The following is a 57,671-nucleotide window of genomic DNA, read 5'->3' on the forward strand; positions in this document are numbered from 1 at the left end:
AGCTGGGTATCTACGCTCATTTTATCCATTATCAGAACACCTCAGATTGTGTTCCAACTTTTGGGGTACACCTCAGCCTTGGCTTCAAAATGGCCCATGGCGTTCCAGCGTTTTAGAAACCAACCGGCAGGCGGCAATTTCAACTAGCACCAAGCGTATTTTGGTGATAAAAATAGTGGTTCAGAAATTTCAAACTCATTTCTGAACCACTATTTTCATTAAATTCCAGACTCTTCGAAACCATTTAGCCATAATAGACTAAGGTTGTGGCAATAACAGTAACCGCTGACCAGCCAATGCTGAGGCTTCAAATGCAGCGGTCGTCTTAACTTGCTTGCCATAGTCCACAATTAACGCGTGCAATTCCCGAGCATGGGCAAAATCATACGTCCAGGCGTGCTCAATTAAAGCTTGTGCCTTCAGATAACCGCTGGGCAAGTCTTGACCTAACCAAGCGAATAACCGGCGTAAGTATGTATCAACAATGATCGTCGGGTTATTAAACACATACATCGAGAAATAATCCGCTGTTTCATCCCCAATACCCTTCAGCGCCTTTAACTCCCGTCGCAGTTGAACAGCCGGTAATTGACGCATGGTCGTTAAGTTAAAGTCATACTGCTTAGCCCAAGTAGCCAAGCCCTGTAAAGTCGGTACCTTCCGCGTATAGAAGCCCGCGGGTTTGACTAGCGCGGTTAGCTCCGTCGTTGATAACGCCAAGAGTTGCTGTGGGTCAAACTGTGTGGCCGCTTTCAAGTTCGCTAATGCATAGTCGACATTGCGCCAGTTCGTATTTTGAACCAGTACGCCGCCCCATAAGATTTCCCACGGCGTCTCTGCCGGCGCAACACCGGGTTCCAGCCAGTGTCTTGGACCTAAGTCAGTTAGTAAAGCCTGATATAAATCATCGATTGTCATTTTTTCCCTCCTGTACAAAAAAAGAGCCAAGACACACATCGTATGTCTGACTCTTTAGTTTTTCAACTAATTTAATTGACATGGGTTCGGTAAGTCCAGCTTACCGAGCCAGATTAGCTGCGTTGAACCGTTAACACGATATCCGCTTTTTTGTCATCGGACTTAACGCTTTCGTCGTAATTCAAGTCAGCGTCATCGAATAATTGCTTAATTTCTTTGCTGACAACCTTTAATTCCCGTGAATCACCTTTTTGACGGCGAATATAAACCACGTATTGGGTATCTTGTTCTTCAAGTTCATAATCGACATCTTCATCGTTCAAAATCACATAAATCAACTTACGTTCTCTATTCATCAGTTTCCGCTCCTCAAATTAATTAAGATTAATCGTCGTCATTAGCGGCGAGTTGGCTTACTTTTCAGTAGCCAACGCTTGAGCAAAGCTCAGATAATTCTTCATGCAGTGATCCAACCAATCAATCGATGCTTGATCTGTTAACTGGCCCGCATTATTAAATTTATTCTGGACTAAACCCATTAAATATTCGTTTCCTGGCAAAACTCGGGCAGCCACACCGGGCGAGTCTAAGATTTGCCGCAAAGTCCCCTGTGCGCGCACTGTCCCCAGCGGACCCATTGTCGCACCTAAAATCATCACTGGTTTACCTTTTAAGGGATGCTCAACCCGTGACAACCAATCAATCGCATTTTCTAGCACGCCAGGAATACTATGGTTATATTCGGGTGTCACAAAAATGACCCCATCTGCTTGCATAACAGCTTTTTTGAGCGCCGTTACCGTTTGGGGTGCTTCAAGTTCAATATCTTGGTCATAAAAGGGCAACTCTCGTAAAGCTGGGATCGTCATATCAAACTGGTCACTATACCGCTTTTGAACAAATTCCGCTAATTTTTGATTATAGGATGCATGTCGGATACTACCGACGAGGGCCACAATTTTCATGTTAATTAAAGCTCCTTTAAATGTATTTACTTTTAGTATACGCCTTTTTTTACTCTCGGGCGGAACCGGTTACAAGTTTGAGTTAATTTTTTCATGCCTTAACCCCTTTTTTTACCGCTTTTCTTACCTCAATACTGCAAACCACCACATATCAAAATTAACCACTTAACCACCACCAAAAATCTGCTTGTTTCTTAACTTTTTTCAAAGCTAAGTATCCCACCCAGCCCCCACATAATCAGTCTGTTATACTAGCTGATAGAGAATTTGATCGGGGGTTTTAACGTGTATTATCGTGGTGAAGTACTAGACTTTGTGAATATGCTCATGACAGATACCACCGTGCCTTTAATGCGGTCGCGAATCGTCTTTTCTAGTAAAATCGATGTCGAACGACTTAAAGCGGCAGTCCTAGCTTCGGCGCAAATCGTCCCCGAAATTTTTGCGCAATATCAAGCTGACCACAACCGCTTTGAAGTCACCTCGCAACAAGTTGATGACCTCGTTGTCGAAGCCCAAAGTCCTTATAGTCCAGAAAATTTTGCTTTTAATTTAACTACCGGACCACAACTCCAACTATTCGTTATCCATCACGATCAATATGATGTTTTACAAGCATATATGAGCCATCTTCTAACCGATGGCGTTGGGTTCAAAGAATACCTATACTTACTTGCTCAGGCGTACAATCATGACGATCTAGCGGCCATCAGCAATGAACGCCGGTTACGACCCGTGATTACCAAGTTGCAACGGCAATTTCACCGGCCACGGGCGCATGCGGATTTACCGTTGAACACGGTGCAATTACCACATTATCAAGGTATCAACCTCCGCCACATTGGTCATATCATGTTGACGAGCAAGCAATTTATGCGCGTGCGCCAAGTTGCCAAAGCCCAAGATGTCGGCATTAGTGAAGCCATCTTAGCAGCCTATGCCAAAGCATTACAGGTCTTAACCGGACATACCACAATCACCTTACCTTGTCCGATTAACTTCCGCCACTTCACAACGGCCGAAGCCAATGTCACGCGCATCGCGAACTTGACTGGCACCGTTTATTTGAATATCAAAGTCGATGTTGATGCCCCATTCACAGCACTAGTTCAACATGTTCATGACTTGCTAGCAACTGAACGTGCCCATGCGGCTTTCTTATATCGGCTGACTAACTTGCAAAAGATGAATCATGCGATGCCAGTCGGCGTGATGCGTAAGATGGCCAATCGTTGGCTGGCGCATCAGCCACTAACGTATACGAATTTTGGTGTCGTTGACCAAGAAAAGTTACAGTTCCACGGGCTCAACGTGGTCAATTGTGTCTTCTCAGGGGCCTTTCGACCAACCCCCGCTATGGAGATTGCCGCTAGCACCTTTGCCGGAACTTGTACGTTGAGTTTTAACAGCATTGGTTCCGAACGTGATTATCAGCTCGGCATGAAGATTCTAGAAAACATTCAAGCCCAACTCTTAGTTTGGTCACAAACGGCCATCGTCGCTAACAAACTCAGTGCGACAACTGAAGAAAAATAAGATCATTAAAAGCAGCTTACCTGATTATGACATCAAGTGAGCTGCTTTAATTATCTCGATAGCCTAAAGTGATTCTATAATGGTGTCCACTAATAATCCTGTCTTAGCTTATAGTTTTTTAATATGAGATTCTAATTTTTTATAGATATCATCGTATTTCAAGTCACTATCAGCAGTTTTAGCGATTTCGATAGTCCAGGCAGCCAATTCTTCATCACTGAAAGTAATCTGATAATCGTTAGCGTTGCAAAGAATTTGCAGGGTCAACACAGCAGTCCGTTTATTACCATCTTCAAAGCAATGTAGCTTAATCAGTTTAATAAAGATAATACCAACTTTGGATTCAAAAGACGGATACGGACTCATGCCGAAAAAGTCCTGCTGTGGCAGACTAACTAATGATGATAGTCCTTCAGGGTTGCGGACAAACGGTGTTTCATTATTTTGTGTAACGATACGAGCGTTAATATAGGTTAAATCGCGTTCGTTTAAATATTTCATATTACTTATCGCTCTCCGCTAATATATCAAGTGCCCCTTGGTATTGCGCCATCGCTTGATCAACCAGGCCAGCAAGTTTCTGCTGTGAAATCACAGCATTTGCATCAAGTTTCAAAGTTTTGTCTGAATTCATTGAGACGGTCACGGTATCACCCTTTTTCAACTGTAACGCCGCCGCAAAGTCCGCTGGGATAGTAACCGCTAGTGAATTACCAAATTTTGCTACTTGTCGTTGGGTACTTTTCTCAAAAGCCTTCTCACTCATGAATACCACCTCCGTCATATTTACAGCCATTATACAATCTATACATATATACGTCTATATTTTCACTCGAACTATTTCTAAATTAGTCAAATCGACTTCACTGAAGCTAACTTCGCTATTCACCAACAGCACACCTAAAAAGCCACCACGGCTAGCGGGCATTCTGAACGTTTTACCAATGGTGCTATAAAACCACTACGCTTGGTGCTAGTTAAAATTGCCGCCTGCCGGTTGGTTCCTAAAACGCTGGAACGCCAACGACACGGCTGAGCATTTTAGGAACCAACCTCTCGGCTAAATAATCGAACTGAAGATAATCAATCGTTAATTTGTCAATCCCCGTTAGTTAACGCCGGGCGGGTCAGAATTGGCTCAGTGGTGTCGTTTATCTTGGTCGGTGATTTTCCGGCCTTAGATAAAACCCGGCTTTTGAGACCGCTCTGTGGCTCAAAAACGTGGCCACCACGTTCCAGCCGATTCTGGCCCAACCAGAGTGGCAATTTAAGCCAACTAGCACCAAGCGTAATCACTGACTATCCGGATGGTACTTTTTCTAAGTGCACTACCAACGTTATTGCCAAGCATAATCTTATTTTCTAGGAACATGCACGCGATCCTTTTGGAAACGGAATAATCTTATGATCGGTAGCCCGGCTACATAATTCTTCAGCCTCGTCACCGGCATACCCTCGTGCTTGCAGCAAGCCATTGGGTCTAGATTGCCACTGCAAGGCTGGTGCAACGACAACACTTAACAAGCCACCAGCAGCTAAGTCAACACCGTAATTATGAAAACTTGGTTGAACGGCAATCCGAGCTGGCGCTTGCGTGCTAGGCTGCAATCGCGCCGTAGCTAAGTCACTGACTGTCACTTGCATGGCAGTGATTGGTTGAAATGGGGTTTCTAGTAAGTTCGTCAATAAGCCATCATACAAATGCAACACGCGCGCATCAGTCGGCTGCCAGACCGGCAAACCAGCTTGTAACCAGTTCAGGCCAAAAGTTAAAGCAACTTGGTCATGACTAATATCAACTTCAATTGGCACGACTTTTAAAGCCAATGCCGCTTGCTTAATCGCCGCGACTTGGTCATCGCCATGATGAACGACACAAAGAATTGTAAACCGTGGAAAGGCACTAATCTGACCCGTTGCACTGTCAGCTTGAAGTTGTTTTAAGCTAGTCGTTGCGTTCAAAACTGCCTGTAAGCCCAACTGATACCATCGTTCATATTGAATCCGTGCTGCTGGTAATGCCGGTACAATTGATTGTGTCATTTTAATCCCCTCCCAATCACCGTTATGATGACGCTAGTTTACCGACTTTCAACGGCACATCGCAACCCCAAATGCCGAAGTCGTTATTTAATTTTGTCAAAAGTTTAATTTGGTAACGTTTCTAAATTGGAATCCTTCTAAAAAGTGTGGTTTAATAAGGGTGAATAAATCGGTAAAGGAGGAACCGCATCGTGGCAGCAGATATGTTAACCCAAGCAATTCAAGAACTCAAAGACCATAAGATTCGGGTCACCCCACAACGTCAGATCATCTTGACGTATCTGGTCACCCATCACAATCACCCGTCCGTTGAAACGATCTACCAAGCGCTCGATACGCAATTACCTAATCTAAGCCTGGCAACCGTTTATAATACGTTAAAATTATTTGTTGATTTAGGGATCGTCATCGAACTGCAGAATGGTGACGCTGGGACTCATTACGACTTCTTCGGTCGCCCACATTATCACGTTGTCTGTGAAAACTGCGGTAAGATTACTGATGTCTTTGAACCAGATCTCTCCGGGGTTGAAGCTAAGGCCGCCGAACTTTCTGGCTATTTAGTCACAAGTCATAATATGGAAGTCTACGGTCTATGCCCTGATTGTCAAAAGAAACTCGGCGTCACGCGCACGGCAGAGCTCCGGCGCTTAAACTTATCACATGTCGACTAGTCCAAATTACATGCTAAAAAGCCATCCAGTCACAACTGCTGGATGGCTTTTCTGTTGGTCACAAATCGTTTAATGGACCCAGGATAAGCTGTTAGCAAAGTTGCCAAACTAATCTAAGCTGATAACGCTTTTAAAACCATCTCAATCATTTGTGAATACGCAATCGGCCTGGAATACTGCCAACTGCTGACATCGCCATATTGATACAAATGATGCTGTTTAACGGCTTTAATGTTCTGCCATAATGGATCCTTAAATAAAGATGCACTATGTTCGTTCGCACTAAAAAAACGATTTTGGCTAAACTTAACCAAAATCGTTTTTTGATATGGGACTAGTCGTGGGCTTGACCAAAGGCAAAATAAAGCCACGGGCCAATCGGTTGCACAAATGTTAATAACAACCAGCCAAGCTTATGGCCGCGCCGGACTGACTTAGCCCGCAGAATATCGGCAATCGCAATACTAGTCGCTGTAAATTCAAACGCCGCAAACGGGGCAATCCGTTGTCGAACGCGCCGTGACAACTGGGCATGATGCTGAAAACGACAATGTGGTGACATGTTATCAACCCCCTCATCTAATTGCTATCATTATACGCTGTTTGAATTGTAAACGCTATCAAGCAAAGATTTCCGGTGGTCGTTTCGTCAAAAACTTCGTGGAAGGGACTTGAATCGTATCAATGACGGTAGGTAACTGCAATAATTGCCGCACCGTGACCCCGACCTGGCCGCGATCAACCGTAATAATCTGATAACTACTGCTTTCGCGCACCTCATGTAACTGCGGATCAGTACAATCAATATCATACGCTGCCGAACCGGCGACCACATTAAGCACGTGGTCGCCAATCAGATATTCAGTCGGAAAATGGACATGGCCTGAAAAGACCCCACCAATATTATGACCGCGCAAAACTGATAATAATTCGGAGGTGTTCTGTAAAATCGCGTAATGCATATTACTCATCGTCGGTCCATCGAGCGGATGATGTAGGAAGATAAAGGCGCGTTTTGTCGGCGCCTGGCGTAAATGTTTACCCAGCCATTGTAGTTGTGACGCGGACACCCAACCAGCTTCATAGCCACTAATTTTGGAGTCTAAAAAGTAAAAATCATTGTTACCAATCCGCATCCGATTAGCATAGTATGGCCCCGGATCTGCTGGTAGATATCCCTCATAAAAGGCTTGGCGGTTATCATGATTGCCAAGCAAGACCCGGACATGGCAGTTAAACTCAGCCTTCATCATATGCACGACACCATGCAGCCGCTGATAGTCATCCGCAGAACCACCATGCATCAAGTCACCCGTAAATACGATCAGATCCGGCTCATACGGCAACGTTCGAATATCTTGGATAATTGCCGTTAGTTTGGACCACGGATCAGTCTGCTGCTGATGCGCTGGCACGTCGCCATGCGGGGTCAAGTGGGTATCTGAAATCTGAACAATATGCAAACGTTGCACCATAATCACTTCTCTACTCTAGGATTCACCAAATGGTTAACTTCAGCATACTAATCAGACGTAAATTTTTAACAAGCTATCCTGTAAAATAATTGTAAATTTTATGTTTTGCTAATCTAAAGATAACCGAGATTAGTTAAACTTGCCGCCTACCGGTTGGTTCCTAAAATGCTGGAACGCCATGGGCCATTTTGAAGCCAAAGTACGGTCTTCAAAACTGGCCTTGGCCTAAGTCCGAGCAGACCACTCGCACTAAGGCCAACGACACGGCTGAGCATTTTAGGAACCAACCTCTCGGCTAAGTGACTGACCTTCAAATAATCAATCATTAATTTTTTTATTCTCGTTAGTTAACGCTGGGCAGGCCAAAATTGGCTCAGTGGTGGTGTTTATCTTAGTCGGTGGTTTCCCAACTTAAATAAAGTCTGGCTTGGAAGACTGAATCTTGGCTTCCAACCAGCGTGGCAATCATTACCAGTAGCGATTTAAAACGGAGTGGGCTATGATAGGTCTAATTAGTAAAACAAGTGAGGGATTATTTTGAAAAATATTTTTGTCGGCCCACGTGTGGCTTTGGCTGTGCCACAGCCAGAAGATTTCGATGAGATTAGTGATTGGTATACTGATGGTACGTTTGTCCGTAATCTGGACACCATGCCAGCACGGCCATTGTCCGGGGAAGACTTAGAACAAACTTACCGCAACCTTAACCGTGATACTGAATTTTACTTCCATATTCGCGCTTTGGATGACGACCGTCTGTTGGGATTTGTGACGTTGTTCAACATCGACTGGCATAACCAGATTTGCCAGTTGGGATTGGCAATTGGGGATGCCGATGATCGGGGTCACGGCTATGGCACGGAAGCTCTAAATTTGATGCTTAATTATGGTTTCAATGAGTTAAATCTATATAAGGTTTGTTTGGACGTCATTTCAACTAACCAAGCTGCCATTTCTGTTTATCAGAATAGCGGCTTCGAATTTGAAGGCACGAATCAGCGTGCTATCAAGCGTGACGGCCAACGTCTAGACCTATATAGCATGGGGTTATTTGCCGAAGATTTCCAGCCACGCATAAAATTTAACTAATCAATCAGCGCAATTAGTTGCAGCCGGTAGCGTTTGCAATTATAATAGTCGCAGATTGATAGAAAGTGTCGAACTGACTATCAATCCTTAATATTCTTTAGTTTTTAGATCACAGCCGGTGTTGCTGCCATAATGCCGGTGCGATCACTTTCATTCATAGACTCCCCCAAGCCTTATGAATGGGGTTCATCAAAGCCCCCACTTTGATGTTTCCTACTCCTTGACCACTGCATCCCCTGATGTGGTGGCTTTTTTTGTAGAGTGGTCACTCAGACGGGTTGACAGTGAGCATTGCCTAGTTAAGACAAGTACTCGGTGAACTTTCCGAGTGATTGGCTTAGCGTAGCAAGCGGAACTGGCAGTCTGAGTGAGCACGTTTCAGCAAATTTGTAGCCTGTGAGGTTTGACGGGTTGGGGATGAGCATTGCCTAGCCAAGACAAGTACTCGGTGCTTTTTCCGAGTGGTTGGCTTGGCTTAGCGTAGCAAGCGGAACTGGCAGTCTGAGTGAGCACGTTTCAGCCAGATTTATAAAATCCACAAAAAAAGGCCGCCCCAGCCCCAAACGGAGCCAAGTCGACCACCAACCTTAAATCCGACTGGTGCGCCATCTACTCACAATCTCAGTAAATCGTTCACCACCCAAATCTAACGTCCCTATTCTTCTTCCATCTCAACCACGTCACCACGTTTCGACCAGCGTTCCTTAAGCTGTACCAAACCCCACGCAATCCCCGCGGTAAATAGCAACAACATCAACGTCGACATCACAATCACAATGATAATCTGAACCCCTTCTGCTTTTAACACATCCAGCTTCGTCACTAATGCAATCCCGGACGGAATAAAAACCAAACTAATGATTTGTACGAAGAAATTACTAACGCCTTCCACTTGTTCGAGCTTGACGATTTTCAATGTTAACAATAGGTATAACATGATCATTCCAATTAAGGCGGGCGGCATCGGAAATCCTGGCCAGATTTGATTAACCAATTCCGAAATCAAACTACTAGCTAATAGAATCAAACCGTAAATCATGATTTGCTTAATAAATTTGCCTTTATTTTTCATAAGTCCTCCTAACCTAACCCGATTAACTGTGCGAACCCCGGCACCATAAAGTTCACTAAGATACCGGCCACGACGAACGCAATCGCGCCAGTCGCCCCAGCCGCTTCACTCACTTCAATCGCCTTTGTCGCGCCAACCGCATTACCCGCAATGCCAAAACCTAAGCCCGCGCCTAACGGATTCTTGTGCAGTTTGAACCACCGAATAAAATGATCACCCAACGCATAAATCAAGACGGAGTTCAAAATGACTGCAAACGCCGCAATTGCTTGATCGCCACCAACCGATGCGGCGACTGGTAACGCAATCGCCGTGGTCGCCGCTTGAACCAACATCGCACCAAGTGCCGCATCGGTCAAACCAAGTAACATCGATACGGCATAAATCCCAAAGAGTGATAATAATAGGCCTAAAAATAAGGCAATCAAAATCACATCCCAATACTTCTTAAAAATATCATTTCGCTTATACAACGGCACCGCAAAGGAAACGGTAGCCGGTGCCACAAACCAAAATAACCAATCGCCACCAACTTGATACGCTTGATAAACTTTGTGCAACGGTGCTTGCAGGGCCGACGCAATCAATACCAGCAAACCAATCCCGAGCAGCATTCCAAAAAATAAGGGTTGGAATAATACAAACCGATTCGTTTTATGATAGAAATACTCGCCAATCCCATAGACTAGCACGGATAGCCCGATGCCAAAGAATGGATTATTGAGAAGATAAGTCACATAATTTCCTACTTTCTTTTGTGAAATCAAAGTTACAAAAAAGGCGCCCCACATCGGGTCTAGTCATCATTTACCATGGTGGTTAGGCTCGAGCAGTGCGCCAACACGACTCTAAATATTATGTTTTAATTATAGCAAACAAAAGTAAATAATGATAGGAAGAATTTAATCAACTACATAAAACATCAAAGCATACGCCCCAAGTCCCGTATGAGTCGCAATAATTGGACTCGTCCGCTCAACTAATAAATCCGCTTGCGGCGCGACTTCTTCAACTAACGCTTGGGGGGCTTTAGCCACCTCATCGTCACCGACATACGAAATTCCCGCCGCTTCAACCCGGGTCACATCAGCTAGGTCATTTAAGATTTGGGCTTGGGCTTTAATCAAGGCTTTCTTCCCGCGACCACGGGTGTAAAGCTTCAACTTACCATCGACGATTTCAAAGACAAACTTCAACTTAATTAAGTTAGTCACCATGCCGGCGATTTTCGGTACCCGGCCACCTTTAACCAAATTATCCAGCGTATCCACGAACAAATACACGTGGGTCTGCGCACGAATCACGTCAATCTTAGCGATAATGGCCTCCAAGTCTGCTCCAGCATGCGCCATGCGGGCAGCTGTCAAGACTTGAAAGGCCATGCCACGATCGGCCGACTTAGTATCAATCACAATCACGTGGCCTTTAGCCAGTTGGGCCGCTTGCCGCGCCGCATTGACCGTGCCACTCAGGGTTTCGGTTAAATGCAGCGACAAGACGGTACTGCCATCCGCGGTCAAATGGTCGTACAAATCCACAAATGACCCAATCGCCGGCTGACTAGTGGTTGGCAACAAATCGCTAGCGGCCATCTTGCGGTCAAAATCAGCCCGTGAAATGGTATCATCGGCAACCAAATTTCCATCAAATCCCACCATTAACGACACAATGTGAATCTCATACTGTTTGATCTCGGCCGGGGTAAGTTGGACCGATGAATCCGTCACGATTTTAATTGTCATAATTGACGCCACGCTTTCAAGTTGTTTTGCTGGCTATTATAGCATTCACAGTTTCATCAACCGTTTTAAAGCCCGTGATAACAACGTTTAGCAAGTATCAAAACGAAGCGACGATCACAATTTAGTTATAAACTTTGTAAAACACAACTTTTAACCCACACCCAGCACTGCTTTTTCAAGAACACATCACTGTTTTGGCTGCATGATGTCACAGTTTCTTCAAAAACCGCCGTTATACTATGTCCATAGTCAATTAGGAAATCCCCGTTTCCGAACGACGCCCTAACTTTTGAATTCATTTACTTCTCCCAAAAGTAATGAATCATGTGTGTGCACAACCTAATTTAAGTCCCACTTCCCTTTTCCACCATCTTCCCCGGATGGTGGTTTTTTTAGAGTGTGAACGAAGACGGGGTGCTGGTGAGCATTGCCTAGCTATGTCACTGACTCGGCGGGCTTTCCGAGTGAGTGACATAGCGTAGCAAGCGGAACCAGCAGTCTTCGTGAACACGTTTCAGAAAAAACAACAACTCACCGAAACAACCCCACCCAAACATTTCACTTTAATTGACGCTAGCCCACTAACCGGTTACGCTGAACTCAACTACAAGTGTTGGAGGGATAATTATGCCAATTGCACCAAGTCACGCCCAAGATGTCTGGAAAGATGTCGGCGAACATGTTCAATTCACCGTTTTAAGCTTAACGCGTCAAGATCAAGCCCAAGCACAAGCTGTATTTCAAGAATTTGCAGATCGGTCGCAAGCGATTATTCGCTCATTGCGGATTCGCGATGCTAAGCCCGAATCGGGGTCGCAGCTCAAAGTCAGTATCGGTCTGAGTAACGCTGCATGGGATTATTTATTCCCCAATGCGCCGAAACCCCAAGAATTAGAAACTTACACGACCTTAACTGGACCTAACTATCAGATGCCGGCCTCAGCTGGTGACCTCTTCTTCCATATTCGCGCTAGCAATGAAGCGATTGTCTACGAATGCCAGACACAATTCCGGCGGGTTCTAGACGACATTACAACCGTTGTCGATGAGACTAAGGGGTTCCGTTATTTCGAAGGCCGGGCCATTATTGGGTTTATTGACGGCACGGAAGCGCCAGCGGTGGAAGACGCCGCTGATTACGCTTTGATTGGCGATGAAGACGCCACCTTTGAAAATGGTTCATATGCCTTTGCGCAAAAATGGCAGCATGATATGCCCGTATGGGAACACATGTCGACTGAAGATCAGGAAAAAGCCGTGGGGCGTGAAAAGTTCAGCGACTTTGAATTAGCTGACAAAGATAAATTCAAGAATGCGCATAACGTCGCTTCCAAATTCGAAGTAGACGGTGTGGAACAAAAAATCGTACGGATGAATGTGCCATTCTCCAACCCCGCCGCTGGTAATACCGGCACCTACTTTATTGGCTATGCGCGGCACTGGACCGTTACTAAAGGGATGTTACAAAACATGCTGGATCAAGGTGACTTTTTATTGACCTTCTCTAAATTGCTGTCTGGTCAATTATTCTTCATTCCGTCCCGTGATCTACTCGCGCAAATCGCTGACGACGACTTCCACTAAACCTTATTTCCTTCAGAGAACAAAAATAGCCTTGCAGAAATTTCGGTAATTTCTGCAAGACTATTTTTTTTTAACCCATCAGTTTACTAAACCCTTATTTGACTTGTTTCAACGCATCCTGAACGGCTTCTTTAATCGCTCGACTAGAAGCCGATGCACCAGAAATCGCATCAACATCGGTCGAATTAGCGGCCACGATTTCTTTTGGCAACTGGTCAACTGCGACTAAGCCAACGTCTTCACTTTCATGATGTTGAACAACTTCAACATTTTCAATCTGCTTAGCGCGATACGTGACCCGCACGGTGATCTTACCACCTAAGCCACTGTTGGAACTGCCTAAATACTGATCAGCGCCAAGATCGACTTTGGCTGCATTTTCGGTATCTACAATATCATTGACCCCGTTGACGTCATCGGCATCGACATCATCGGCATCGGCCTTTGCAGTTGCCGCTTGTTCGCCGGCTAGCTTACCGAAAATTAAACATTCCGCTAAGTTACCGCCACCTTGGTAACAGTTTGAGACAATTCCACCGAGTTCACCGGCACCATAAAGATGTGGAATCGGTTGATCATTGACACCTAAGATTTGCGCCTTTTCGTTGCGTTCAGGCCCACCTTGGGTATTCAAGACATCGTTAGCGACCGCAATCGCATAGTAAGGCCCATCGTCAAAGGCCCGCATACTCTCAACGTGCCGGCCAAATTCATAATCTTCACCGGCTGCTTTAAATTGATTAAAGCGAGCGACAGTCTTTGCTAGATTATCAGCTGGTACGTCCATTTGGGTGGCTAATTTAGCTAAAGAATCCGCGGAGATCAATTTATCCATAAATTCGGGGTAAGGTAACCGACCGTTAGCGGCTAATTCTTGCTTGAAGTCATTGTATTGAGCTTGATCAAAGACCAAGTATGGATGCAAATTCTTCATCGGAATCAACCATGAGCCATGGGTCTTAATATGACCATGCCGATGTGGTGAGTCTTCTGGGAAGTAACGGGTCCCGTCATCAGCGGTCACTAAGATACTTCCTTGCTTCAATAATGGCCAGTTCAATTGCCGACCACGTTCATTATCAGCTTCTTTAAAGGTCAAACCTGGCAAAACACCGTGTGATTCATAGTTGGCCATATGCCACATCTTGGCCCCTACCGTTTGGGCCATCTTAACCCCATCACCACGGTTATAGAGCGTACCTAATGGCGTTAAGCGCTTGCTATGCAAGTAAGTCTGGACGAGTTCAGGGTTATTTTCAAAGCCGCCCATCGCTAAGACGACCCCATTCTTCGCATGCACATTGATCACTTGATCGTGACGTTTGATTTGCACGCCACGAATAATGCCAGTACCAGGTTCTTGAATCAACTTTTGAGCCCGGGAATCCAACCAAATATCAATCTTGTCGGTCCGATCCATGACTTGTTGCCGTAAGACTTTCCACAAGCCAGCGTCTTTGTCACGTTTGTGGACCAGCGCAAAGTCAACGGTCTCGCTACCCTTTAGTTCTGGGTATTCCGCCATCGTCTTCTTCATATCAACCGCATCGCCAGGCTTAACATCATGCTTCCAGCTAACAGCTTTAATGCCTAAGTAATTTTCAAAGTAAGCGGGAATCTGGCTCATCCCACGTAGATAAGCCTGCAAAGTCTTTTCTGGGGTGACGAACGACCCATTCAAGCCGTGATAGTAATCGGTCAAGTCTTTTAAGCTTTCACCCATGACCACGTGTTGGGCAGAATAACGGGTATTCCCACCTTCACGACCATAAGGTGCCGTTTCAACAACTAAGACCCGCGCGCCATTGTCAGCGGCAAACCGGGCAGCCGAGGCTCCGGCACCCCCAAAGCCTAACACGATCACATCATAATTGCCTTGCCATTTAACGGCCAACGCGGGCGTACCGTTTTGCATTTTAACTAATTGCGTGAAATGCGCAAAACAACTTTCCAAGAAACTAATCGTCTTTTGGTCAACTAAGCACCCTTGGTCATCAAAGGCTTTCGGTGCAAAGCTCAACATAAATTCATTGCCAGGTAAGACGGTCGCCCCAACGCCAGGTGAGTTCAAGATTAACCGTAATTCATCTTGGGCGCGCGACGTGCCTTGGATGCCTAAGGACGTGCCGACAATCATTAGCGGTTTGCCATTTAACGGATGCACACTATAGGAGAGCCATTCGATGACACTCTTCAAAGCAGCTGGCACAGCGTGATCATATTCAGGTACCCCAATAATGACCCCATCGGCAGCGTCAATTTGATCGGCTAAGGTCTGAACAGCGGCTGGTAATTCAGCGTCTTTACTAGGTTCTTTAAATAATGGGACTTGATCAATTTCAGCCACGGTCATGCTGACTTGGGTACTGAAATGATGTTGCATGTAATGTAGTAATTCACGATTATATGATTTTTCGGCATTCGTACCGACAATAGCGACTAATTTCATAGTTAACAGTCCTTTTCAGTTTTATGTCTGATTTCATTTAACAGCGTGTGGTTGTTCACGAGGTCAATATAACGACTTTTGACGAAAAGGCAATGTGAAATTTTGATTAAGTCGATTAAAGGCTGGTATATCAGGTTAAATTAGCCTGATATTTTTTTGAACAGGCTGATTATCATTGTGTAAAGCGCTTACTTTAGCTAAATAATTGTTTGATATTCATAAATATTATTAATGAATATTACTAGATTAAAACCGACACTTAACGTTTAAAACCATGTCGTAATAATTAATTCCGTGGGGTTTCTCTTCTATTATTCCTATTAAATCAACATTTAAATGATTATTCAATCTCATCTATTAGTCTTACCCCCTATCCAAGGATTGACAATTACAAAATAAAAGTTATGATATCTCATGAATCTTAAGCAAACGCATTCAATCTCCATATTCATGTGAATCTTTTATCAATTGATCACTGACGACGGTTGCGTCAATGATCGTGATTGCCATTATTCATGGTTCAAACCATCAGCATAAAGGGGCTCAAAATTATGATTAGTAAAATCAATTGGAAAGCATTTCTCTTACCTTTAATTCTCGGCATTGCTATCTGGCTGCTGACACCATTTAAGCCAACCGATATTAATACCGCCGCTTGGCATTTATTTGCCATCTTCGTCGCTACCATCGTGGCCTGCATTACCAAGCCACTGCCAATGATGGCAACGACCTTAATTGGGATCACCATTGCGACTTTATCAGGGATCTTTACGATGGATGAAGTCACGGCGGGCTTTGGGAATTCGACCGCTTGGATGGTCGCGATGTGTATGTTCATGGCCGCTGGCTTCATCAAGTCCGGTTTAGGCAAACGGATTGCTTACCTCTTCGTTAAATTATTTGGTAAGCACACGTTGGGCTTAGCTTATGCATTATCAGCCGTCGATACCGTTTTAGCCATTGGCATTCCAAGTAACAACGCCCGGGTCAACGGGATTATGTATCCAATCATCGATAACCTCTCACACGAGATGGGTTCCGATCCGAAAAAAGGCACCCAGCGTAAATTAGGCTCATTTTTAATCTTTAACGAATACGAAATCAATAACGTTACTTCTGGCTTATTCCTAACTGGACTGGCTGGGAACATGGTCGCGTTAGGTCTAGCTAAGACGCAAGGGATCACCGTTTCTTGGTTACAATGGTTTGCGGCCGCGAGTGTTCCGGGGATTCTCTCGCTATTAGTCATCCCGTTCGTCCTTTATAAAGTCTATCCACCCGAAGTCAAAGAAACGCCCAATGCCCATGCGTGGGCCGATGCCCGCTTAAAAGAAATCGGTAAAATGACCTTGAGTGAAAAGATCATGTTAACGACCTTCGTCTTGGCGATTGGGCTCTGGCTCGTGGGAACCAAGATTGGTATCGACGCCACTGAAGTCAGCTTTATTGCGGTTGTCATCCTCTTAATCACGGGGGTCTTAACGACCAAGGATATGTTAAAAGAAAGCTTTGCGTGGAATATCTTAGTGTGGTTATCAGTCATTATGTTAATGTCTCAAAAGCTCATGACATTAGGCTTCTTCCCATGGTTCTCAAAGACGTTGGGTAACGCCTTGCACGGGATGAGCTGGCTGTTTGTCTTAATCATCTTATTCTTAGCTTACTTCTACTTACATTACATGTTCCCAAGTGTCTCAACACAAATCTCCGCCCTGTATGCCGGCTTCCTCTCCGTAGCGATTGGGGCAGGGGTGCCCCATACATTAGCGGCCTTAATGTTGGCCTTTTGCGGGTCAATCTATTTATCTACGACCCCTTATTCAGCCGGCCCAGCCGCGTTGCTTTCCGGTACTGGTTACGTTTCTAATAAAGAATGGTGGCAGCTAAGTGCCCTGATTGGGGTTATCTTCAACGTCATCTGGCTCGGTGGCGGTCTCTTATGGACCAAGGTCATCGGCCTCTGGTAATCAAAAATTAAAAACCGCTCCTAAACTAATTTACGCTATACTTAACTTAGTTTAGGGGAGGTTTTTTTGATGAATGAGCGCGATTTAAAATACTATTGTCACTTAGTCGAGAGTGGCAACTACACAGCAACGGCCAAACACTTTCAAGTGACCCAGCCCGCCATTTCGGCTGCTTTGAAACGGTTAGAAACCCAATACGGGACGCAGCTCTTAAGCCAGCCCAATCATCGCGCCCGCTTAGTCACGACCGCTGCCGGTCAAGTCCTATATATTCGCGCGCGCAAGCTCATTCAAGAATTCGCTCAAGTTACTTTGGATGTCCGGCACGCCGATGATCAAAAGGTTCGACTAGGCTTTTCACATAACGCCGCTAGTATTTGGTTGCCTAAAGTGATTGAAACCTTTGCGCATCACCAGTTACTGCCAGCCATTACCACGACCGTCGCGATGTCGGAGCCTTTGTTCGACCAGCTTCATCGCCATAAGTTAGACGCTGCCATCTTGTCGACTTTACAGCCGATGCAATCAGCGGACTTGCAGGTCTTTCAGTTAACGACCCACCCACTTTGCGTGTTGGTTAATCGACATCACCCGCTCAGCCAGCAATCGATGATCCAAGCAACCGATTTACAGCAAGTCCCAATCATCGCGCGCTTACCGCACTCGTTGCCGCGCACTGCGCTGGAACAGTACTGCCAACAGCGACAACTGCAGCCAAATATTATCTACGAGGCTCATTCGAATCAATTAGTTGAAAAATTAGTCGCCCGTAATCTCGGCATCGGCTTTGTGATCGCCGGCTCGGTTTCGCTGAGCCAAGACGTTGTGGCCGTGCCATTAAAGTCCAGTGAAGCAATTAACTGCTACATGCAACTCGTCGTCCGCAAGTCCTTCTTACCAACGGCTCGGCAAGTCCATTGCATTAGTCTGCTCAAAAAAATTCCAACCCAAGGATAATTCGTCGATTCAAAATCATAGCTTTAGCCGAAAGCCGTCACAGTTTGTTCACAGGCCACGGCTATACTTTAGGCATAGTCAATTAAGGAATTCCCCGTTCCCGAACGACACCCTAACTTTTAAATTCATTTACACCCCCAAGTAATGAATTGTGTGTGATATACCCTAACTTTAAAGTTTTACCCCTTTTTCCACCATTCTTCCCCGGATGGTGGTTTTTTATAGAGTGTGAGGTAAAGCGGGGTGACGATGAGCATTGCCTAGCTATGGCAATTATCCGGTGACTTTCCGGATGGTTGGCATGGCGTAGCAAGCGCAGTCGCTAGCTTTGCCGAACACGTTTCGACAAATTCACAGAAAAAGTCGCTGTCACTAGCACTACTAAGGCCTTAACAGCCTTAAATTTTCCCATTCACCAAAAAGATTCCACCCGTTTAGTAAGTCCGCACCCCAATCCAACCCATTAGCTCACCTAACAAAGTCCCCATCACACCGGCATTTCGTTGACCAAGCTAAGCAACCTATCGTAAGCTGGCACTACTTTAAAGATGGGGGAAAATCATATGTCTAAAACTACATTCAAGAATTGCCAGTTATTCGACGGCGCCCATGACGCCATTCAAGCTAATAGTTGGTTCACGGTTAATGATGCTGGTCGGATTACCGCGATGGGGACCGGGACTGCGCCAAGTAGTGACCACGTTGTTGATCTCAATGGCAAATACGTCATGCCCGGGTTGATCAATGCTCACACGCATATCACGATGGACCCCAAAGTCGGCAGTGGCGACACTGGCGTCGATGAAGTCACCGCGACCGTCCGCGCCGTTCAAAACTTGCATGAGCTCTTAAAATCCGGTGTCACTTATATTCGCGAATGCGGCTGTACATTTAACATCGACGTCACACTTGAGAAACTACGCGCAACTGGTAAATTAACCAAGATTCCCAACATTTTACCGTCTGGCCAACCATTTTCAATGACGGGTGGGCATGGCGACTTGCCAAACTTCGGCAAACTAGTCGATTCACCCGACGAAATGCGTAAAGCCGTGCGAACAGCCTTACGTGATGGCGTCAAAGCCGTCAAACTCATGGCAACCGGTGGCGTCATGACCCCCGGTGACTTTATGGATGATCCGCAATTGACCATTGAAGAAATGTCAGTCGCGGTCGCCGAAGCCCATCACAAGGGTAATATTGTCGCCGCCCATGCGGAAGGCAACCCCGGCATCTATAACGCCATCAAAGCCGGCGTTGATTCGATCGAACACGGCTGTTACGTCACCGATGACGAGATCGACATGATGCTCGATCAAGGCACTTACTTGACACCCACCCTAGTCGCCGCTTGGACGATTCCTGAATTTGGCCCGGGTAAGTTACCTGACTGGGAAGTCAAAAAATCCGCCGATGCCTGGGGCGATATTTGCGTCAACATCGAACATGCCCGTCAACGCGGCGTAAAAATCACGTTGGGGACCGATGCCGGTACGCCCTACAATGACTTCTCAATGACGCCAGTTGAATTCGAATTAATGGTCCGGAATGGTGCGCCGAACTTTGCCGCCTTACAGACCAATCAAAATTCGGCGGCATTATTAAACATCGCCGATGATTATGGAACGTTGGTTGAAAATAAAATTGCGGACTTCTTAGTGTTAGACCGCGATCCGTTAGCGGACGTCAAGGCTGTCCAACAATTAGACAAGGCCGTCTATAAATCAGGCGTCCAAGTGTATTAAACTAAGGCATCAAAAAAGGTTGGGCTAGCGTCCAATCTTTTTTAATAGCCACTATTCAGTAGGCAAACGCAGCAAAATTTGCTAGAATACCCCTTAATAATTAAAACTTGAAGGGGGAACCCACTTTGTTCTTTTTTGACCCAACTTACTTTCTCGTTATTATCGGCTTAATCATCTCGATGGCCGCTTCCAGCTACGTTAACCGCACGTTCCATCATTATGATAGTTACCGTAGCCAAAGCAACCAGACCGGGAGCGATGCGGCCCGCTTTATCTTATCGCAATCTGGTATTCAAGATGTCGGCGTCCAAGCCATCAGTGGCGACTTAACTGATAATTATAATGGCCAGACTAAGGTACTCAGCTTGTCTGAATCTACCGCCAACTCAACCTCAGTTGCCGCAATTGGTGTCGCGGCGCACGAATGTGGACACGCGGTTCAAGATCACGTCAATTACTGGCCGATGCGCTTACGAACGGCCTTAGTTCCCGCCGCCAATCTCGGGTCAACATTATCATTACCAATAATCATCGTCGGGGTCTTGTTGAGTTACAACACAACGTTAATCCATATCGGGATCTTCTTATTCTCATTAGCATTACTTTTTCAATTAGTCACCTTACCCGTAGAATTCAATGCGTCCCGGCGTGCTTTAAAAATCTTGTCAAACGGCCAAGTCCTAACGCCAACCGAAGTCCCGATGGTTCGCAAAGTTTTAGTCGCAGCGGCGCTAACTTATGTTGCCGCGGCGCTATCGACTTTCCTACAACTCTTGCGGCTGGTGCTCTTATTCGGCGGCAACCGCGACACCGATTAAAAGTTAGCTTAACAAATGCTTAGGGATTTTTTCACGACATTGCACCAGTTCGTTCACATATTCTTCACAGGCACTCGGTATGATAGCATCATAGCAATTGAGGTAAAGCTCATTGTTACTATCTACAACCTAAAATTTTTCATTTACTCCTCCAAAGTAATGAAATTAATAACGTCAGGTGACTCCCCATCACCTGACTACCCTACTCCTTTTTCCACCGTATCCCCGTACGGTGGTTTTTTTGTAGAGTGTGAACGAAGACGGGTTGCTAGCGAGCATTGCTTAGTCATGCCAATTACTCGGTGGGTTTCCGAGTAGTTGGCGTGGCGTAGCAAGCGGAACTAGCAGTCTGAGTGAACACGTTTCAGCAAGTTTGAAGAAAACGCAAAGTAGGTCGGTGACGAGCATTGCAAGCGGAACTAGCAGTCTGAGTGATCATATTTCAGCCAATCCCCTCAAAAGCCACCCACAGTTTAAACGAAAACTTTACAATTTCCATAACTTAGCACATATCCCTTTAACTTTTACCCCCCAAGTCGTTATACTAGGAACATGGCAGTTGAACTTGTCACTCAACTACCATAATCTTTTTCATTTACTCCTCCAAAGTTAATGAAAAATTAGTTTCGTTGGGCACTCCAACCTGACGAAAAGAACTACTCCTTTTGCCGTCGCTTAACAGCGATGGTTTTTATTTTTACTTTCAGAAAACTTGCAATTCTAAAACCGGCAAGCGTATGATAATCGAGGAAGCTTAATAAGGAGTGATTATATGAAGAAGCGTAGTTGGGTCGCGGCGTTAGCGACGCCCCTAACGTTATTTACCGCCACATTGTTAGCTAGTGAAAAGTTATATAACTTTGCTTTCAAACGGGTCGATTATGTCCCCGAAACCTCAGCCGACAAGCAAAAGTACGCGGATGCTTATTGGGCTTACGTCAACTGGTTGTATCGCCAACCAATTCAAAAGTGGCAATTGAATCTTGACGATGCTGAAAACCGTCTTGTTGCGCAATACGTCCCGGCTAAGGCCAATAGTCGCAAAACAGTTATTATTTCGCACGGCTATAAAGGCGACGGCGAAACGATGGCGAATTATGCCTATATGTTCCATAACATGGGCTATAACGTCTTGTTGCCAGATGATCGTGGTCATGGTAAAAGTGCCGGCAAATATATCAGTTTTGGCTGGCAAGACCGGCGCGATTACCTCGGTTGGGTCGATCAAGTCATTAAGACGGTCGGCAAGTCAGCCGAAATCGTGCTCTTCGGTGTCAGCATGGGTGGGGCTACTGTTGAGATGATGAGTGGCGAAGAATTGCCATCCCAAGTGAAAGCCATCATCGCTGACTGTGGCTACACCAGTATTGAAGAAGAACTAGCCTACTTGTTAAAACGGCAATTTCATTTACCAAAATACCCATTTGTGCCAATTGTTAGCTTTATCAACCGCCACCGCATGGGCTATTTCTTAAGCGATGTCAGTTCAGTCGAACAGTTACGCCATAATAAGTTACCAATCTTCTTCATTCATGGTGAAAAAGATGTCTACGTCCCAAGTTGGATGTTGAAGAAAAACTACCGTGCAACGACCGCGCCTAAGATGATGTGGCAAGTACCGAATGCCACGCACGCGGAAAGCTTTTGGATTGGCCCCGCGGCTTATGAAAAGCATGTGAGTGCCTTTTTGAATCGTTATCTAGATGACTAAACCTAAATAGGTGGTGAAAACTGTAAAAGTTTTCACCACCTATTTATTTTGAATTCAGTTTAGTGACGGCTGGCCGCAGTCACAATGCGCGCCAATCGATCCGCCATCTTCGCCAAGTTAGCCGGTCCTTGGGTCATCGCTTCATCCAAAGTCGACACATGGTCCACAATCGGCAAGACCGCCGTGACGCCATGCTCCGCAAAGGCTTGATTCGCCCCTTGTTGATTACCGACTAATAAGTAACATGGCTTATCGGCAGCTTGAGCCAATTCACTGATTTGAATCGGCACCTTGCCCATAAAGCTCTGATCATCAACTTGCCCTTCACCAGAAATCACCCAGTCAACGGCTTGAATTCGTTCAGCTAACCCACTGAGCTTAGCCACCAGTTTAAATCCAGATTGAACTTGTGCACCTAGAAACTGCCGCAATGCAAACCCAATTCCACCAGCCGCACCATCGCCAAGGTGATCACTGACTTGGCCGGTCGACACTTGCATGAAGTGTTGCATCGCCACATCGTAAGCTTCAATATCGGCCTTGGGTAACCCTTTTTGCGGACCAAAAATCGCCGCCGCCCCCTGTTCACCCGTTAATGGATTGGTTACATCTGAGGCATTGACGAACTGAACCGCTGTCAACGCCGGTAAGACTTGAGCGGTCTCAACACGAGCTACGTTTCCTAAGTCAGCGCCAACCATCATCAATTCGTGGTCATCAGCATCAAAGAATCGATAGCCTAGTGCTCGTAAAATTCCCGCACCGCCATCGACCGTCCCACTGCCACCTAAACCAATCACAATCTGCTTGGCCCCGCGTTGTATGGCATCTTTAATCAACAGACCGGTGCCGTATGTATTGGTCTGACTAGGCGTCAGTTGATCGGTAACGAACTGAATGCCGGAAGCCGCTGCCACTTCAATCACGGCCAATCGTTGTTCAGCAAAGTACCCGTAACTAGCCGTAATCGGGCGCTGGGCAATATCAACCGTTGCAACCGAAACTAACTCGCCACCTGCTTGGTTCGCTAAAAAAGCAGCGACCGTCCCTTCACCGCCATCCGCAATCGCGATTTGATCGGCACTAATTCCTTGCGCTTTTAGTTGATCCGCCACGATTTGATTAGCTTGAATACTCGTCATTGAGTTTTTAAATGAATCAATTGCTATTAAGGCTCGCACTGAACTCACCATTCCCTTTTCCTATTCACTATCATTACTACCAGCGTTCCATTATCAATCATACGCCGAAATGCTCATTGCTGCCGAAAAAAAGCGACCCAGCCGCAGCTAGGTCGCTCATCATTGATATTAGTTTAACTTTAATGTCAGTTGACTTTTTCCTGCCGGTTAGTCTCTAAAACCCCAACAATTAACGACGGGCGGGCCAGAATTGGCTCAGTGGTGTCGTTTCACTTAAGCGAGTGATTTTCTCGATTTAGTGAAAGCCCGGCTTTCGAGACCGTACCATGGCTCGAAAACGTGGCCACCACGTTCCAGCCAATTCTGGACCAACCAGAGTGGCAAGTCCAATCTAACTAACACCAAATAGATTAGTTTTTAATCATCCAAACCCAAACGCTTAAAGATATCGTCCACATGGCGTAAATGATAATGATAATCAAACGCATCATCAATTGCTGCTTGGTCCAAATGCTGCCGAATCTCAGCATTGGCTTCCACCAATGGCTTGAATTGTAAGTGTTCATCCCAAGACTTCGCCGTCAATGGTTGGACTAAATCATAGGCCCCTTCACGTGACATACCGGTATCGATCAACTTCAACATCACCCGTTGACTGTAGATTAAACCATAAGTATCACCCATGTTTTCCTTCATCCGTTCTGGGAAAACGGTCAACGTCCCGATAATCTTATTAATCCGAGTTAAAATGTAATCCGTTAAAATCGTGGTATCAGGTAAGATAATCCGTTCCGCAGACGAATGCGAAATATCGCGTTCATGCCAAAGTGGAACATCTTCATAGGCTGTCATCATATGGCCACGAATCACGCGAGCTAACCCGGTCACATTTTCAGAACCAATTGGATTCCGCTTATGCGGCATGGCTGATGAGCCTTTTTGACCTTTATTGAAGAATTCTTCAACTTCGTGGGTTTCTGACTTTTGAAGACCCCGAATTTCAGTGGCGAAGACTTCAACACTCGTCGCGATTAACGCTAAAGTGGCGATGTATTCGGCATGTAAATCCCGTGGTAAGACTTGCGTCGAGATTTCTTGAGCCCGAATGCCTAATTGATCACACACGAATTGTTCAACAAATGGTGGAATGTTAGCAAACGTCCCGACTGCCCCGCTAATCTTGCCCGCTTCCACGCCAGCAGCGGCATGTTCAAAGCGCTCAATATCACGGTTGATTTCGGAATACCAACGAGCCAGCTTTAAGCCAAAGGTCGTTGGTTCGGCATGCACACCATGGGTCCGGCCCATCTCAACGGTGTACTTGTACTTCTTAGCTTGCGACGCCAACGTTGCGCGTAAGTCTTGTAAATCTTGACGAATGATAGCATTGGCCTGCTTTAACCGGTACCCTTGCGCCGTATCAACGACATCAGTACTGGTCAAGCCATAATGCACCCATTTACGTTCATCACCGAGTGATTCGGACACATCGCGCGTAAAGGCCACGACATCATGATGGGTCACGGCCTCAATCTCCGCAATCCGATCCACATCGAACTTAGCATTTTTACGAATCTTAGCGACATCTGCCGCGGGGATCTTGCCTAATTCAGCCCAGGCCTCATCGGCGGCAATTTCAACAGCTAACCAAGCTTGGTACTGATTTTCAAGGGACCACACTTTGCCCATCTCTGGACGCGTATAACGATCAATCATTGCTAATCCTCATTTCTATAGCCTCATTTACTAACAAAACACGAACATTATTATAGCATACCCGCTTCGTAAATCATAGGAACGGTTATTGGAAATAGCTAGTTAATTTTCATTACTTTTCATATTAAAATCCTTATATCACGGTTAATTGCGAATAAACATGAACGTTTATTAACTAGTAAATTAAGAACATTCGTATTTAAGGTTGCACTCGGCCATTAAAATTGCTATACTTCTTGCTGTTGGGTTGGTGAACGTTTGGCCACCAATTGCTGTTAAACATTCATATATTAAAATAATTTAATGAGGTGGAAAATTATGGCATCAGTCGTAGTAGTAGGGAGCCAATGGGGCGATGAAGGTAAAGGAAAGATCACGGACTTTTTAAGTCAGGAAGCAGATGTGGTATCACGTTACCAAGGCGGCGATAATGCCGGCCACACCATCGTATTTAATGGTAAAACTTTCAAATTACGGCTGATTCCTTCAGGGATTTTCTTCCACGATAAGACCAGTATCATCGGGAACGGTGTCGTTTTAAATCCGAAGTCGTTAGTTGAAGAACTCCAATACCTCCGTGACAACGGGGTTAATCCGGATAACTTACGCATCTCCAACCGCGCTCACATTATCTTGCCTTACCACATCACCTTAGATGGCGCCCAAGAAAAAGCCAAAGCTGGCGATAAGATTGGGACGACTAACAAAGGGATTGGCCCGGCTTACATGGATAAAGCCGAACGAATCGGGATTCGGGTTGCTGATCTTTTGGAAAAAGACACCTTTGCCACCCTCTTAAAACGTAACCTTGAAGAAAAGAACCAAATCATCACCAAACTATACGGTTTAGAACCCCTTAATTTCGATGATATTTTTGAAACTTACTATAATTATGGTCAAGAACTCAAGCCATTCGTGACCGACACTTCTGTCGTTATCAATGACGCTTTAGACAATGGCAAACGCGTCTTATTCGAAGGCGCGCAAGGCGTCATGCTCGATATCGACCAAGGGACTTATCCTTACGTTACCTCTTCTAACCCCGTTGCTGGGGGCGTGACGATTGGGAGCGGCGTTGGCCCATCAAAGATTGACAACTGTGTCGGGGTCTTAAAAGCGTATACCTCACGCGTTGGTGACGGTCCATTCCCAACTGAATTATTCGACGAAACGGGTGATTTCATTCGTGAAACGGCCCATGAATACGGGACCGTGACGAAACGCCCCCGTCGAATCGGTTGGTTCGATAGTGTCGTTCTCCGCCATGCTAAGCGGGTTTCAGGATTAACACATTTAAGCTTGAACTGTTTAGATGTTTTGACCGGCTTAAAGACCATCAAGATCTGTACGGCTTACGACTTAAACGGCGAAACGATCTATCATTACCCTGCTAGCTTAAAAGAACTCGAAGCTTGCAAACCAATCTACGACGAATTACCTGGGTGGGATGAAGATATTACCGGCGTGAAGACCTTAGCCGAATTACCTGAAAATGCCCGTAACTACTTGAAGCGGATTGAAGACCTCGTTGGCGTTAAAGTGGCGACCTTCTCCGTTGGTCCTGACCGCGACCAAACTAACGTGATCGACCAAAACATCTGGGACTAGCTTAAGGGAGCGATTGACATGGAGATTTTTGATTACGAAGATATTCAACTCATTCCAAACAAATGTGTCATTAATAGCCGTTCAGAAGCGGACACGACCGTTGACCTTGGCGGCCGTAGCTTCAAGATTCCGGTCGTTCCTGCTAACATGGCGACCGTCATTAATGATGACCTCGCCAAGTGGTTGGCTGGGAATGGCTACTTCTATATCATGCATCGCTTTGAACCGGAGCAACGGCGGCACTTTATCGAAACGATGCACGCTAACCAGCTATTTGCATCGATCTCAGTCGGTGTTAAGCCCAGTGAACATGACTTTATTGACGCTTTAGCCGACGATAACCTCGTACCCGAGTACATCACGATTGATATCGCCCACGGTCACGCCGATAGTGTGATTGAGATGATCAAGCACATTAAAGTGGCCTTACCAGATAGCTTTGTAATTGCCGGTAACGTTGCGACTCCCGCAGCCGTGCGGGACTTAGAAAACGCTGGTGCCGATGCCACTAAAGTTGGTGTTGGTCCTGGGAAAGCTTGTATCACCAAGGTCAAGACTGGCTTTGGGACTGGCGGCTGGCAATTAGCTGCTGTCCGTTGGTGTGCCAAAGCTGCCCGTAAACCCATCATCGCGGATGGCGGTGTGCGGACCAATGGCGATATCGCCAAGTCGATTCGCTTCGGCGCCACGATGGTTATGATTGGATCTATGTTGGCTGGTCATCAAGAATCACCTGGGAATATTCTCAAGATCGATGGCAAAACATATAAGCAATATTACGGTTCCGCCAGTGAGACCCAAAAAGGTGAACATAAAAACGTTGAAGGTAAGCAGATGCTCGTCCCATATCGGGGCCACTTAGCTGATACCTTGAACGAAATGCAAGAAGATCTCCAGTCCTCAATCTCATACGCCGGTGGTCGTGATCTCAAAGCGATTACGAAGTGTGATTATGTGGTCGTTAAAAATTCAATCTATAATGGTGATTAATCACCGCGCGAGTTTGGCTAAGGCCAAGCTCTTTTTTTGTTAGTCTGGAATACAACACGTCCGAGATTTTAGTAAATCCTTAACCCCTTTTCCCTGACGCTTATTGGTCAAACCAGTTATACTTAAGGTAACGATGTCTTGGCACCTGCCAGGGCGACTACTAATCGAGGTAATCAAGATGGAACATAATCGTGTTTTACGTTTAGAACATGGGATTAATTTCCGCGAACTCGGCGGTTACGCCACTACTGGCGGCCAAACAATCAAATGGCAAAAACTCTTACGTTGTGGGGGCATGTCGCTGCTGTCAGCCAATGATCTCGCCTACTTAGATAACTACGGGTTACGCTACGATATTGATCTACGGCAGACCAGTGAGACCCAAATGTCGCCGGACCGTTATCCAAAGCACACAACCTATATCAATACCTCTGTGTACCCGTTCGCTGATAATCGGCGGATTGACCGACGTCTCAAACGACTCTTTAAACGGTTAGTGGCGCCGGATTCTTTCGGTACCCAAGTCTACGCCCGGATGATTACCGACAGTCATCCGGTCAAAGTCTGGCAACAGCTCTTCACTACACTGCTCGCTAATGACCAGCCGAATCAATCAGTGCTCTTCCATTGTGCAGCTGGTAAAGACCGGACTGGCGTTGCGGGTACTTTGATTATGACGGCGCTAGATGTACCGCGGGAAACGATTATTCAGGATTATTTATTGACCAATGCTGTCTTTATGGCGGCTGATCAAGTCGACAATGACACGATCATTACTGAAGCGAACAATGGTGACTTAGCTAGTCGCTTCAATTCGGCTTTGAACGTTGAAGCTGATAACTTAAAGATGATTTTTGCTGTTTTCGATGATCTCTATGGTGGTGGTATTGGCTACTTACGGGAAGTCTTAGGACTTAGTCAAGCCGATATTAATGACTTGCGGCGTCTTTACTTAGACGATTAGCGATTGAAAGTTGTTTAACTGGCTGCCTACCGATTGGTTTCTAAAATACTGAAACGCCAACGACACGGCTGAGCATTTTAGAAACCAACGGCTCAGCTAAAATCCTGACTGCAATAAATTAACGTTAATTTATCAATATCCTTTAATTAGCGGCAGGCGGACCAGAATTGGCTCAGTGATGTCGTTTACCTTAGTCGTGGGTTTCGACTTAGATAAAGCCCGGCTTTCGAGACCGATTTGTGGCTCGAAAACGTGGCCACCACATTCCAGCCGATTCCGGGCCAACCAGAGTGTGGCAATCCAAGTATTAAGACGCCTCATCTAACAGTACTTATAATTGATTTAGAGTTTTAAACTTCACCATGTTAAAAAAGCGTTGGATTTAGTTAATTTAACTAAGTCCAACGCTTTTTAAGTTACAAGATTGGTGATAACAACCGGGAAAATGTTTGTTTAAACTTCAACCAGAATGATTGTTGCTTAAAATCTTGCACAGTAATTAAGCTACTCTTCGCTTGATCCGCTAAGAAAATCGTTTCTAGTTCTTGTGCCAAGTCGGTATCATACAAGAACGCATTAACTTCAAAGTTTAGCTTGAAGCTACGGAAATCCATATTCGCCGACCCTACCGATGCAATCTGGCCATCGATAACCATCGTCTTTGCATGAATAAAGCCATTGTTGTAATAATAAATCTTGACTCCGGCCTCCGCCAACTCCCGCGCATAATATTGCGTGGCACGATAGACAAAGGCATGGTCCGGTTTATCTGGCACCATAATCCGGACATCGACACCCGACATAGCCGCAATTCGAATCGCATCTAATACGGAATCATCCGGGATCAAATAGGGGGATTGAATCCAAAGTCGCTGTTGCGCTGTGGTAATCATCTTGATATAGCCTAACTTAATCTGTTGGGCATCGCTGTCAGGACCACTGGAAACAATCTGTAGTGACGTGTTCCCCTTGACTTTAATGACTGGAAACATCTGATTGTTCGGTTCGATTCGATGATCGGCATCGGTCGCATTCCAATCACGAATAAACCGTTCCTGAAGTTCGAAAACCCCGGAACCCACGATTCGCAAATGGGTATCACGCCAATAACCGAACTTTTTATCACGACCCAAATATTGGTCACCCACATTGAAGCCACCGACATAGCCAACCCGACCATCAACGACCACAATCTTACGGTGATCACGGAAGTTCAATCGAAAGTCGAGTACGGCGGAATGGGCACCTAAGAACGGCCGCGCATGACCGCCAAGTTCTTCTAAATGCTTGAAGAAACTACGGAAAGTTCCCATTGACCCCCACGGATCATACAAGACGCGCACATCGACCCCTTGCGCGGCTTTGCGTTCTAACAGATGTAACAATTCGTTCCCAATGCGATCGTTATAGAACGTGTAATATTCAATATGAATATGCTTCTTAGCCGCTTCAATATCTTGAAACATCGCGTGGAACTTCGCATGACCATCAGTATAAATCTTGACCCGATTCTTCCGACTCAGTAAGGCACCGTCTGAGTTCAAGAATAGGCTGACCATGCCACGCACCGAACTCGTCACCGCATCGGCAGGTAAGAGTTCCGAACCTAATTCGTCACGTTGACGCTGAATCGCTTCTTCCAAGCGAATCTGAGTTTCTTTCTTTAAACGAAATAACCGGTTCTTGGGCAGCTTCCGGCCAAGAAAGGCGTAGGCAATAAATCCGGCCACCGGAATCATCACTAACACCAATAACCACGCCCAAGTCGCCGCAATATCGCGCCGATCCCGGAACACCGTAATGACCGCGGCGATCGCGTTAATCACGACGATGATGTTTAAAATTGGCAAAATATATTGCAATTGAGGCACCCACCTATTTTATTGATAATTTCATTTTAACGCAGATTGTCATTGGATAATAACCTTTTGCGATTGGAATCATTGCTTTTTTCGCGAAAAACGGTAATACTTTCGACATGGAGGTTTTGTCGATGTTAGCTATGCTAGGAATTCATGGACTGGGACCTATTCGGATGTTTCATCTAACCGAACGGGTCGCCGGCTCGCGGGGTGCCATTGGGATTCTGCTCATTATTATTTTACTGTACATTGCTTACCGCCATTATCGACGGCAACAGAAATAACCTTTTAGCGGCTCGATCTGGTTTATTAACCAGTCGGGTCGCTTATTAATTTAGTAGCACTTTGTCACCCTGGTTGGTCCAGAATCGGCTGGAACATGGCGGCCGCGTTTTTGAGCCACAGAACGGTCTCAAAAACCGGACTTTGACTAAGCTGTAAAAACCACCAGCTTAGTCAAACGACACCACTGAGCCAATTCTGACCCGCCCGGCGTTAATTAACCAGACAGTCCAAATTTCATCGTAAACTTGACCAAGCGATTGAAGGATAATGTCATAATAGCTAACACACATGGTCAATGAGTTAAAAAATTTCTCTGCCACTTTCTCTTTTAGCGATTATCATTCAATTTATTCTCAAAATATCAAAATCCCAATAAAATTAACTTTACAACCATTCCCGCTTTTAATCCTTCCTCCTAACCCTTATTCAAGCCTCTTGAGAGCGGTTAACCAGCTTTAGTCAGGAAACGTTAAACTGAACGATCAAAATAGTCAATTCACCAATTATTCGGATATTTTTAGCTATATCAGCTAAAATGGCTAACAAAAATTTATAATTCAGTCAAAATAACTAGTTCATTTTATTAAAAACCGATTAGAATAGAACCCATCAAATCGAAATGGGGCGATTTTCATGGATCTTACGCATACGCATTTGCTTCGTAAAAAAGATATTGGGGCCATGTTAGCCAATTACCATAGTCCGCTGAAAAAGGAACTCAAAACATTTGATCTCACGATGTTAGGGATTGGGGCCATCATCGGGACTGGGATCTTCGTGTTAACCGGGACTGGGGCGCTAACCGCTGGACCCGGCTTGATGATTTCCTTCGTGATTGCCGCGATTGCCTGCTTGTTCGCGTCCTTATGCTACGCCGAATTTGCAGCGATGGTGCCCGAAAGTGGGTCAGCCTACACGTACTCCTACACGACATTAGGTGAAATCGTCGCGTTCATTATCGGCTGGGATTTGATGTTGGAATATTTATTCGCCGTCTCGACAGTCTCCGCTGGTTGGTCAGGTTATTTTCAATCATTTTTAGCCGGCTTCGGCTTACACTTACCGACTATCTTGACCGCCGCTCCGGGTTCTGTTCCGGGCGTTACTTCGTACTTCAACTTACCGGCCTTTGCCATTATCATCTTGATTACCGCGCTGTTATCCTTAGGCGTCAAAGAAACCAAGCGGGTCAACAACATCATGGTTGTTATCAAGTTAGCCGTCGTCTTACTCTTCATCTTCACGGCGGTCCGCTTCATCAAACCTGCTAACTGGTCACCATTATTGCCATTCGGGATGAAAGGCGTCTTCGGGGCTGCTTCCAGCGTGTTCTTCGCGTTCATCGGCTTCGATGCGATCTCATCCAGTGTTGAAGAAACGCTGGAACCTTCCAAGACCTTGCCGAAGTCAATGTTACTTTCACTCGGTATCTGTACGGTCTTATACGTGGCCGTTTCCGCAATCATGACCGGCGTGGTGCCTTTCCGGATGTTCGCTAAATACATCGACCATCCAATCTCAGCCGTTCTCATCTATTCCGGCCAAAACTGGTTAGCTGGAATCGTTGACTTAGGTGCCATCTTAGGGATGACCACCGTCATGTTGGTCTGCTTATATGGGCAAACGCGGATTTCCTTCTCAATGTCACGCGACGGCTTACTCTCACCACTCTTCAGCCGAATCAGTAAACGGACAGGCGCGCCGGTTGCGTCAACGATGTTATTCGGTGTCGTTGCTGCCGTCATCGGTGGCTTCATTCCATTGGCTGACTTAGCCGAATTGGTTAATATCGGGACCTTGACCGCCTTCTTACTCGTTTCTTTCTCTGTCATGCGGCTCCGCAAGACCCAACCGAACTTGCGCCGGCCATTCAAGACCCCTTGGGTACCATTCGTTCCCATTATGTCGATGATCAGCTGTATCTTCCTACTGATCAACTTGAAACCTGTCACTTGGCTACGTTTCGTGATTTGGTTAGCGATTGGGATGGTCGTTTACTTCACCTACTCAATCAAGCACTCCAAGTTAAGCCCAGTGCAATTGGCTAAAGCCGACGAACCGGAAGAAAAAGAGATTAAATAGGATAAATTAAAGACTGCTGACTTAGGTGGATGACTAGGTTAGCAGTCTTTTGTTGTGTACATTCATTTGATAACTGCTCTTCTTACGGTCATGACAACAATTGCTGAATCAGTTGCCGCTGTTATTGGCTTGGATTGTAACATATTATTTTTAATTGTAACATCAACATGTAACAATAATTTTAAGAATGTTACAATCCTGCTTTATCACCGAAAAGTGGGCAAATTCCCTCTTCAGCCCTTAATCATCATCGGCCACGCGCACAACCTTCCCAGTATACGTGTCAACCTGAACCTCACTCACCTGACGACCGTGCTTCACCTTCACTTCCCAAAGCACCGTGCCATTTTCATGATCCATTGACCATTCAACGGCCGTTCCGCCACCAACCCGCTTTTCTGCTGCTTTTGAAATAGTAGCAAGTGGCTTTAATCGTGTGACGTCAATCGCTGTTTGGGTACGGTCATCGCCATCAGCTTCTAGTTGTTCTTGTTCATGCCGAATAACGTGCCCCGTTTGTGCATTGAGGGTTAATTCATATTCATGGCGCTGATCCAAACCGCTGACTTCATATTGATACTGGCCATTCTCACGTTCAAGTGAGAGTTCACTGACAGTAGCTTTGGCCCCAAATTGATCATGATACTTGGCCACCGCCTGCTTCACGCTAACCTTAATCGTTGACGGTGACACTTGCTTAGTTGTCACCTGACTATGCTTATCTTGACTGCTAGTGGCGTCATGGTTAGCCGGCTGGGCGCTACAGCCTGCCAAGACTAAGGCCACCAATATTAGACAACTTAACTTTTTCATCATTATTCCTCCATTCCTCCCTTGAATGCGATTACATTAGCACTTTTTATTTTAGCAACAACCGCGTTAAAACGCCACTTTGACTGGTCCGGTCAGTGAGCTAACAAAAGTCGGTTATAAATTAGCATAAAATAATTAATTTATCGACTTTCCTGCCACTATCACCGCCAAAAGCGCGTATCCTAATAGGCACCAATCAAGATGACCACTAGGGGGCGGGCACACATGCGACAACAGAAGCTACAGTCACGGTCATTATTCGGGATGTTAATCACGCTTGGTGTTGTTTACGGCGATATTGGAACTTCGCCACTATATGTGATGAACGCGATCATTAATGATGCGGGTCGCTTAAAGTCAGCGACCCCGGATTACGTTATCGGCTGTGTGTCCTTGATTTTTTGGACACTAATGCTAATTACAACGATTAAGTACGTGCTGATTGCATTACGGGCAGATAACCACCACGAAGGCGGCATTTTTGCGCTGTACGCGTTAGTCCGACAACGGGCTAAATGGCTGATTTTTGTCGCGCTAATTGGCGGCGCCGCTTTATTGGCTGATGGTACCTTAACTCCCGCCGTTACTGTGACTTCCGCCGTCGAAGGCTTACGCGGCTTACCCGGAACCGCCAGCTTCAGTCAGCATCCCTTACTGGTACCATTAACAGTCACCGTCATCTTACTTGCGCTATTCATGATTCAAGGCCTAGGCACCGCACTGATTGGGCGGTCATTTGGTCCGTTAATGCTGTTGTGGTTTACCGCTATTGGTGTCGTTGGACTAGCCAACATTGGCACCGCACCAGTTATTTTAAAAGCGTTCTCGCCCTTTTATGCACTCAAAGTGCTCGTCAGTCCAACGAATAAGATGGGCATCTTCATCCTTGGTAGCGTCTTTCTCGCGACGACCGGGGCCGAAGCCTTGTACTCTGATATGGGCCATGTCGGTAAAGCCAATATCGATGCTACCTGGCCATTCGTCTACGGCATGCTCATCTTAAACTACTTGGGTCAAGGTGCTTGGATCATCCAACATTATCAGCAAGCCGGCTATCGTAATGCGGTAAACCTTAATCCTTTTTATGAGATGATTCCGGCTAACTTACGCGTTGCCGCCATTATCCTCGCTACTTTAGCCGCCATTATCGCCTCGCAAGCTTTGATTACCGGCTCATATACCTTGGTCGATGAGGCGATTGGCTTGAAGTTTCTACCGCGCATGATTATTAAACATCCTAGCCAGATTCGCAGTCAGATCTATATTGGCGCGATCAATTGGTTATTGTGTGGCGTCACTTTGGCCATCGTCTGGCTCTTCCAGACCTCCGCTCATATGGAAGCTGCCTATGGATTGGCGATTACGATTACCATGCTGATGACCACGATTTTACTGACTCAATTCGTCCAGTTACGCGGTCATCGCTATGCGGCACTCGGCCTACTAGCCGGGTTCGGTAGTCTTGAAACAGTCTTCTTGGTGGCCAGTCTGACCAAGTTCATCCATGGCGGTTACTTAACGCTAGGCCTGACGCTACTAATCTTCGCTATCATGGTCATCTGGTATTTCGGGAACAAACGGCGCCTGTGCTACAACCGCGACCAAGAACAAGTCAGCCTACTCGACTATCGCCAGCAACTCACCCAACTTAGCCACGATGACCGCTTGCCGTTATTCGCCACTAACTTGGTCTATCTCGCCAAAGTCGACGCGAATTATCACGTTAAACGTGCCATTCCGTATTCGATTCTAGATAAACGACCGAAGCGGGCCCGGGTTTACTGGTTTATCACGATTAACGAGACTAACCAACCCTACGACTGCAACTACACCGTAGATATGCTAGGCACTCGCAACATCGTCGAAGTTCAATTGAACCTCGGCTTCAAGAAGTCGCAACACGTCACAATCTATTTACGCGAAATCGTGACTTACTTGATTGCCAACCACATCATCGATCCACAGCACCCGCACTACGGCACCCAGACTAACCGCAATGTGGGCGACTTCAAGTTCGTTGTGCAGAATCAGCAGATTATGGATCTCAGCAGTTATCCGACCATGCGCCAGCTCGACCGGATCTTAATCGGTGGGCGGGTCCTACTGCAAAACATCACGCCATCATCGGCCAGTTGGTACGGCTTGGAATTTAGTGATGTCTTGGAAGAAACGATTCCATTATTCACGAATCCAGCGACCGATGCGACCTTGACCAATCGAGCGGTCCGGCATCAGATGCAACCACCGAAATAACAAAAAAACTCACTCGACCTTACACAATAATCCAAGTGAGTTTTTTGTTATTTCGATGTCATTCGTTTCGGATGTTCAGAATCCTGCACCCCAAGAACATCTAAGAAGAACGCAACAATTGGAATCCCAACGATCAAGCCCCAAGCACCTAACAAGCTTTCCATAATAATCAGCGTGATAAATGTGGCAAAGACCGGTAAATCAGTTCGGTCGGCCATGAGTCGGGGATGTAAAAAGTAAGATTCAAACGCATGGATAATAATGACCAAGACGATAATCTCGGCAACACGGACTAAACCACCAGACGCAAAGGCCAGCAAGGTCAATGGAATCATCGATAACAAGACCCCTGCTACCGGCACTAAGCCTAAGATGAAGACGATAATTGCCAACACCATAATACTCGGCATGCCGATAATGGCAAAACCAATCGTCATTAAGATGGTATTAATGGTACAAATAATCAATTGGGTTTCGATAATTTTGCCTAAGATTAGAACAAACTTCCGACCTAAATAGTAGACATTGTGGAAGAACTTACTGAACCGCGACGTTAAGAACTGGCGACCAAAGCTCATCATCCGGCCACGCGTTAACGTGAAGATGAAGCTTAAGAAAATTGCCATCAAGACGTGCGTAAAGCCAGTTCCAATATGACCGGCCTCTTTAATCCCAGTCACTAACAAGGTCTTTCCATTTTGAATCAACTCGCTACTATGAATCGCTTGATCGACCCACTTATCAATATTTTTATTCCAGACCGGATGATTGGTGACCGCTTTTGTCAGCATATCCGGAATCACTTTTAACTGCGTGATTAACGTTGGCGCGGCATAGGATAAAGCCCCAATCAACACCCCAATGACGACCACGTAAACCACAATCGCCGCAATCCAATATGGCAGATGGGTCTTCACGTTCAACCAACGACTAACTTTCACCGCTAAAAAGGCAAAGATCACCGTCAGTAAGATGACCGTCGCAAAGCCACGCATTAAGTAAATGAGCACGATTAAAAACGCTAGCGTGAGATACATATCCACATCGTCACGCTTCAAAAAACGAATGATTCGATCCATTAACAGGTCCCCCAAATCTTCTTACTTCTAATATATATACGACTAATAACGCTTGGTTCTAGTGGGCTTAAATTGCCACTCTGGTTGGTCCAGAATCGGCTGGAACGTGGTGGCCACGTTTTCGAGCCATAGTGCGGTCTCGAAAGCCGGGCTTTATCTAAGTCGGAAAATCACCGACTAAGATAAACGACACCACTGAGCCAATTCTGGCCCGCCCGTCGTTAACTAACAGGTATTAAAAAACTAACGATTGATTATTTTCAGTTCGGTCATTTAGCCGAGCGGTTGGTTCCTAAAATGCTCAGCCGTGTCGTTGACTTCAAAATGGCCCATGGCGTTCCAGCGTTTTAGGAACAAACCGGCAGGCGGCAAGTTTAACTAGCACCAAGCGTAGCAACATTACTTGTCATTATAGCATTGCCCCCTGCAAAACGTGGGGTCAGCCACTTCCTTAAGCAAAACTTGACTTTCAAGATTTGAACCGGTAAAATGGTTTCAACATTAAAGAACGATTAAAAGATGAGTAGATCAGTAGTGGTGTTAAGCGAGCATTGGGTTGGTGGAACAATGTCGCCACGCTGATTGAAGATGGTCTTGGATTAAGTTCACGTTGGTGAGTGATCCCCACAAACTAGCGTCGCCGCAACTGCCCGTTACCGCAGTTAGGGATCGTGACACCTGTCACCGTCCTTATGAGCAAGCACCCAGCTTGAAACTCAGGTGGTACCACGGCCAAACGTCGTCCTGATTGATTTAACGATCAATCAAGGACGGCGTTTTTTTCGTTCTTAACTAAAAAAATTATGAGGTGTTCAATTATGACAGAATCAACTTTAACCGCACCATTTCGCTACGATGTCGTCGGCAGTTTACTCCGACCGACCGCTTTAAAACAAGCCCATGCCCAACTAGCTGCGGGTGATATTACCGCTGAAGCAGCCTTACGGGTCCAACAAACTGAGATCAAACGCATTGTTGACGAACAGGTTAAGCTCGGCTTACATGCCGTGACCGATGGTGAATTTTCACGGAGCTGGTGGCATCTCGACTTCTTATGGGGCCTAACCGGCGTTGGTAAATATGACTATCATCAGAGTTATAAATTCAAAGGCGACCATACCCGGACTGATAATGCCGAATTGGTCGGCAAAGTCGCGTTTAACCCAGACCATCCCTTCTTCAAAGCTTTTAGTTACTTACAATCAATCGTTCCCGATGGCGTCTTAGCCAAACAAACGATTCCGTCACCATCAATGCTCTTCCGGGACAACCGCAGTGACAACTGGCATCAATTCTATGACAGTTGGGACGCATATCTGGACGACTTAGCGACAGCTTATCACGAAACGATTTTACATTTCTATGACCTCGGCTGCCGCTATATTCAACTCGATGACACCACTTGGGCCTTCTTAATCAGTAAGCTCAATGACGATCAGTTATCCGCCGCCGATCACGACCATTACTTGCAAGTCGCCCAAGACGCTGTGACTGTAATCAACACGTTGTTAGCTGACCTCCCTAGTGACCTGACTGTAACCACGCATATTTGCCGCGGAAACTTTAAGTCGACATACCTCTTCTCTGGTAGCTATGATGTTGTCGCTGATTATTTAGGGCAACTGCATTATGACGGGCTATTCTTGGAATATGACAACCAACGTGCGGGTGGCTTTGACGTCTTAGATCGGATCTGGAACGGTGACGCTCACAAACGAATTGTCTTAGGCTTAGTCACGTCTAAGTTCCCAGAACTTGAAGCCAGTGACCACCTGATTGCCCGTATTCACGAAGCCGCGACGAAGGTGCCACTAGCTAACCTGGCCTTATCCACACAATGCGGTTTTGCTTCGACTGAAGAAGGCAACCAGTTGACTGAAGCCAATCAATGGGCCAAGCTACAACTGGTCATTGATACTGCTAATAAAGTCTGGCCAGAAGCTTAATGAACCCAAAAGGCTCTCGAATCTGTTAATCGATTCGAGAGCCTTGTTTTATTTTTACACTCAATTACGCTTGGTACTAGTAGAATTAAATTGCCACTCTGGTTGGCCCAGAATCGGCTGGAACGTGGTGGCCGCGTTTGGAAGCCAAAGTGCGGTCTTCCAAGCCGGGCTTTATCTAAGTCGGAAAATCACCGACCAAGATAAACGACACCACTGAGCCAATTCTGACCCGCCCGGCGTTAATTAACGTGAATTAATGACTATTTATTGTCGACCACAAATCAACCGGCAGGCGACAATTGGCGGTAATTTTAACTAGCACCAAGTATATTCAATTAATTATGTATGGCCCGTGACCATCGCCCATACACCTAAAATAATACTGACTTGCCGACAAAAAGAGTCATCAATCATTACAACAGTCATTTTATAATTGAACTGGATTATGGGTCACAAAATAGTTTAACTGCTAAAGGCGTCTTATACTAAGTTAAACGAAAGGAGACTCACCCTGATGGAAGTAAAGATAGTAAGTCGCAGTAACACTTCAGCATTGAGTTTACCGAAAGACAAACGTTTCAAAAAAGTCCAACGTTGGCTGCTAATCCCTGCCACAGACGGAGAATCTTTCACTTTGGTTCCAAGAATGGAAAATCCATACACCCCAACTAAAGGCTCAAAATCTATAACTGAAGAATGGTCTGACGTTAATTGGAGCGAAGTAGAATAATGGTATATACACCTAAGCAAAAAGATCTCATCTGGGTTACCTGACCTTAGATAATACTTCCCAGATTCAGGGCCAAATTATCGCTGCACAAATCTACTCATTTGATGCATCGCCCAATGCAAATCGTCAAATCGACTTCATTGAGACTATGCGTGACGAAGACTTTTATCGAGCCGCACAAATTGTTTACGACAACTTTGATTTTCCGTTTTAGGTCAATCAAGGTCATTTGACCACACGTATCAGACAAATAGATCTAAACAAAAAACAAGGTATCTCACACAACTTTTTCAGCTGAGATACCTTGTTTGTATAGTCAATTAATTACGCGTGGTCCGTGACCGTAGTCGTTGCCGCCACGGTTTAACCGGCTGCGAACTGCTCGCCTTAATGGGCCGGTTGAGTAAGATAACGCCAATAATGATCGCCGCAAACCCAACAATTTTGGCTCCGGTCAAGACTTCACCGAACGCCCAGACACCGATCAAGCCAGTAATGGCCGTGCCAACCCCTGCCCAGATCGCATAACCGACGCTGAGTGGTAACTGACGCAACGCTAAGGAAAAACTAAAAACAGCTAAGCCGTATAATAACATCCCCGCGATGCCGATCCATTGATGGTTAAACCCATCTGAAAGTTTCAACAAACTAGTCCCTAAAATTTCCACACCAATTGCTACTATTAACTGTACCCATGCCCGCATGACACAGACCCCCTTTTAGCTATTTAATAAAATCGCGCCAATCACAATGGCCAATAAGCCACTGATTCGACTGAGACTAAGCCGTTCCCGGTACACGACGACGGCTAAGATCACCGTAGCAAACGTGCCAAGACCTGCCCACATGGCATACGTCACCCCTAATGGTAACTTTTGCATGGCGAGCGTCACCAAGACCAAAGAACTAAAATACCCCAACAACACCATTATCGTCGGTACCAAATTCCGAAATCCGTTCGCTTTCTTCAAGAAAAAGCTGCCCACGACTTCCATTAAAATACCGCCAAACAATAATACGTATGCCATATTTATCACCTCGCTAAAATTTTCGCTGTTCTCCCATTCTACGGAAGTTTTTCTAAAAAGGCAATCAAAAGATACGCCTGGCTGATTACAGTTTCATGACAAAATGAAGACAAACAAATAGCGTCATCTAGCCAACTAGCTAAATCACGCTCAAAATTTTAAATATAGAAATAGATGGAAAAGTACATCAAGGTCGTCCCAATCATCACGAAGATATGCCAGATGACGTGCAAGTATTTGATATGCGGGAAGCTGTACAATAAGGCGCCCAAAGTAAACGCCACCCCACCAGCAACCAAGAGCCAGAACCCAGTCAGACCCAGATTCAGCCACAACTGCCGACCACCAGCCAAGCACATCCAGCCCATCAACACATAGATAATCGTTTCAATCTTATGCAGACGTCCCGGCCAGACCGCATTTACCGTAATCCCCGCAATCGCCAGAATCCAGATGGTGATTAGAATCGTCCAACCAAGCCAACCGCGAATCGCCAATAAGCTAAACGGCGTATATGTACCGGCAATCAACACGTACACCCCACTGTGATCTAAGATTCGGAACACTTCCCGCGCTTTGGTAAAGTACAGACTGTGAAACATCATCGAACAAGTATAGAGCACCAGTAACGAGCAGCCATAAATGATAAAAGCTGTCCATTCTAATCCCCGACCGTCTTCATACGCTTTGAACATCAGAAAGACAAACCCGACAATGCTCATAATCAAGCCAATGCCGTGAGTGACTGCATTTAAAACTTCATTCGTAATTTGATAGCGCCGCGTTGGCTGTTGCATGTTAATCACCTCGAAATATCATTGGGTCTAGCATACCATCATATAATGTTAATATCAATACATCTAGTCTATAAAACTAGATGATTAGATTACTTTACTTAGTTTGGTGTGGATTGCCACTCTAGTTGGACCAAAATTGGCTGGAACGTGGTGGCCACGTTTGTGAGCCGAAGAACGGTCTCACAAGCCGGGCTTTATCTAAGTCGGAAGACCACGACTAAGATAAACGACACCACTGAGCCAATTTTGGTCCGCCCGTCGTTAACTAGTAGTAGTTATAGATAAACTAGTTACTAAAACTGCTCAGCTGGGGCGTTGGTCTTAAACAATCTAAAATCAACCTTTTAACCTATCTCATAGCTAAAAAATCGCGTACCCAGCTGATGACTGACCACGCGATTTGATACTTAACGATGTTGATTCAAATAAGTCTCAACATCGCGACCTAAGTGATTCATGCCGCGGTATTGTTGATACTGGTTTCCACTTTGTGCCAAGACAACAATGCTATAGACACCTTGCTTCGTTTTAAAGAGAGCCGCATCGTTTTGAACACCTTTATCTGGATACTCGCCCGTTTTATTGTAGACAGTCGCCTGCTTGACCAGCGCCGGCAACTTACTGTGGTTACGACAGCCTTTTAGCAACGTCAGCATTTTCCGGTCGTAGGTCCGGCCTAACAGTCGGTGCTGATAAACGCGGGTCAAGAAACGGGTTAAGTCTGATACCGACGTATAGTTATCATGCCCGTGCCGTAACGCTTGCGTATCTAACAAATGTCGTACTAACGTGGTTTGCTTAAAATGAAACGCCTTAATCGTCTGATTAACTGCTTTTAGGCCACCAGCCCGCTTGATTAAACGATTGGCCGCCGCGTTATCAGAGTTATGAATCATTAATTGTAAATCTCGCTGATTTTGAGCCGTCAATCTAAACCGCTGTTGCTGCACCCGGCGATAAATCGCCAGCATAATATAAACCTTAATCGTGCTAGCCGCGCGTTGCCGCCCAACCTTGCCATTACCAGTCTGTACACTGACTGGCCGTTGACCCAGGCGCGTCACTTTGACCGACCAGCGACCACCCATGGGCTTTAGGTCCCGTTTGGCTATTTTTTTAATCGCCGTTTGCTCCTGCTTTAAGCTCGTCGCTTGGGCGTTAGTCGTCCATAACCCAAGACCGACAACTGCAAGTAGCATGACTAAAACGAATTGACTGAACTTTTTCAAGCGAAGACCTCCATTTTAGTAGTAATACCCACGCTTAGGCTGAAACTTAGTCCATACGAGGTTTGGCCCCATTTGTGCCGTTTCAATTAAGACTTTATGTGATTTGTGCTTAATCGTACGCTGACTCGCACGTATGTCCGGCGCATCCGTAAACTGACCCAACACAATTCGATAGGCACGCACAGACCGATTATTTTTAAGGGACATCGTCGATTTATATGCCCGCAGCTTCTTACCGGTCAGCTTAGTCACAAGATGCCATTGATGACTTTTCTTCATATACTTTCGAACGGAACGGGGTTTGATCACTAACCGGTAATGATGCCCATCGCCACTTAAAGTCGCATTGTTATAAAAATACCAAGTACCGCGCAACGATTTTGGCATCGTCCGTGTATAGTCACTCGCTTGCGAGTTAACTGGTGCCACCATCAATCCTATGCCAGCCGTAACGGTTGCCAGTCCTAATATCCAACCAAACTTTTGCATGCTTCAGACCTCCAAGTCTTAATTAATCTGATAGTCCCCTTTAATATGTTGGAAACTTGTCTCTACACTGTATTCGCCATCGTCCATATCGACTAACCGCAACGTATACGTCTGCCCAGGCGCGGCGGTGATACTCATCATTTTAAGTTTCGTTGAATAACCGTCATTCGTACGATAATCGACTCGGGCTTCTTCAATTGTTCCCCGCTCGTTCGACCACAACCGCCAATGCCAACCATCGTCAGTTTTAAAGAATTTTGAATAAGTGACTTCATTGTTGTTACGAGTACTACTTTCTTCCGTAGCCGTATCGGTGAATTGATCTAACGTTTTGGTCTTTCGATCAGTATCATTATCACCATAATGATACTGCCCTTTTAAATGCTGAAAACTGGTTTCAATACTATATAAATAGTCTTCAGCCCCGACAAACTTTAAGGTATAGTGCTGCCCATTTTGTGTCACACTCGACATATTTAAATACCACTCCATCCCATCAGTCTTACCTTGATCGGACAAGATGCGCCCCTTTTCAATTGTTCCACGTTTATTAGAGGTCAACTCCCAATACCAACGACCACCTGTCTGATAAAACTCTGAATAGGTGATTTCATGATTATTCATTGTGCTATCATCTTCCATTGCTTTGACGTTACTGACGCCATTCAAGATGGTCACTAATTCATGATTAAGTGGTTTAACATCCTTAGTCTCACGCGTCGTACTCGTTACTGCGGTACTACTACTAGCAACCGAGCTAGTTGTCGATACTGACGACGCCCTACTACTGCTAACAGCGGCATGACTCGATGCCGTCGTAGGTTGCGTCTGGTTATCACTCGACGCCCCCATCCAAAATAAGCCTACTAAGAAGATCATCGCACAAAGTCCCATTCCCAGTAGTACCCACAAGATCCATAATCCTTTTTTCATAAGCTCCTCCAAAATTAGCTGGTTTTAATGTCGTGATAATTATAGCAAATATCACCATATGGGAACGCCATTATTAAAGAAAACGGTCTAACCAACGTTAAATCTGCTAAAATATCCATAAGGGGACCTTAAAAGGAGGAGTTTGTTACATATGGAAAAATTGACCACATTACTCGCATTAGGTGCTATCACTGGGGGCTTAGCCTGGGCACAACCATCTAAAGCCGACACGACCTCAGCCAGGACCACAACTGCCAAAACGACCAAAAAGGTAACGAAAAAGAAAAAAGCCAAGCATCATTACTTATTAGTGATGGGCCACGGGGCTGGTGACCCCGGCGCCCGCGGTCAAGGCACAACTGAAGCTACTTTTATGCGGCAAAAGTTAATGCCCAAGTTAGCGAAATACGCGAAAAAGATTAAAAAGAGCAACGTGACAATCTACAATCCTAGCCACAACATTGTCCGTGATACATTAGTCTTCCATAAGGGTTCCTACAAGATCAAGAAACATACAACCGTCATTATGTTCCATCTTGACGCCACCACGAGTGCGTATGCACACGGGGGCCATGTGATTATCCACAAAAGCAAACCGACTAAACGTGACGTTAAGCTCCGGAAAGTCATTAAACAATATGTCGGTTTGAACCCCGCCAACAACGGCTACAGCTTCCGCACCAACTTGCGGAATTGCAACGTTTTACGTAAACGCGGCATCGACTACAGCTTGATTGAAACGGGCTTCATTACTAATAAGTCCGACTTCAAGCACATCAACAAACACTTAGATCAGATTGCCAAGGGTTACGTTGAAGCGATTGCGAACGAAAAAATCAAATAAGGCAACTAACAAGGACTGAAACCACAACGTTTCGGTCCTTTTAATTATCCCGCCACAATACTATCCCAAAAACGATTGCCATCTCGCCCTGTGTTAAACTAAGCTTAGTCATTACTAAACGAAAGAAGTGGCATCAACATGTTAATGTCAATCAGTCTAATCATTATCGGCTTTTTAGTCGGGCTATTAGTAATCTCCACTGGCGGCGGTGGCGCGGCGATTTACTTGGGACTACTCACCAGCGTCTTCGGCCTTGCCCCAGCCGTCGCCGCTTCAACGTCCCTCGTCACGGCGTTCCCATCACTGTTAGTTGGCGCCTATGGGCATTATCGAACCGGCCAGATTCACTTTAAGGTCGGTAATCAAATGCTGATGACCGCCATCCCAGCGACGATTGTCGGGGCATTAGTCGCGCCTTACATTTCTTCAGTTGCATACACTTGGATTGTCGCCATCATTCTAACTGGCCTAGGTATTCAGATTCTAATCAAACGCTTTTTCAGTCATGGGGATCATCCGGTCCAACACCAAGGCAGCCAAGCCGCTATTTATGGGCTAATCAGTGGGATTATGGTTGGTGTGGCCGGCTTAAGTGGCGGTGGTCCGATTATCGCGGGGTTACTTGTCTTAGGACTCGATATGCTACCAGCCGCGGCGACCTCCTCATACGTACTAGTTGGGACGTCATTGGTTGGCCTACTCTTTCACCTATCGGCCAACAACATTAATTGGTCAGTCGGTCTCAGTCTGATGGTCGGTGCGGTCGTTGGTGCTTTTTGTGCCCCGCGCCTACTAGCTAAAGTCGATGCCGCCAAGCTTAATGCGTATGTGAAACCGTTTATGGGCGTGTTGTTAATCATTATGGGATTACGGATGCTAGTTTAAGCCACACTAAAAGTCCGGTTATCGCGCTAACGATAATCGGACTTTTTATGACCCATACATTTGGTACTAGTTGAATTTAACCCCCAAATTTAGCCGAGAGGTTGGTTTCTAAAATACTCAGCCGTGTCATTGGCCTTAGTGCGAGTGATCTGCCCGGACTTAGGCCAACGACAATTTCAAAGACCGAATTTTGGCTTCAAAATAGCCCATGGCGTTCCAGCGTTTTAGAAACCAACCAGTAGGCGGCAACTTTACCCAGCACCAAGCGTTGACCCATGATCAAACTCGTTCTTCCGCATGGGCCGCAACTTGCTGGAAGATACTGATGATATGCTTATCTGCCAGTTGGTAGTGGACGTTGCGCCCATTACGCGTCCCGACCACCAACTTTAAATTCCGTAGCACGGATAGTTGGTGCGAAATATTCGATTGCGTTAAATTCAAGCCGGATGCGAGTTCCCCCACACTTAGCTTCGAAACGCCTAAAGCATACAGAATACGGGCGCGTGTGGGATCACCCAAGGCTTTAAAGATGGCGGTAATTTGACTCAGCTCCGCGTCTTGCGGGATTAACTGACTGAGCTTAGTGACGATGGCTTGATGTTCATTTTCTGGATTCATAGTTGCTCCATTTTCCGATTGTTTCCACAAATTAAAGGTGTTACAATACACATGAACAGTCATTCATATGTCTGGTCATTCATAAATTAATTATAACCATTCAACGGTCAAATTCAACTTAGAAGGGTGCGATTCGAATGGCGCATGATCATCAAATCAAACAACAGACCACGGCTTTTAAAGTTGGGGTCATCTTAAATTCAGTCTTTATCGTCTTAGAAGCCGGCTACGGGTTGTCGAGTCACTCACTGGCCTTAGTCGCCGATGCCGGTCACAATCTCAGTGACGTTCTCGGCCTCCTAATCTCTTGGTTAGCACTATGGCTCGGACAAAAAAGTGCCAATGCGAAGTACACGTATGGGTATAAAAGCTCCTCGATTCTCGCGGCGCTTTTCAATGCCGTCTTCCTACTAGTTGCCATTGGTGGGATTTCGGTCGAAGCCATTCAACGACTCGACCATCCGGCCCCCGTTGCCGAATGGGATGTCATTATCGTGGCTGCCATCGGGATTTTAGTGAACGGCTTCACGGCCCTCTTATTCATGAAAGGGCAAAAACATGATTTAAATATTAAAGGCGCCTTTCTCCACATGGCTGCCGATGCCGGGGTATCACTAGGCGTGGTCTTAGCCGGTTTCGTTATCTTAATGACCGGCTGGTACTGGCTAGACCCTGTGATTTCCTTACTGATTGCGGTGGTCATCTTAATCGGAACTTGGGGCTTACTCCGCGATGCCATGAATTACTCGTTGGAAGCCGTGCCTGACAATATCGATCAACAGGCGATTCGCGATTACTTACTATCACGGCCAACGGTTAATCAAGTCCATGACCTGCATATCTGGGGCATGAGTACGACCGAAACCGCGATGACTGTCCATCTTTGTCGTTCAACTTTAAACGATAATAACGTCTTTCTGGAAAAGCTCAATAAGGGTTTGAGCGAACAGTTCCCGGTGACCCATATTACGGTACAAGTAGAACTTGGCAAGGTCGATTATGAAACGACAGATACTTCGATTTAAAACTAAAAATGGTTTGGGACAAAAGTCCTAGAACCTAAATAAGTAAGTGATGTCAATTTCCGGTTTGTGGCGATTGACACCACTTTTCTTTTTAGATTGAGTTTTAAAGTGGTTTGATTACTGGTATAATTCATTTGCATGGAGCTAACGATCTCTTTTCTTTTTTGGTTTCAGCGCCTTAAGAATATCAGGGATCGTCATCTCTGTGTATACATAAGTTTAAAAAAGGTAGTTCTGAGAAATCAAATGATTTCTCAGAACTACCTTTTTTAATGCAAGCCGGGAGCTTTTGTCCCAAACTCATCTTTTTTAGACTCATTAAAGTTAGTCCGTACCAAGCTTAGCAATTTCGGCATCAAAATCAATCTTATCAAACTCACCGTTTAACCAGGGATTGTTTTCAATGGGTTGATATTTTATGAGTCCTGCTGGCTTAGCAACTAATAAATACTTCGTTTTTGCGGAAATTTCTGTTTCCTGTGAAACCGTTAACCCAATTGACTGACCGACTTTGCGCATCTCATACCCGCCAATGACAGGCATTTTACTGCTAACTAACATATTTATAGTCGCCTCCACTTGCCATACAACGACACTCAATTTAATGCTAACTCTGGATCAACCAGCCCTCAATTAACTTGAATAATCCCAGCCGCTAACAAGAACATATGCGTCACCACTGGCCCGACAAAAGTAAAGCCATGGCGATGCAAGTCTTTCGCCACCCGCGCCCCAAATGTCGAACGCGTCGGTAATTCATCGTCTGGTGCTGGCATGATTAACGGGGTTGCATCGACAAACGCCCATAAATAGTGACTGAAACTGCCATATTCGGCTTGTAGCTTTACAATCGCTCGCGCATCGGTCATGATTGCACGTAACTTCCGACCATTATGCATCACACCGGGTGCTTGCATGAGCCGTTCAAAGTCTGGTTCATCAAAACCAGCTACTTGCTCAACTCGCAATCCAGCCATGTGTTGACGTAGGAGCGGTAATTGACTCGCCGCGACCTGCCAACTGAGCCCGGTTTGCAAGATACCGACGATCAACAGTTCAAATAAGACATGATCATCGTGCGTTGGGGTGCCGAAATACGCACTGTAATCCGCAACTCCATCGGTCGTAATCTCATTAAAATCATCGCTTGCAATCATTCAGCACTCGCCAACCAATACCCATTTTCAATCCGATTCAGCAACGTCACCAGCTGTTTGGTTTCGGCAACGTCGTGTACCCGCAAGATTCGGCCACCTTTTAACATCATCGTGGCTTCCGTTACTAAAGTCATTGGCAAGCGGTCTTCTTTTTTCAGACCCAATAAGAGTCCCAAGTAACCTTTGCGTGAGATAGCAACCATCATCGGCCGTTTTAAATAGTTGAATTCATCAATATTACGCATCATCACATAGTCTTGTTCACCATGAGCAACTTTGGAATAACCAATACCTTGATCTAAGGCGATTCGTTCTAGATCAATCCCCGCCGCGGTCAATTCAGCTAGATTCTGCTCGAAAAACTGCCGCATACTACTCGTTAAGTCTGCATACTCTTGGTCGCGACTACTATGCATCGTCAATAGCCCCACCCGGCTATCTGCCATTAATTGTAGCTTACGCGGATCATCCGTGAAGGCATTCACGTCATTAATAATGCTGACGCCTTCCGTTAAGACCGCCTGCATCACGGGATACTTGTACGTATCGATAGCCAAGACGGCTGCTGGAAATTGCGCTTTGATGGCGCGAATATATGGCAAGGTTCGGTCTAATTCTTCGGCTGGCGTGACTTCTTTAAAGCCAGGCCGCGTCGTCTGACCATTGACTTCGATGACATCGGCACCCGCTTGGAGCATCTCATCGACGTGGGCCAAGACATCAGCCATCGTTTCGTAGCGGCCACCATCGTAAAAGGAATCGGGCGTAATATTCATAATGCCATAGATTAAGGGCTTTGTCGTTAAGTTGAAACGATGATCACCCGCTTGCCAGTAGATGTCATATTGCTTCATGATTTGCGTCAATTGAATCTGTACGGTCGCCTGTTGTTGAAAGACTTGGGACCAGTGCCGTGTTAATTGACGGGCCGCTGGTTGGCTGAGCAGCATCGTCAAAGCCGCGGGACTCGCCTGCACGACGCCATCTAATTGGTGTGCCAACTGGGTTAACTTGACTTGTTGTTCCCGGTCATACTGCGTAAAACGGAGCACGAGCTGTTGTTCCCGGTTGATTTGGGTACTCAGCGCCTGACTAGCAAAGTCGCGCGCTTCAGCAAATGTACTGGTAATATCTTGAACTAACATCGATGCCACCTAACCTTTCCTTGTTCACAATTGTTGTTTCAGTTGTTGAGCGGCTTGACCGCGATGACTCAGTGGAATCCGCCATTGATCTGGCAATTCGGCTAAAGTCCGACCAAAGTGCGGTAACCAAAATAACCGATCAAAGCCACCCGAATACCGACCGATTTGGACCGGTAATAAATAGCCAGTCACCGTTGCTTGGGCAACCACGACACGTCCATCCGGCCAAGCCGCTGCCAAGGTTGCGCGCATCGTGGCACGGCGTTGCGCTAACGGTAATGCATTTAACGTGGTAATTAGCTCACGGTTACGCTCAAAGCCACTCGTTTGCACACCCAAGTCCCGCGCCGTCGTCACCCCGAATATATCCGGGCGTGCTGGCAACTCTAAGCCACTATCATCCGCAATAACTGGCTGTTGCAAGGCCTGCGCCGCAAATCTAGCTTTACCGACAGCATTGTCGACATAACTGGTCGTCGTTTCAACCGGAAAGGCTAAGCGCGGATAGCGGGTCAAATATTGGGACGCCGAGACACCATAATAGGCTAAGCAACGCCGTAAATCATCACTTTTTCCTCGATTATTGGAGGCAATCAGCCAATCAATGCCCATCACTAAACACCTGCCAGCCCGTTTGTTGTAATTCACGCATCACATAAAAGGAACCCGTCACAATAATCGCCCCATTATCAGCCACAGCTTGTTGCGCTAACGTTAAGGCCGCTTGAATCGTTGACACCGCTTGAATCTGTGGTTGAACCTGTTGTTCGTCCGCGACCGTCTGAGCCACCGCAACTAAAGCATCGGCTGACAACGCTCGTTGCGGATTAGCCGGCGTATTGGTAATCACCATGGTTGCGGCTGAAACGAGTTGTTGGAGCATCGGTTCATAATCTTTGTCCTTTAAGACTCCGACAACCCAGACTAACGGCCGTTGGGGCAATAATTGCTGCACACTTGTGACTAACGCCTGCATACCATCGGGATTATGCGCACCATCCGCAATAATTAGTGGTTGTTTTTGAAGAACGGTCAAGCGGCCTGGTAAGCGAACTTGCTGTAGACCAGTCCGCACCGCCGTAGTGGTAATCGCTACCTGTTGCCGTTGCAGCACCGCAACAACCGTTAAGACTAAGCTGAGATTTTGTAACTGATAATCGCCTACTAAACCGAACTTTAACGCTGACCAATCGAATAAATCGCTACTCATTGAGACCGTCGTGCCAGTAATGTCACGTTGTTGCACGTGGACCTTTAATTGCTTTGCGACCACTAACGGAACGTTTTGCGCCTCAGCTTCAGCCGCAAAAACGGTATCCGCAGCCGGTGCTTGATTGGCTAACGTCACAACCGTCGTTTTCGGCTTGATAATCTTCGATTTATTGCGAGCAATCGCCGTAATCGTCGACCCTAAAATGGCGGTATGGTCTAAAGCGACTTTCGTAAAGACAGTGATTTGTGGGCCGGCCAAAGCATTGGTCGCATCATATTGACCACCTAGCCCCGCTTCAACCACAGCCCAATCAATCCCCAGATTACGGAACCAAACCATCCCAATCAAAAAGAACCATTCAAAAATCGACACATCCGCCGCCGTCAGTCCCATATTTGTTAAAACGGGCACGATCTCCTGGTACGTATCAATAAATTCCGCCGCTGTAATCCAGCGACCGTTCACTTGTAATTGCTCACGCGCATCATTAATCGCTGGGCTACTAAAACGCCCCACTTGATAACCTTGCGCTTGTAAGATACGCGCTAACATCGCGCCAGTTGAGCCTTTGCCATTCGTCCCCGCTAGATGAATCACGTGGAAATGCCGATCTGGCTGATTCAAATGCTGCATAATCCGTCGTAATAACGGGACTCGGTCGGCTTCAGTCACGAGCATCGCTTGATTCAATTGACCTAATAAATGCTGATAACGAGCTTCAATCTTAGTCGTTGTCGTCATGTGTCACCTGCCTACTGATTAATTCGTTGTAAGAATTCCCGCTTTAAGTCTAAATCATCACGGAATTTCCCGCTATAATAACTGCTTTCGGTCTGAACCCCCGGCTTGCTGACACCACGCATCTCCATACACATATGCCGCGCCGTAATCGATACTGCAATCCCAGCTGGGTCTAAGATTCGTTGGAGTTCGGTTGCAATCGTCACCGTTAAACGTTCTTGGACGTTAGGCTGTTGACTGCAATAATCGATTAGCCGTGGAATCTTGCTCAGCCCAATCACCTGCTCATGTTGTGGCACATAGGCAACTTGAACCGTCCCAAAGAAAGGTAACAAATGATGTTCACACATTGAATAGAACGGGATGTCCTTTAGTAAGACCATCTCAGTCGGATCAGTGATTTTAAACAACTTATAGTTATCGAATGGCGCCGCGGTCTTCGTTGCAAAGACTTCCGCATACATCCGAGCGACACGATCGGGGGTCTCAACTAACCCAGGACGATCGGGATCTTCACCAATCGCCGTTAAAATCTCACGTACTGCATGGCGAATCGTCGCCTGTTTCGTTTCATCAATCATCTTGCTCACTCACATTCCCTACATTTTTAATCCAACTCGTATCTTGATTAGCCGCAATCAAGCCGGCTAGCTGAGGCGCTACTAATGGATCATCTTTCGCAATCTCAGCGGTTGGTAATAGCACAAAGTTTCGTTCACCAGCATGCGGATGCGGCACTTGTAACGTTGCCGTGTTAATCCGTCGGCGACCCCAGAAAACAATATCTAAATCAATCGTCCGCGGTCCCCAATGAACATCACGTTGCCGGTGTAACTGATGTTCAATCGTATGTAACGCAGTCAATAGTTGGTCTGGCGTTAAAGTGGTCGTTAATGCGACCGAAACATTATAAAAGTTAGCTTGGTCCCGATTACCCCAAGGCTCTGTCTCATACCAGTTCGACGTGGCTAGCACCGTCACCGCTGGTAAGGCCCGCAACTGGGCTAACGCTTGTTGAATCGACGCCACACGCGGATGAATATTCGAGCCAACACTCAGATAGACGCGTTCTTCACTTGGCATGCGGCGCCCCCTCCACTTCAATCTCGACATCATCAAAAATTCCCGGCATCGGGACACTATACTTCCGAATTTTGACATTAATCGTCTCAACGGTCGGAAAATGATCCAGTAAAGCCGTTAGCAAGTGATTGGCCAACGATTCAATCAACTTATAGGAATGTGTGGTGACGAATTCATCTGTAATCGCACGGACTTCAGCGTAATTGATCGTCTCATGCACATCATCATGCCGAACTTTCGTTTCGATCGGATATTTAATTGCAATATCCAAGGCTAATTGTTGCCCGTTGCGCCGTTCTTCTGGTAGTACCCCGTTAAACGTATGGACGCGCAAGTTATTAATCCGAATCATTCCCATTAGAATCCCTCTTTAGCTGTTTTTAACTACCATAATAGCATGAAGCACCCGCTTAGTGATAGTAATCCGATGAATATCGAACTTTCATTCCCATAACGTTTGTCAATTGACCAAAAAACACGAACCTTCCAGTTCGAAGATTCGTGTTTTTAAGTTTTACGCTTGATGCGAGTTGAAATTGCCGCCTGCCAGTTTGTTCCTAAAATTGTGGTCGATAATAGATAATCATTAATTTCCATTAATTAACGCCGGGCGGGCCAGAATTGGCTCAGTGGTGTCGTTTATCTTGGTCGGCGACTTTCCGACTTTAGATAAAGCCCGGCTTTCGAGACCGTACCAAGGCTCGAAAACGCGGCCACCACGTTCCAACCGATTCTGGCCCAACCAGAGTGGCAATTTAAGCCAACTAATACCAAGCGTTAGGTTTATGAATTTTGCAGACCCGTTTCGAATTTAAAGACATTCCCAAGATATTGACTAGTTAACCCCGGTGTCCGCTCCACGATAAACGTGGCAACTGGCGACTGGGCCATTTGGGTCTGAATAAAGTCCGTATTGACCAAGTTGGCTAATGATAAAACAACAAAGATCACTAGGTAGGTCAACACAAAGGCGACGGCCCCACCCGCCAAGCTATTCACTTGCTTAATCACGGGTAGCCAGGTCACACCGCGTGACACTCGAGCTAATAAGCGAACCACCGACCACCCTAACGATGAGAGTAAGAAGAATGACACTAAGTTAATCACCAAGCCACTGATCGCATTTTGATTCATGAGCTTCAGACTAGTTAACAAATTCGCGATAAACGTGCCTAAGGGTTGATAAAGTACTCGTGCAAACACGAGCACCCCAATCGTTCCAATTAAGTGCAACACTTCAATAACAAAACCGCGGTGAAAGCCGCGCATGATCGCCATCACTAATAATAGTAAAATCACAATTGTAAAAATCATCGATGAAGAAACCTCCTATGTTCGTGACCTTATTTTACCAGTTCAACTTCTGACAATGACGATAGCCCACTAAAATTAACCCAAACTTAGAGGTCATCAGCCTGAGCAGCGGGTGATGGCCCAACTTGTCGCCACATGACACTAACCTTAACTCGTCAACTTGACTTCCGAACCGTTTTTCGTTACCTTTAATAGTAACTATTACCATTTAAAAATGGCCATTATTTTAGAAACGGAGCACCCTCACATGCGTTTAAAGCAGATCTTCTTAGGCACCGTCCTACTACTAGGACTCAGCGGCGTCTTAGCCGGCTGTCAGCAGATAGCTAGCCCAACCCGTCACGGTCAAATTAAAATCGTGGCCAGTTTGGATTTTTACGGCCAGACCGCTAAAAAAGTCGCTGGTAAGTACGGACAGGTCAGTTCAGTGATTGATCGACCAAGTATCGACCCGCATGACTACGAAGCCACGGTTCAAACAGCCAAGCAAACGAGTACCGCGCAATTATTAATTTACAACGGTTTAGGCTATGACGACTGGATGAGCAAGCTGATTACCAACAAAGCGCAAAACGCACAAGTCATTCAAGTCGGTCAAGATGTGGCCGGATTAGCCGATGGTGCCAATGAGCACGTCTGGTACGACCCGGCCACCATGCCCAAGTTAGCATTGCTAATTGCTAAGCACCTTGGCCAACTACAACCAGCCCATCGCCACTATTTTCTTAAGCAGGCCAAAGCCTATAACGCGAGTTTGGCTCCCTTAATGACCGAGATCAAGCAATTGAAACAACATGTCCACGGTCAAAAAGTTGCCGTTAGTGAACCAGTCTTCGACTATGCCTTAAAGGCGCTAGGCTACCAGATCAGCAACAATCATTTCGCCAAGTCGATTGAAGAAGGTGCCGATCCGTCACCAAAAGATATTCAGCAGATGCAACAAGATATCAAACATCATCGGATTGCTTTCTTTGTTGAAAACACCCAATCAGACAGTAACTTAGTCGACAATATGGTGAAACTAGCTAAAAAATCCCACGTTCCGGTCCTTAAAGTCACCGAAACCCTACCAGTCAACCAAACGTATGCCAGTTGGATGCTGAATCAGTATCGTCAACTGGCTAAGATTCAAGCCCAAAACTAACAGCGTGTTACTAAAAGGCCCTTTCAGAAAATTTCTGAAAGGGCCTTTTAGATTAAGTTTAATTTTTTTGTCGTTCATCACGCAATAATAGCGCTAAAATGACACCAACAATTTCAACGCCTAACATCGTCAAGAAGACGGCATGGTAGCCATGCAAGTTCGCCGTTAACGTTGGGACCCCAGCTTTTAACTGAGACGCGGTCACATTGGACAGAATTAACGTCGCAATCGCAACCCCGGCAGAACCTAAAATTTGGCGTACCGTGGTAATAACTGCAGTCCCGTGTGAAATCAGCTGATTTGGTAATGAATTAGCTCCTAAGGTCACAGCTGGCATCATGACAAAGGCATTGCCACCTTCAATTAAAGCGGCAATCAGGATCATTGTGACCAGATTAAGCTTGGCTGTGACTAACGCTAAAATCAGCCAACCAACCACGATCATACTCATCCCAATCAACATAATCTGTTTGTAACCGATCTTTTCCGCCAACTTCCCAGTTAAGGGATTCAAGATACTTAAAAAGACGGCGCCAGGAACTAAAGATAGCCCTGAAATAAAGGGTGATACCTTTAAGATCCCTTGATAATACAATGGGAAGACAATTGTGACCACAATTAACGCAATATAAGAAATGGCCGTTAAGAAGATCGCTAAGTCGTAATTAAACGTCTTTAAGACTCGTAATTCAAGTAATGGCGTCTCCAGATGGAATTGCCGATACGTGAAGTACGCCACGGCTAGAACGGACACGATTAATAAGACCCAACCAAATATCCAATTAACATTCGGCTTGCCAATCTCGTTAACCACATATAAGATTCCGGCAAAACCTAGTAGCATCACGATTGAAAGTCCATCAAGCTTCGATGGCTTGCTGACCATGACATCTTGGATTGTGACAAAGCTCAACACGATTAAAATCGTGGCAACCGTAATAAAGACTAAGAATAAGCCGTGCCAATCCGTAAACTTCAACACAACCCCAGAAATAATCGGCCCGCTGGCTAGGGCAGACCCCATCACGAGTCCAGCTACCCCCATGGTTGAACCACGCTTAGCTTCTGGCGTAATCGTCAATAAAATAGATTGATACGACGGAAACAAGACTCCGACCGCCGCGGCTTTGATCAAGCGGCCAACCATCATTACCGCAAAGCTTGGCGCAAAATAAATAATGATGGACCCAATATCAAATAAAACTAAAACAGTCAAAAATAATTTCTTAAAGCCAATATTATTTAATAACCACGGACTGATCGGCATCATCACGACCATCGTTAACATAAACCCTGTCGTTAGCCATTGGACTGTTGATGCTGAAATCCCGAAGTCCCGCATAAACGTTGGGTAAACCGTGGATAATGACGATTGACTAATCGACATCGTCCAAGTCCCTGTTAACAACGTAAAAATAAACCAGAAACGGCGCCGCCCAGCCAGGGTGATCGTTGTTTTGGAATTAGTCATCTACTCTCCCTCTCTCACTTTAGAACTATTATTATCTAACAGTTACTATTGTACTCATTTTAGGCTAAAATGTACAGGTGCGTTCACAATAAAAAAAGCGGTTAACCTAAGGGATTTAACCTAGGTTAACCGTTAATTATGCGCTTTATTCAGCCAACATGGCGGCACTGACCGTCTGTAGCTTGGTGTGGTCTAATTCGCCAGCTTTGACTAACGCCATCTTCTTCAGCGCAATCACCGCCCGATATTGTAGTTCAGCCACGTTGATATCGTCCCGTAGATCATAATGGGTTATCGTGACGTAAGCAGAGTTTTCGTAAACTTTTTCCACTTTAGC

The 57,671-nt window shown here is 45.8% G+C and carries 56 protein-coding genes (1 of these 56 running past the window's edge); 21 read left to right on the forward strand and 35 right to left on the reverse strand.

What is annotated here, in order from left to right; translation table 11 throughout:
• Positions 1-258 precede the first annotated feature (258 nt).
• The 3 genes from FFM77_RS11490 to FFM77_RS11500 all read right to left on the reverse strand — a co-directional run bounded on the left by FFM77_RS11490 (position 259) and on the right by FFM77_RS11500 (position 1,883).
• Complete coding sequence (locus FFM77_RS11490; RefSeq protein WP_137635906.1) at positions 259-918, reverse strand: endonuclease III domain-containing protein; 660 nt, start codon at positions 916-918, stop codon at positions 259-261.
• Between the two features lie 113 nt (positions 919-1,031).
• Positions 1,032-1,274 (reverse strand): hypothetical protein, encoded by a 243-nt coding sequence (locus FFM77_RS11495; RefSeq protein ID WP_137635907.1) that lies wholly within the window; start codon positions 1,272-1,274, stop codon positions 1,032-1,034.
• A 57-nt stretch (positions 1,275-1,331) separates the two neighbouring features.
• Positions 1,332-1,883, reverse strand: coding sequence for an NADPH-dependent FMN reductase (locus FFM77_RS11500; protein WP_137635908.1), 552 nt, complete (start codon positions 1,881-1,883; stop codon positions 1,332-1,334).
• A 285-nt stretch (positions 1,884-2,168) separates the two neighbouring features.
• Here FFM77_RS11500 and FFM77_RS11505 point away from each other — a divergent pair, with 285 nt between their 5' ends.
• A complete protein-coding gene (locus FFM77_RS11505; RefSeq protein WP_223876829.1) occupies positions 2,169-3,419 on the forward strand; it encodes a hypothetical protein in 1,251 nt (416 codons plus the stop codon).
• A 108-nt stretch (positions 3,420-3,527) separates the two neighbouring features.
• Here the strand turns inward: FFM77_RS11505 and FFM77_RS11510 are convergent, their stop codons facing one another.
• From FFM77_RS11510 to FFM77_RS11520, 3 genes are all read right to left on the reverse strand, one after another.
• A complete protein-coding gene (locus FFM77_RS11510) occupies positions 3,528-3,920 on the reverse strand; it encodes a type II toxin-antitoxin system death-on-curing family toxin (protein ID WP_137635910.1) in 393 nt (130 codons plus the stop codon).
• Position 3,921: 1 nt separating this feature from the next.
• Positions 3,922-4,185 (reverse strand): AbrB/MazE/SpoVT family DNA-binding domain-containing protein, encoded by a 264-nt coding sequence (locus tag FFM77_RS11515; RefSeq protein ID WP_137635911.1) that lies wholly within the window; start codon positions 4,183-4,185, stop codon positions 3,922-3,924.
• 596 nt (positions 4,186-4,781) lie between these two features.
• Complete coding sequence (locus FFM77_RS11520; protein WP_137635912.1) at positions 4,782-5,462, reverse strand: hypothetical protein; 681 nt, start codon at positions 5,460-5,462, stop codon at positions 4,782-4,784.
• A 191-nt stretch (positions 5,463-5,653) separates the two neighbouring features.
• Here FFM77_RS11520 and FFM77_RS11525 point away from each other — a divergent pair, with 191 nt between their 5' ends.
• The gene (locus tag FFM77_RS11525; protein WP_137635913.1) at positions 5,654-6,136 is read left to right on the forward strand and encodes a Fur family transcriptional regulator; all 483 of its coding nucleotides are present in this window, start codon (positions 5,654-5,656) and stop codon (positions 6,134-6,136) included.
• Between the two features lie 334 nt (positions 6,137-6,470).
• On the opposite strand, the gene FFM77_RS11535 is transcribed toward FFM77_RS11525, so the two are convergent.
• Positions 6,471-6,698: a PLD nuclease N-terminal domain-containing protein gene (locus FFM77_RS11535; protein ID WP_137635914.1), complete on the reverse strand. Its 228-nt coding sequence runs from the start codon at positions 6,696-6,698 to the stop codon at positions 6,471-6,473.
• 58 nt (positions 6,699-6,756) lie between these two features.
• Entirely contained in the window at positions 6,757-7,611 is an 855-nt protein-coding gene (locus FFM77_RS11540; RefSeq protein ID WP_223876830.1) for a metallophosphoesterase family protein, read from the reverse strand.
• 537 nt (positions 7,612-8,148) lie between these two features.
• On the opposite strand from FFM77_RS11540, the gene FFM77_RS11545 reads away from it, so the two are divergent.
• Complete coding sequence (locus FFM77_RS11545) at positions 8,149-8,700, forward strand: GNAT family N-acetyltransferase (RefSeq protein ID WP_137635916.1); 552 nt, start codon at positions 8,149-8,151, stop codon at positions 8,698-8,700.
• Between the two features lie 655 nt (positions 8,701-9,355).
• Here the strand turns inward: FFM77_RS11545 and FFM77_RS11550 are convergent.
• The 3 genes from FFM77_RS11550 to FFM77_RS11560 all read right to left on the reverse strand — a co-directional run bounded on the left by FFM77_RS11550 (position 9,356) and on the right by FFM77_RS11560 (position 11,514).
• On the reverse strand, positions 9,356-9,772 hold the full coding sequence (locus FFM77_RS11550; RefSeq protein ID WP_137635917.1) for a CidA/LrgA family protein: 417 nt from the start codon (positions 9,770-9,772) through the stop codon (positions 9,356-9,358).
• Positions 9,773-9,780: 8 nt separating this feature from the next.
• The gene (locus FFM77_RS11555; protein ID WP_137635918.1) at positions 9,781-10,509 is read right to left on the reverse strand and encodes an LrgB family protein; all 729 of its coding nucleotides are present in this window, start codon (positions 10,507-10,509) and stop codon (positions 9,781-9,783) included.
• 165 nt (positions 10,510-10,674) lie between these two features.
• A complete protein-coding gene (locus tag FFM77_RS11560; protein ID WP_137635919.1) occupies positions 10,675-11,514 on the reverse strand; it encodes a DegV family protein in 840 nt (279 codons plus the stop codon).
• Between the two features lie 627 nt (positions 11,515-12,141).
• Here FFM77_RS11560 and FFM77_RS11565 point away from each other — a divergent pair.
• Entirely contained in the window at positions 12,142-13,098 is a 957-nt protein-coding gene (locus FFM77_RS11565) for a Dyp-type peroxidase (protein WP_137635920.1), read from the forward strand.
• Between the two features lie 94 nt (positions 13,099-13,192).
• Here the strand turns inward: FFM77_RS11565 and FFM77_RS11570 are convergent, their stop codons facing one another.
• Positions 13,193-15,547 (reverse strand): FAD-binding protein, encoded by a 2,355-nt coding sequence (locus FFM77_RS11570; RefSeq protein ID WP_137635921.1) that lies wholly within the window; start codon positions 15,545-15,547, stop codon positions 13,193-13,195.
• A 551-nt stretch (positions 15,548-16,098) separates the two neighbouring features.
• Here FFM77_RS11570 and FFM77_RS11575 point away from each other — a divergent pair.
• The 5 genes from FFM77_RS11575 to FFM77_RS11595 all read left to right on the forward strand — a co-directional run bounded on the left by FFM77_RS11575 (position 16,099) and on the right by FFM77_RS11595 (position 22,745).
• Complete coding sequence (locus FFM77_RS11575) at positions 16,099-17,514, forward strand: DASS family sodium-coupled anion symporter (RefSeq protein ID WP_137635922.1); 1,416 nt, start codon at positions 16,099-16,101, stop codon at positions 17,512-17,514.
• 69 nt (positions 17,515-17,583) lie between these two features.
• Positions 17,584-18,471, forward strand: coding sequence for a LysR family transcriptional regulator (locus tag FFM77_RS11580; protein WP_137635923.1), 888 nt, complete (start codon positions 17,584-17,586; stop codon positions 18,469-18,471).
• Positions 18,472-19,034: 563 nt separating this feature from the next.
• Entirely contained in the window at positions 19,035-20,216 is a 1,182-nt protein-coding gene (locus FFM77_RS11585; protein WP_137635924.1) for a metal-dependent hydrolase family protein, read from the forward strand.
• A gap of 125 nt (positions 20,217-20,341) precedes the next feature.
• Positions 20,342-21,034: a zinc metallopeptidase gene (locus tag FFM77_RS11590; RefSeq protein ID WP_137635925.1), complete on the forward strand. Its 693-nt coding sequence runs from the start codon at positions 20,342-20,344 to the stop codon at positions 21,032-21,034.
• 772 nt (positions 21,035-21,806) lie between these two features.
• On the forward strand, positions 21,807-22,745 hold the full coding sequence (locus FFM77_RS11595; RefSeq protein WP_137635926.1) for an alpha/beta hydrolase: 939 nt from the start codon (positions 21,807-21,809) through the stop codon (positions 22,743-22,745).
• A 59-nt stretch (positions 22,746-22,804) separates the two neighbouring features.
• Here FFM77_RS11595 and FFM77_RS11600 read toward each other — a convergent pair whose 3' ends face one another.
• Together FFM77_RS11600 and purB are read right to left on the reverse strand one after the other, a co-directional pair.
• Positions 22,805-23,938: a glycerate kinase gene (locus tag FFM77_RS11600; RefSeq protein ID WP_223876831.1), complete on the reverse strand. Its 1,134-nt coding sequence runs from the start codon at positions 23,936-23,938 to the stop codon at positions 22,805-22,807.
• A 366-nt stretch (positions 23,939-24,304) separates the two neighbouring features.
• Complete coding sequence (gene purB, locus FFM77_RS11605; protein ID WP_137635927.1) at positions 24,305-25,603, reverse strand: adenylosuccinate lyase; 1,299 nt, start codon at positions 25,601-25,603, stop codon at positions 24,305-24,307.
• A gap of 318 nt (positions 25,604-25,921) precedes the next feature.
• On the opposite strand from purB, the gene FFM77_RS11610 reads away from it, so the two are divergent.
• The 3 genes from FFM77_RS11610 (at position 25,922) to FFM77_RS11620 (ending at position 29,165) form a co-directional block, all read left to right on the forward strand.
• Complete coding sequence (locus FFM77_RS11610; protein ID WP_137635928.1) at positions 25,922-27,211, forward strand: adenylosuccinate synthase; 1,290 nt, start codon at positions 25,922-25,924, stop codon at positions 27,209-27,211.
• An 18-nt stretch (positions 27,212-27,229) separates the two neighbouring features.
• Complete coding sequence (locus FFM77_RS11615; protein WP_171001617.1) at positions 27,230-28,201, forward strand: GMP reductase; 972 nt, start codon at positions 27,230-27,232, stop codon at positions 28,199-28,201.
• A gap of 178 nt (positions 28,202-28,379) precedes the next feature.
• Positions 28,380-29,165, forward strand: coding sequence for a tyrosine-protein phosphatase (locus tag FFM77_RS11620; protein WP_137635930.1), 786 nt, complete (start codon positions 28,380-28,382; stop codon positions 29,163-29,165).
• A gap of 416 nt (positions 29,166-29,581) precedes the next feature.
• Here the strand turns inward: FFM77_RS11620 and cls are convergent, their stop codons facing one another.
• Entirely contained in the window at positions 29,582-31,027 is a 1,446-nt protein-coding gene (gene cls, locus FFM77_RS11625) for a cardiolipin synthase (protein ID WP_171001618.1), read from the reverse strand.
• A 131-nt stretch (positions 31,028-31,158) separates the two neighbouring features.
• On the opposite strand from cls, the gene FFM77_RS14035 reads away from it, so the two are divergent.
• On the forward strand, positions 31,159-31,311 hold the full coding sequence (locus FFM77_RS14035) for a hypothetical protein (RefSeq protein ID WP_171001063.1): 153 nt from the start codon (positions 31,159-31,161) through the stop codon (positions 31,309-31,311).
• Positions 31,312-31,945: 634 nt separating this feature from the next.
• A complete protein-coding gene (locus tag FFM77_RS11630) occupies positions 31,946-33,394 on the forward strand; it encodes a branched-chain amino acid transporter BcaP (protein ID WP_137635932.1) in 1,449 nt (482 codons plus the stop codon).
• A gap of 240 nt (positions 33,395-33,634) precedes the next feature.
• Here the strand turns inward: FFM77_RS11630 and FFM77_RS11635 are convergent, their stop codons facing one another.
• Positions 33,635-34,207 carry a PepSY domain-containing protein gene (locus tag FFM77_RS11635; RefSeq protein WP_171001619.1) on the reverse strand — a complete coding sequence of 191 codons (573 nt, stop codon included), beginning with the start codon at positions 34,205-34,207 and terminating at the stop codon, positions 33,635-33,637.
• 225 nt (positions 34,208-34,432) lie between these two features.
• Here FFM77_RS11635 and FFM77_RS11640 point away from each other — a divergent pair, with 225 nt between their 5' ends.
• On the forward strand, positions 34,433-36,460 hold the full coding sequence (locus FFM77_RS11640; protein WP_137635934.1) for a KUP/HAK/KT family potassium transporter: 2,028 nt from the start codon (positions 34,433-34,435) through the stop codon (positions 36,458-36,460).
• Between the two features lie 47 nt (positions 36,461-36,507).
• Here FFM77_RS11640 and FFM77_RS11645 read toward each other — a convergent pair whose 3' ends face one another.
• Positions 36,508-37,539 carry an AI-2E family transporter gene (locus tag FFM77_RS11645; RefSeq protein ID WP_137635935.1) on the reverse strand — a complete coding sequence of 344 codons (1,032 nt, stop codon included), beginning with the start codon at positions 37,537-37,539 and terminating at the stop codon, positions 36,508-36,510.
• Positions 37,540-38,357: 818 nt separating this feature from the next.
• Between FFM77_RS11645 and FFM77_RS11650 the strand changes: the two genes are divergently transcribed.
• Together FFM77_RS11650 and FFM77_RS11655 are read left to right on the forward strand one after the other, a co-directional pair.
• Positions 38,358-39,485, forward strand: a complete 1,128-nt coding sequence (locus FFM77_RS11650; RefSeq protein ID WP_137635936.1) for a vitamin B12 independent methionine synthase — start codon at positions 38,358-38,360, stop codon at positions 39,483-39,485.
• A gap of 514 nt (positions 39,486-39,999) precedes the next feature.
• Complete coding sequence (locus tag FFM77_RS11655) at positions 40,000-40,215, forward strand: transcription elongation factor GreAB (protein ID WP_171001620.1); 216 nt, start codon at positions 40,000-40,002, stop codon at positions 40,213-40,215.
• A 320-nt stretch (positions 40,216-40,535) separates the two neighbouring features.
• Here FFM77_RS11655 and FFM77_RS11665 read toward each other — a convergent pair whose 3' ends face one another.
• The 6 genes from FFM77_RS11665 to FFM77_RS11690 form a co-directional block, all read right to left on the reverse strand.
• A complete protein-coding gene (locus FFM77_RS11665) occupies positions 40,536-40,919 on the reverse strand; it encodes a DMT family transporter (RefSeq protein WP_137635938.1) in 384 nt (127 codons plus the stop codon).
• Positions 40,920-40,934: 15 nt separating this feature from the next.
• The gene (locus tag FFM77_RS11670; RefSeq protein ID WP_137635939.1) at positions 40,935-41,243 is read right to left on the reverse strand and encodes a DMT family transporter; all 309 of its coding nucleotides are present in this window, start codon (positions 41,241-41,243) and stop codon (positions 40,935-40,937) included.
• Positions 41,244-41,401: 158 nt separating this feature from the next.
• Positions 41,402-42,040: a PAQR family membrane homeostasis protein TrhA gene (gene trhA / locus FFM77_RS11675; protein WP_137635940.1), complete on the reverse strand. Its 639-nt coding sequence runs from the start codon at positions 42,038-42,040 to the stop codon at positions 41,402-41,404.
• A 407-nt stretch (positions 42,041-42,447) separates the two neighbouring features.
• Positions 42,448-43,239 (reverse strand): serine hydrolase, encoded by a 792-nt coding sequence (locus FFM77_RS11680; protein ID WP_137635959.1) that lies wholly within the window; start codon positions 43,237-43,239, stop codon positions 42,448-42,450.
• Between the two features lie 45 nt (positions 43,240-43,284).
• Positions 43,285-43,758 carry a hypothetical protein gene (locus FFM77_RS11685; protein ID WP_137635941.1) on the reverse strand — a complete coding sequence of 158 codons (474 nt, stop codon included), beginning with the start codon at positions 43,756-43,758 and terminating at the stop codon, positions 43,285-43,287.
• A gap of 18 nt (positions 43,759-43,776) precedes the next feature.
• Positions 43,777-44,691 carry a hypothetical protein gene (locus FFM77_RS11690; RefSeq protein WP_137635942.1) on the reverse strand — a complete coding sequence of 305 codons (915 nt, stop codon included), beginning with the start codon at positions 44,689-44,691 and terminating at the stop codon, positions 43,777-43,779.
• 151 nt (positions 44,692-44,842) lie between these two features.
• Here FFM77_RS11690 and FFM77_RS11695 point away from each other — a divergent pair, with 151 nt between their 5' ends.
• A complete protein-coding gene (locus FFM77_RS11695) occupies positions 44,843-45,535 on the forward strand; it encodes an N-acetylmuramoyl-L-alanine amidase (protein ID WP_137635943.1) in 693 nt (230 codons plus the stop codon).
• Between the two features lie 138 nt (positions 45,536-45,673).
• Positions 45,674-46,420 carry a sulfite exporter TauE/SafE family protein gene (locus tag FFM77_RS11700; RefSeq protein ID WP_137635944.1) on the forward strand — a complete coding sequence of 249 codons (747 nt, stop codon included), beginning with the start codon at positions 45,674-45,676 and terminating at the stop codon, positions 46,418-46,420.
• A 279-nt stretch (positions 46,421-46,699) separates the two neighbouring features.
• Here the strand turns inward: FFM77_RS11700 and FFM77_RS11705 are convergent, their stop codons facing one another.
• Positions 46,700-47,041: an ArsR/SmtB family transcription factor gene (locus tag FFM77_RS11705; RefSeq protein WP_137635945.1), complete on the reverse strand. Its 342-nt coding sequence runs from the start codon at positions 47,039-47,041 to the stop codon at positions 46,700-46,702.
• A 137-nt stretch (positions 47,042-47,178) separates the two neighbouring features.
• Between FFM77_RS11705 and FFM77_RS11710 the strand changes: the two genes are divergently transcribed.
• Complete coding sequence (locus FFM77_RS11710; protein WP_137635946.1) at positions 47,179-48,066, forward strand: cation diffusion facilitator family transporter; 888 nt, start codon at positions 47,179-47,181, stop codon at positions 48,064-48,066.
• Positions 48,067-48,390: 324 nt separating this feature from the next.
• Here FFM77_RS11710 and FFM77_RS11715 read toward each other — a convergent pair whose 3' ends face one another.
• From FFM77_RS11715 to FFM77_RS11755, 9 genes are all read right to left on the reverse strand, one after another.
• Positions 48,391-48,627, reverse strand: a complete 237-nt coding sequence (locus tag FFM77_RS11715; protein ID WP_137635947.1) for a hypothetical protein — start codon at positions 48,625-48,627, stop codon at positions 48,391-48,393.
• 68 nt (positions 48,628-48,695) lie between these two features.
• Positions 48,696-49,223, reverse strand: a complete 528-nt coding sequence (locus tag FFM77_RS11720; RefSeq protein ID WP_137635948.1) for a DNA-3-methyladenine glycosylase I — start codon at positions 49,221-49,223, stop codon at positions 48,696-48,698.
• On the reverse strand, positions 49,220-50,368 hold the full coding sequence (gene folP, locus FFM77_RS11725; RefSeq protein WP_137635949.1) for a dihydropteroate synthase: 1,149 nt from the start codon (positions 50,366-50,368) through the stop codon (positions 49,220-49,222). Before folP ends, FFM77_RS11720 begins: the two co-directional genes overlap by 4 nt.
• A 24-nt stretch (positions 50,369-50,392) precedes the next feature.
• Positions 50,393-50,980 (reverse strand): non-canonical purine NTP pyrophosphatase, encoded by a 588-nt coding sequence (locus tag FFM77_RS11730; protein ID WP_137635950.1) that lies wholly within the window; start codon positions 50,978-50,980, stop codon positions 50,393-50,395.
• Positions 50,970-52,322 carry a bifunctional folylpolyglutamate synthase/dihydrofolate synthase gene (locus FFM77_RS11735; RefSeq protein WP_137635951.1) on the reverse strand — a complete coding sequence of 451 codons (1,353 nt, stop codon included), beginning with the start codon at positions 52,320-52,322 and terminating at the stop codon, positions 50,970-50,972. Before FFM77_RS11735 ends, FFM77_RS11730 begins: the two co-directional genes overlap by 11 nt.
• Before the next feature lie 11 nt (positions 52,323-52,333).
• Complete coding sequence (gene folE, locus FFM77_RS11740; RefSeq protein WP_137635960.1) at positions 52,334-52,903, reverse strand: GTP cyclohydrolase I FolE; 570 nt, start codon at positions 52,901-52,903, stop codon at positions 52,334-52,336.
• Positions 52,896-53,405 carry a 2-amino-4-hydroxy-6-hydroxymethyldihydropteridine diphosphokinase gene (folK, locus tag FFM77_RS11745; RefSeq protein WP_137635952.1) on the reverse strand — a complete coding sequence of 170 codons (510 nt, stop codon included), beginning with the start codon at positions 53,403-53,405 and terminating at the stop codon, positions 52,896-52,898. Before folK ends, folE begins: the two co-directional genes overlap by 8 nt.
• Positions 53,395-53,763 carry a dihydroneopterin aldolase gene (gene folB, locus FFM77_RS11750; RefSeq protein WP_137635953.1) on the reverse strand — a complete coding sequence of 123 codons (369 nt, stop codon included), beginning with the start codon at positions 53,761-53,763 and terminating at the stop codon, positions 53,395-53,397. The genes folK and folB overlap by 11 nt, the downstream gene beginning before the upstream one ends.
• 425 nt (positions 53,764-54,188) lie before the next feature.
• Positions 54,189-54,719, reverse strand: a complete 531-nt coding sequence (locus FFM77_RS11755; protein WP_137635954.1) for a CvpA family protein — start codon at positions 54,717-54,719, stop codon at positions 54,189-54,191.
• A gap of 247 nt (positions 54,720-54,966) precedes the next feature.
• On the opposite strand from FFM77_RS11755, the gene FFM77_RS11760 reads away from it, so the two are divergent.
• On the forward strand, positions 54,967-55,863 hold the full coding sequence (locus FFM77_RS11760; RefSeq protein ID WP_137635955.1) for a metal ABC transporter solute-binding protein, Zn/Mn family: 897 nt from the start codon (positions 54,967-54,969) through the stop codon (positions 55,861-55,863).
• 58 nt (positions 55,864-55,921) lie between these two features.
• On the opposite strand, the gene FFM77_RS11765 is transcribed toward FFM77_RS11760, so the two are convergent.
• A complete protein-coding gene (locus FFM77_RS11765; protein WP_137635956.1) occupies positions 55,922-57,334 on the reverse strand; it encodes an MFS transporter in 1,413 nt (470 codons plus the stop codon).
• Positions 57,335-57,479: 145 nt separating this feature from the next.
• Positions 57,480-57,671 carry the 3' portion of a DUF2187 domain-containing protein gene (locus FFM77_RS11770; protein ID WP_137635957.1) on the reverse strand. 69 nt of this gene lie beyond the right edge of the window, so only the last 192 of its 261 coding nucleotides appear in the window; the start codon falls outside the window, past its right edge — the gene reads right to left on this strand; its stop codon occupies positions 57,480-57,482.

It is taken from the genome of Lactiplantibacillus songbeiensis, from assembly GCF_005405125.1.
Taxonomy (GTDB): Bacteria; Bacillota; Bacilli; order Lactobacillales; family Lactobacillaceae; genus Lactiplantibacillus; species Lactiplantibacillus songbeiensis.

Coding starts and splice junctions, on each gene's coding strand:
- FFM77_RS11710 (WP_137635946.1), top strand. CDS start 47,179: ATGGCGCATGATCATCAAATCAAACAACAGACCACGGCTTTTAAAGTT.
- FFM77_RS11515 (WP_137635911.1), bottom strand. CDS start 4,185: ATGAGTGAGAAGGCTTTTGAGAAAAGTACCCAACGACAAGTAGCAAAA.
- FFM77_RS11595 (WP_137635926.1), top strand. CDS start 21,807: ATGAAGAAGCGTAGTTGGGTCGCGGCGTTAGCGACGCCCCTAACGTTA.
- FFM77_RS11490 (WP_137635906.1), bottom strand. CDS start 918: ATGACAATCGATGATTTATATCAGGCTTTACTAACTGACTTAGGTCCA.
- FFM77_RS11520 (WP_137635912.1), bottom strand. CDS start 5,462: ATGACACAATCAATTGTACCGGCATTACCAGCAGCACGGATTCAATAT.
- FFM77_RS11535 (WP_137635914.1), bottom strand. CDS start 6,698: ATGTCACCACATTGTCGTTTTCAGCATCATGCCCAGTTGTCACGGCGC.
- FFM77_RS11550 (WP_137635917.1), bottom strand. CDS start 9,772: ATGAAAAATAAAGGCAAATTTATTAAGCAAATCATGATTTACGGTTTG.
- FFM77_RS11560 (WP_137635919.1), bottom strand. CDS start 11,514: ATGACAATTAAAATCGTGACGGATTCATCGGTCCAACTTACCCCGGCC.
- FFM77_RS11730 (WP_137635950.1), bottom strand. CDS start 50,980: ATGGGCATTGATTGGCTGATTGCCTCCAATAATCGAGGAAAAAGTGAT.
- FFM77_RS11620 (WP_137635930.1), top strand. CDS start 28,380: ATGGAACATAATCGTGTTTTACGTTTAGAACATGGGATTAATTTCCGC.
- FFM77_RS11665 (WP_137635938.1), bottom strand. CDS start 40,919: ATGCGGGCATGGGTACAGTTAATAGTAGCAATTGGTGTGGAAATTTTA.
- FFM77_RS11580 (WP_137635923.1), top strand. CDS start 17,584: ATGAATGAGCGCGATTTAAAATACTATTGTCACTTAGTCGAGAGTGGC.
- folB (WP_137635953.1), bottom strand. CDS start 53,763: ATGGGAATGATTCGGATTAATAACTTGCGCGTCCATACGTTTAACGGG.
- folK (WP_137635952.1), bottom strand. CDS start 53,405: ATGCCAAGTGAAGAACGCGTCTATCTGAGTGTTGGCTCGAATATTCAT.
- FFM77_RS11615 (WP_171001617.1), top strand. CDS start 27,230: ATGGAGATTTTTGATTACGAAGATATTCAACTCATTCCAAACAAATGT.
- FFM77_RS11540 (WP_223876830.1), bottom strand. CDS start 7,611: ATGGTGCAACGTTTGCATATTGTTCAGATTTCAGATACCCACTTGACC.
- FFM77_RS11600 (WP_223876831.1), bottom strand. CDS start 23,938: ATGGTGAGTTCAGTGCGAGCCTTAATAGCAATTGATTCATTTAAAAAC.
- FFM77_RS11705 (WP_137635945.1), bottom strand. CDS start 47,041: ATGAATCCAGAAAATGAACATCAAGCCATCGTCACTAAGCTCAGTCAG.
- trhA (WP_137635940.1), bottom strand. CDS start 42,040: ATGCAACAGCCAACGCGGCGCTATCAAATTACGAATGAAGTTTTAAAT.
- FFM77_RS11610 (WP_137635928.1), top strand. CDS start 25,922: ATGGCATCAGTCGTAGTAGTAGGGAGCCAATGGGGCGATGAAGGTAAA.
- FFM77_RS11720 (WP_137635948.1), bottom strand. CDS start 49,223: ATGATTGCAAGCGATGATTTTAATGAGATTACGACCGATGGAGTTGCG.
- FFM77_RS11690 (WP_137635942.1), bottom strand. CDS start 44,691: ATGAAAAAAGGATTATGGATCTTGTGGGTACTACTGGGAATGGGACTT.
- FFM77_RS11635 (WP_171001619.1), bottom strand. CDS start 34,207: ATGAAAAAGTTAAGTTGTCTAATATTGGTGGCCTTAGTCTTGGCAGGC.
- FFM77_RS11565 (WP_137635920.1), top strand. CDS start 12,142: ATGCCAATTGCACCAAGTCACGCCCAAGATGTCTGGAAAGATGTCGGC.
- FFM77_RS11510 (WP_137635910.1), bottom strand. CDS start 3,920: ATGAAATATTTAAACGAACGCGATTTAACCTATATTAACGCTCGTATC.
- FFM77_RS11755 (WP_137635954.1), bottom strand. CDS start 54,719: ATGATTTTTACAATTGTGATTTTACTATTATTAGTGATGGCGATCATG.
- FFM77_RS11640 (WP_137635934.1), top strand. CDS start 34,433: ATGCGACAACAGAAGCTACAGTCACGGTCATTATTCGGGATGTTAATC.
- FFM77_RS11680 (WP_137635959.1), bottom strand. CDS start 43,239: ATGCTACTTGCAGTTGTCGGTCTTGGGTTATGGACGACTAACGCCCAA.
- folP (WP_137635949.1), bottom strand. CDS start 50,368: ATGTTAGTTCAAGATATTACCAGTACATTTGCTGAAGCGCGCGACTTT.
- FFM77_RS11760 (WP_137635955.1), top strand. CDS start 54,967: ATGCGTTTAAAGCAGATCTTCTTAGGCACCGTCCTACTACTAGGACTC.
- FFM77_RS11575 (WP_137635922.1), top strand. CDS start 16,099: ATGATTAGTAAAATCAATTGGAAAGCATTTCTCTTACCTTTAATTCTC.
- FFM77_RS11670 (WP_137635939.1), bottom strand. CDS start 41,243: ATGGCATACGTATTATTGTTTGGCGGTATTTTAATGGAAGTCGTGGGC.
- FFM77_RS11765 (WP_137635956.1), bottom strand. CDS start 57,334: ATGACTAATTCCAAAACAACGATCACCCTGGCTGGGCGGCGCCGTTTC.
- FFM77_RS11685 (WP_137635941.1), bottom strand. CDS start 43,758: ATGCAAAAGTTTGGTTGGATATTAGGACTGGCAACCGTTACGGCTGGC.
- FFM77_RS11695 (WP_137635943.1), top strand. CDS start 44,843: ATGGAAAAATTGACCACATTACTCGCATTAGGTGCTATCACTGGGGGC.
- FFM77_RS11495 (WP_137635907.1), bottom strand. CDS start 1,274: ATGAATAGAGAACGTAAGTTGATTTATGTGATTTTGAACGATGAAGAT.
- FFM77_RS11630 (WP_137635932.1), top strand. CDS start 31,946: ATGGATCTTACGCATACGCATTTGCTTCGTAAAAAAGATATTGGGGCC.
- FFM77_RS11735 (WP_137635951.1), bottom strand. CDS start 52,322: ATGACGACAACGACTAAGATTGAAGCTCGTTATCAGCATTTATTAGGT.
- FFM77_RS11570 (WP_137635921.1), bottom strand. CDS start 15,547: ATGAAATTAGTCGCTATTGTCGGTACGAATGCCGAAAAATCATATAAT.
- FFM77_RS11715 (WP_137635947.1), bottom strand. CDS start 48,627: ATGTTAGTTAGCAGTAAAATGCCTGTCATTGGCGGGTATGAGATGCGC.
- purB (WP_137635927.1), bottom strand. CDS start 25,603: ATGATTGATCGTTATACGCGTCCAGAGATGGGCAAAGTGTGGTCCCTT.
- FFM77_RS11700 (WP_137635944.1), top strand. CDS start 45,674: ATGTTAATGTCAATCAGTCTAATCATTATCGGCTTTTTAGTCGGGCTA.
- folE (WP_137635960.1), bottom strand. CDS start 52,903: ATGATTGATGAAACGAAACAGGCGACGATTCGCCATGCAGTACGTGAG.
- FFM77_RS11655 (WP_171001620.1), top strand. CDS start 40,000: ATGGAAGTAAAGATAGTAAGTCGCAGTAACACTTCAGCATTGAGTTTA.
- FFM77_RS11585 (WP_137635924.1), top strand. CDS start 19,035: ATGTCTAAAACTACATTCAAGAATTGCCAGTTATTCGACGGCGCCCAT.
- FFM77_RS11650 (WP_137635936.1), top strand. CDS start 38,358: ATGACAGAATCAACTTTAACCGCACCATTTCGCTACGATGTCGTCGGC.
- FFM77_RS11645 (WP_137635935.1), bottom strand. CDS start 37,539: ATGGATCGAATCATTCGTTTTTTGAAGCGTGACGATGTGGATATGTAT.
- FFM77_RS11500 (WP_137635908.1), bottom strand. CDS start 1,883: ATGAAAATTGTGGCCCTCGTCGGTAGTATCCGACATGCATCCTATAAT.
- FFM77_RS14035 (WP_171001063.1), top strand. CDS start 31,159: ATGTTAGCTATGCTAGGAATTCATGGACTGGGACCTATTCGGATGTTT.